The following is a 55815-nucleotide window of genomic DNA, read 5'->3' as shown; positions in this document are numbered from 1 at the left end:
CTTCACGGCGAAGCCGCGCGGGTCGCGCGCCGCCTCCGACGAATCGCGTCCGCCGATGACGGTCGAGAACCGGACGGCGAGGTCGGTGCGCTTGCCCGGCTCCTGGAAGAGCTTCGCGCGCGTGAACTGCGAGATGGGCTCGTCGCCCCACATCCCGGTCGCCTCGAAGTAGCCGAAAGCGACGAAGCCGCGCGCGTGCACGACCCGCTCGGGGATGCGCTCGCGGTCGAAGTGGCTGATCTTCTCGAGGAAGTGGTAGTTCTCGAGCGTCGCCGGCCCGCGAGCTCCGACCGTCCGCTGATTCTGGTTGTCGTAGACGGGGTGTCCCTGTCGGGTCGTCAGCTCGGGACGGTCGTCGCCCTCAGCCGGGCCCTGGTTCGATACATCGGTCATCGCGTCCTCCGTATGGTTCGCATCGTCGTGGGGATGCGGCCGACGCTACGGGGGAGCGGATGCGGTCGGAAGGGGGTTGCGGGGGTGCCCCGATCGTCGACTCGTCACGAATCGCGGATTCTGGGCCTGCAGGCATGCGCAGGTCCTGGCGAATCGACCGAGGGGACTCCTGATGCGCGGGCGCGCCGGCGTGCTCGGGATAGACCGTTTTAGTTGGGGTTCGGGCCGGTGTATTGCACCTTGACATGTCTCGGACCAAACCGGTTTACTAGAGGTGCAGCATCCGACGCCACAACGAACGCGGCCCGCACGCGTGAATCATGGCAGGACGCGACTTCGAACTCGTTCCGGCGAGCAGAAGTCGTCGCCGATGACCGCATCGGGAGCCGCATCACAGTGAAGTTCCGTCGCTGACGCGGGCAGCGCCATACGAAGGAGTTAGCGCGCAATGAAGCGTTCCGTTGTCTCGGCCGCCGCACTCGTCGCCGTCGCCCTGCCGCTCACCGCCTGCGCAGGTGGCGGAACCGGTCCCGGCTCAGGCTCTGAGCTGACCGAAGGCCCGATCAAGATCTGGTACTCGACCAACGAGCAGGAGATCGCGTGGGCTGAGGCCGTCGTCGACGCGTGGAACGCCGAGAACCCCGACGCGCAGGTGACCGCCGAGGCCATCCCCTCGGGCAAGTCTTCCGAAGACGCGATCGCGGCCGCCATCACCGCGGGTAACACGCCGTGCCTCGTCTACAACACGGCGCCTGCTGCGGTACCCGCGTTCCAGAAGCAGGGCGGTCTGGTCAACATCTCGAAGACGTTCGACGACGGTGAGTCATTCATCACCGAGCGTTCGGGCGATGCCGCAGACGGATTCCGTTCGCCCGACGGTGACCTGTACCAGGTGCCCTGGAAGGCGAATCCGTTCATGCTCTACTACAACAAGACGGCCTTCGCCCAGGCCGGATTGGACGCCGAGAACCCGAGCCTGTCGACGTACGACGACGTGCTGGCCGCCGCGGCGGCGATCAAGACCGCGGGTTCGGCGGACTTCGCGCTGTACCCGCCGGCATCCGGTGATTACACGAACGCCCTGTTCGACTTCTACCCCTTCTTCCTGGCCAACTCGGGCGGTGAGCAGCTCGTGGCTGACGGGGCCGCGACGTTCACGAGCCCGGAGGGACTCGAGACGCTCGAGTTCTGGAAAACGCTCTACGCCGAGGGCTACTCGTCGGCCGAGGCCTACTCCGGCGACGCCTGGGCCGGCCCGTTCGCCGACGGCGTCGCGGCGATGGGTATCGCGGGGCCCTGGGGCGCCGCGCAGTTCGAGGGCAAGGTCGAGTTCGGAGTGGTGCCGCTGCCCACGGCCGACGGCATTGCGCTCGCGGAGACGTACACATTCGGCGACTCGAAGAACGTGGGCATCTACTCCTCGTGCGAGAACAAGCAGACCGCGTGGGACTTCACCCAGTTCTCGATGAACGCAGACAACGACCTGGCGCTGCTCGAGACGACGGGGCAGTTCCCGATCCGCACCGACCTGACCGAGGTCGCCGCCGACTATCTCGCCGGTGACCCGCTGCTCGCCACCTTCGCCGAAGAGGTGCCGCTGACGGTCGACGTGCCGAACATCGCGAACGCGTCGGAGATCTGGCAGACCTTCCGCGATGCCTGGGGCGCAGCGGTGCAGACCGGCAGCGCCGATCTCGACGAGACCATGCAGAGCGCAGCCGACACGATCGACCAGCTCGCCTCGCAGGGCTGATTCCCAGGCCGGGCGGAGGGTGTCCTCCGTCCGGCCTTTCCGTTCCGTCGACGGTGTTCATGCCGTCCTGCATCATCCCCATCTCCGCAGTGCTGCGTACCGACGCTCCGCTGCGCCCGTCAGGCCGAAGGAGCCGTCTTGAGATCTCTTACCGCGCTCGCCGCGACCATCACCGCCCTGGTGCTCGGCGTCGGCGCCCTCATCGCTCCGCCGGCGGCTGCTGCCACCCCCGACGACGACGTCGACACGATCGTCAGCCGCCTGCAGGACTACTACCTGGGGCAGGGCGATGACATCATCATCGCCAACGGCATCTACCTCGCGCGCGCGTCGGAGGCCCAGGAGTACGCCGCCTCGCAGAACGAGGACGGCTCGTGGGCAGACGTGAACTACGCCGACCGCACGAGCTCCGCGAACGGCTCGACGTGGTCCGCCTACATCGCCCTGTACCGCATGCTCGCGATGGCGCAGGCCTACCGGTCGCCCGACGCCCCCGGGTTCGAGGACCCTGAACTGATAGCAGCTCTCGATCGCGCCCTCCTGCACTGGGATCGGGTCGACCCCGGCAACCAGAACTGGTGGGAGACCGAGATCGGCGAGTCGATGGTGATGGGCCGCATAGCAGTCTTCGTGGGCGATGAGCTGTCGGGCGAGGCGTTCGACGCGGCGCAGGAGCACAACACCGGCAAGCTCGACCCCGTCGGCGCTAACGGTGCGTGGCGCACGACCAACTACCTCTTCGAGGCGGTGTCGACCCGCAACTTCGAGGACATCACCGCCGGCTTCGCCACGATGGTCGAGACGGTCGAAGTCGACGAGTCCGGTGACGTCAACGAAGCGGCGCAGCCCGATGCGAGCTTCTGGGCCCACGAGGCCCAGCTGTACAGCGAGGGCTACGGCATGGCCCTCTTCACCAACGTCGCGATATGGGCGGATGCTGCACGCGGGACGAGCCTCGGCTTCACCCGGGAGCAGCTCGACACGATCGCGTTCTACATCATCAACGGCACTCGATGGATGATCCGCGGCGAGGTCGGGATGCTGTATCTCGGCTACCGTCCGCCCAAGACGGTCGACGGTGTCACCGGTTACGCTGCCGAGTTCCTCGAGCCGCTTGATCAGATGGTGCGCACCGACGCTCTGTACGCCACCGCGTACCGCGATCTCGCGGCCAACATCCGCGGGGAGGCGGCCGGGAACGGAGTAACCGGAAACAAGTATTTCTGGCGCTCGGAGTTCTCCTCGCACCTGCGCGATGACTACGGCATCTTCACCCGCCTGAACTCCAGCCGCACCGTCGGAGCCGAGTACCGGTCGACGTTCCGCCCCGCAGTCGGCAACGAGGTGTACTGGAACTCCGCCGGCGCGACCGCGATCCAGGTGTCCGGTCGCGAGTACCTCGAGCTCGGGCCCGCCTTCGACTGGTTCCATTACCCGGGAGTGACCGCTCCCTACGTCAAGGAACAGACGCGCGGCACGAACGGGCGCGTCGGCAACGGCGGCAGCTTCACCGGCGGTGTCTCCGACGGCACGTACGGTGCGAGCGTGTACACGCTCGATCGTTCGTCGTCGAAGGCGAGTAAGAGCTATTACTACTTCGACGACGAGATGGTTGCTCTCGGCACCGGCATCCGGTCGACGTCGGACGGCGCCGTGCACACGGTTGTGAACCAGGCGTCCGCGAAGCCGAACGCCTCGGTGGGTGGCGAGACGATCGAGGCCGGCACGGCGGACCAGCCGCTCGACGGCGCCCGCTGGGCCTACAACGACCAGGTCGGCTACGTCGTGCCGGACGACGGCTCGCTGCGTGTCTCGCGCCAGCTGCAGAGCGGCAGCTGGGTGGGTGAAGACGTCGTCGAGCGAGACGCATTCACGCTCTACTTCGATCACGGCGTACGGCCGACGGATGCGAGCTACGAGTACACGGTCCTGCCGGCGGCCGGCCCCGGCGAGGTCGCCGCGTATGCCGCCGCCCCCGCAGTCGAAACGCTGCGCAACGACAGGTCGGTGCAGGCGGTGCGCCACGCAGGGCTCGAGCGCACGATGGCCACGTTCTACGAAGCGGGTGACCTTGATCTCGGCGACGGGCGCGTGCTGCGCGTCGACCAGCCCGCGATCGTCATCCTCGACGAGTCGGGCGACTCTCCGGTCGTCAGCCTCGCAAACCCTGATAAGCCGGCGCTCCTGGTGCGGGTAGACCTCATCGGGGCGGAGAAGAGCCAGCGCGGCACGTTTGCGCTCGGTTCGGGCGCCTATCTGAGACAGACGGTGACCGCGCCGCTGACCGATTCCGAGGGCGGCGCTGCGTCGCCATTCTCCGCCAGCAGCACGGCGGCCGGGTCCGACGCCGCGTTCGCGGGCGATGGTGACGCCGGCACCGCGTGGCGATCGAGCGAGGCCGGTGTGCAGTGGCTCACCGCCGATGTCGGCGTCGGGTCGTTCGTCACAGGGGCCACGATCGAGTGGGAGGATGCCGCGGCCGAGCGCTACCTGCTGCAGACATCTCTCGACGGCCGCACCTGGGTCGATCAGCGGGTCGTGCAGGACGGCGACGGTGGTACGGATTCGGTCGAGTTCGCGCCGCAGGCGGCCACCTACGTGCGCCTGCTGATGCTCGAAAGCGTCGGCGACGGGTCGTACGGAGTCGCGGAGTTCGAGGTCAGCTCGACGCGCAACATCGCCCTCGGCCGGTCGGTGACCGCGTCGGGAGGCAGCGCGATCGGCAGCATCACCGACGGCAACATGGCCACCCGGTGGAGCTCGAACCTGTCGGACACCGCATGGACGCAGGTCGACCTGGGGTCGGTGCAGCCGATCGGAGCGGTGCGGCTCTGGTGGGAAGCGTCGTACGCGACCCGCTACCGCATCCAGGTCTCCGATGACGCCGCGTCGTGGCGTGATGTCTACACCACCCCGGAAGCCGGCAGCGACGGGGGCGTCGACGTGCTCGAGATCGACGCAGACGCCCGGTACGTCCGGATGCAGGCGTCGGCACGCAGTGCCTCGCAATACGGCGTTTCGCTGTGGGAGTTCGAGGTGTTCCCCGATGACCTGATCGTCTCGGCGAACGCAGCGCCCGCGGGGCGCGAGAATCTCGCCCTCGGCAAGGACACGACAGCCGACTCGCAGTTCAGCGATGCGCTCGCCGCTCAGTACGCGACCGACGGCAACACGACGACCCGGTGGGCGTCGCAGCGACAGAACGCGCCGTATACGACTCCGCGCTGGCTGCAGGTCGACCTGGGTGCTGAGCGCACGGTCAACCAGGCGGTCATCACGTGGGAGGCGGCGACGTCTAACGACTACCGTGTGCAGGGATCGATCGACGGCGCGACGTGGAGCGAGCTCGCGCGGGTGCAGAAGACTTCGGCCGAGCTGCGCAACGTCGTCGATTTCGCCGACACCGAAGTGCGCTACGTGCGCGTCGAGGGGCTGCCCGTCACTCGTTACGGCATGTCGATCTTCGAGCTCGAGCTGTACGGCGGGTACAACTTCGCGTCGCTGTCCGAGTCGGTGACCGCCGAGGCGGACAGCACCGCGGTGGTCGCGGCATCCATCACCCCGCTCGACGACGACGACACGTTCTCGGCGTACCCGCTCGACGCTGCGGTCGCGACCGTCGACGGCGACGCCCGCGTGACGGCCGACGGCCGGATCGAGTTCGACCTGGCAACGGGCCGGTCGGGGTCGACGCCGGTGCTGCTGCTGCACGCCAACGGCGACGAGCCGGTCTGGTCGAGCGTGAGCATCGCCATCTCGACCGCGGAGCTTCAGACGCTGGTCGAGCGGGCGAACGCGCTCGACAGCACGCAGTACACCGCCGAGAGCTGGCAATCGCTGCTTCCGGCCCTCGAGGCCGCGAAGGCGGTGCTGCGGGCGCCCGCGGGCATCTCGCAGCAGACGGCGGATGCTCGGGCCGCGGCGCTCCGTGCGGCGATCGATGGGCTGCTCGTCCATGAAGCACCCGCGACCCCGACGCTGTCGGTGTCGGGCGAGGTGGGGGCCGGGTCGCCGATCAGCGTCGTCGGCACCGGGTTCGAAGGCGGCGCCGAGTACATGGTGCAGCTACGTTCGACGCCTGTCGACCTGGGGGCAGTCATCGCGGATGCCGACGGGGCGTTCGAGCTGAGGGCGACGGTGCCTGCCGATGTCGCACCGGGGGAGCACACGCTCGTCGCGATGCAGGGCGAGACGGATGTCGCGTCGCTGGTGGTCACGGTCGCCGCTGCGCCCTCGGATGGCGGCACGGGCGGTGGCTCGGACGGCGGCGCAGGCGGCGGTTCGGGTGGCGACCCCGCCGGCCCGCCGTCCGCCGGGGACCCCGACCGCGACGGTGAGCTGTCGGCTACGGGCGGGCAGATCGCGGGCGTCATGTGGGCGATCGGCATCGCCGGGGCGCTGCTGGTAGCGGGAGCCGCCGCGGTGCGCGGCGCTCGTCGAAACCGCGCCTGAACCCGGAGCGACAGTGCGGCCGGAGCCCTGCGGGGTACCGGCCGCACTCGTCTGTGCGACCCGCAGGTGCCCGAGTGCGCACACGACGGAACCCCCTCCCGATGGAAGGGGGTTCCGTCGTGCGCGGCTCGGTTCGCGGTGCGGATCAGTCGGTCGTGCGCCGCAGCTCTGCGACGCCGATCGACGAGTCGGCCATGCCGTAGAACACGAAGTCGCGCCCGCCGATGGTCTCGATGGCCGTCGGGAAGACGACGTTGCCGAGCGTGCCCGACACCTCTTCTGCGACCTCGGGCGCGAGCAGCGGCTCGGACGAGCGCGCGATGATCCGGCGTGGGTCCGCCGCGTCGAGGATGATGGCGCCCGCGGCGTACTTCGAGCCGTGTGCGAGCTCGAACCCCTTCGGCTGCGCGCCCGAGACGCCGTGGTGCAGCAGCAGCCAGCCTTCGGGAACGCGGAGCGGGGAGGGGCCGGCGCCGATCTTCGCGCTCTCGTACCACGCCTTTGGCGCGACGATCATCTCGGACTTCTCGATGTGCGTGAGCGCCGACAGGTCGCGTGTCGCAGCCTCGAGGTCGATGTACCCGATCCAGATCGAGGGGCGGTCGTCGTCGATGCCCGCCGGAGGGCGCGCTCCTTCGCCGTCGCGCAACCAATCGAGGTCCCACATGGGGCGGTGCAGCACCGCGAGGCTCGGGCGGCCATCGGGGCCCGGAACGGCGTCCGGGAAGAACACGATGTCTTTATTGGGAAACAGGTTCAGGTCTGAGTCGAGTTCGGGCTGGTACGCGAATCGCACGGGTCCGAGTCGACGCCACGTGACGGTGTCGGTCGACACGGCCATGGCCGACTTCGGACCGAGCGGGCCGTAGGCGACGTAGGTCATCACGTGCAGACCGAGCGGCTCCACGAACGTGATGCGCGGGTCCTCGACGCCGGCGTTGCTCGCGCCGTACTCCCATCCCTCGTCGGGCGAGAGCACGACGCCGAGGCGCTCGACCGCGACCGGCTCGCCGTCGTCGACGACGACGCGGGCGCGCGCGATGCGCGACACGTTGCCCTCGGCGACGATGCGCGGGTAGAGGTACAGCTCTCCATCGGGGCCCCAGGCGGTGCCGGGGTTGAGCACGCCTTCGACTTCGAACGGATCGTTCACGTCGGAGGTCATGATCGTGCCGATCCGGCGCAGCGCGTACGGCACGTCGGTCATCGATTCCACGGGGGAATGAGTGGTCATCGTGTGTCTTTCATTCGGAGGGACGGGCTGCGTCAGCCCTTGACGGCGGACCCGAGGTTCGCCGAGGTGAAATGGCGCTGGAAGAGCAGGAACAGCACGACGACCGGCACGGCCAGTACGCAGGCTCCGGCGAGTACGGCACCCATCGGGTTGGCGAGGAAGGTGCCGTTGGACTGCGAGAAGTTGGCCAGGCTCACGGCGAGGGTCTGCAGGTCGGCGTTCTTGGTGACCAGGAAGGGCCACAGGAACTCGTTCCACGGCCCGATGAAGGTCACGAGCATGGCGGTCAGCACTGCGGGGCGCACGAGGGGCACCGCGATCGAGCGCAGGATGCGCATCTCGCTCGCCCCGTCGATGCGAGCGGCGTCGAAGATCTCTTTCGGGATCTGCAGGAAATACTGGCGGAAGATCAGAACCGCGACCGAGTTGATCGCGAACGGCAAGATCATGCCGATGTAGTTGTCGGCGAGGTTGAAGTAGCGCACGACCATGACGTAAAGCGGGATCATCAGCAGCTGGAAAGGGATCGCCTGCACCAGCAGCACGAGGGCGAACACGAGGCCTTGACCGCGGAACTGGAGGATCGACAGCGCATAGCCGACGAGCAGGCCGAACACGAGGGTGCAGCCGACGACACCGGCCGTCATGATCAGCGAGTTGCCGAGCGAGCGCAGCAGATTGATCGACTCGTTGACCTCGGTGAAGTTGTCGAGCGTCAGGTTGCCCGGAAGCGGGAGCAGGCCGAACAGGCTGGTGTCGCGTTCGCGCTGCAGCGCCCCGATGACCATGTAGTAGAAGGGGACGAGCGCGGCGAGGGCGCCGACGCCGAGCGCGCCGAAGCGGAGCGCGGCGAGGACACGCGTACCGCCGGGCTTTCCGGCGCGCGTCCTTCGTGCGTCTGTGGGAAGGGAAGCCTCGGTGGTCATCAGTTCTTCCTCTCCGTCAGGCGTCGCGACACGAGCGACACGAGCATCACGGCCACGACGAGGATCATGCCGATCGCGGCGGCGATGTCGGGCTGCCCCTGCTGGATGCCCTTCTGGTACATGAGCAGAGCCGGTGTCAGCGAGGCGCCGTTGGGCCCACCGCCGGTGAGCAGGTACGGCTCGGTGAAGATCTGGCCGGTCGTGATGATCGACAGCAGAATGACCAGTGACGTCACCGGAGCCACTCCCGGCAGGGTGACCGAGCGGAAGCGCTGCCAGCGGCCGGCACCGTCGAGCTGCGCGGCCTCGTACTGCTCTTCGGGCACGTTCTGCAGTGCGGCCAGATAGAGCAGGATGTAGAAGCCGAGGTTCTTCCACGTCACGTACACCGCGATCAGCGGCATGATGATCGTCGGATTCGCGAGCCATGTCGGGTCGGGAGAGAGGCTGCCGAGTAGCGCGTTCACGACGCCGTTGCCGTTGAACAAGAAGATCCACACCGCGATCGTCGCGACCGACGCGGTGACGTAGGGGATGTAGTAGGCGACGCGGAAGAAACCCTTCCAGTGCACGACGGCGTTGAGGCCGCTCGAGAGCAGCAGACCGAGCACGACCGTCAGCGGCACGTTGATGACGAGGAAGATCAGCAGGTTCAGGAACGCTTGCCGCACCTGGCTGTCGGCGAGCACCGTGGCGAAGTTGTCGAATCCGACGAACGGATGCGGGACCGCGACGCCGGGGGCGGTGAAGAAGAACTCGTGGAACGACATCCAGATGCCGAAACAGAACGGCACGAGGAAGACGACGACGACGAAGGCGACATAGGGGCTGCTCAACAGCAGGCCGATCGGATTCTCGCCGAGCCAGCGATGCACTCGTCGCTTCCGTCGCGGTGTTGCGGTCGTCCGGGGCGAGACGACGCCGGTCGGATCGGAGACCCTGTCTGCTACGCGCGTCATCGCGGCACTCCTCATTCTCGAGTCGCGTGCGCCGTCGGTATTGGGTGGACGGCAGGCATCCCGACGATGGTAGTAAACCGGTTTGTCTCCCGTAGGTCAACTCCCGGGCGCGAACGCGTCGCCGCCGCACCAGAACGCGGATCAACGCGGTCGATCCGTACTAAAAGAGCGCTAAAACGCGCGCTATGATGGAGCGATGACCACGCCCCCGCCAGGCCCGGCTGCTTCGCAGAGCCCCGAGGGTCGGCCCCGCCCCTCCCGCGGCGAGCATCGGGAGCGCAAGGTGACCATCGGCGACGTCGCCGCGCGCGCGGGCGTATCGAAGAGCGCCGTGTCGTTCGTCTTCAATGGACGCGGCGGTGTGGGCGACACCGCTCGTCAGCGCATCCTGCAGGCTGCGGCCGATCTCGACTGGCGCCCTGATTCGCGTGCGCGTGCCCTCTCGCGCAGCCGTGCGCAGGCTCTGGGCTACGTCGTGCGTCGCGAGCCCGAGCTGTTCAGCACCGACCCCTTCTTTCCGCAGTTCATCGCTGGCGTCGAGAGCGGCCTGTCGGGCATCGGCTATGCGCTCATGCTCCAGGTGGTCGAGAGCGAAGATGCCGAGCACGCGGCGTATGTCAGCTTCGCGCGCGAGTCGCGGGTGGATGGCGTCTTCCTCGGCGACCTGCGTATGGACGACACCCGTCCCGATGAGTTGACGCGCCTCGGCATGCCGTTCGTCATGGTCGGGCCAGCTGGTCCCGCGAGTGGCGACATAGCGCCCATCGGCTTGGACGACGCCGCTGGCGTGCGGCGCGCCGTGCGCCACCTGAGTGCCCTCGGGCACCGACGGATCGCGCATGTCGGCGGCCCGGACCGCTACATCCACTCCCACGTCCGCCGGCAGGCCTGGGAGCAGGAGATGGCGCACCTGGGGCTGCCCCCCGGGCCTGCTGTCAGCGCCGATTTCACCGGTGCGGCGGGGGCCTCGGCGACCCACGAGCTACTTGATCTGTCGGATCCTCCGACGGCGATCGTCTACGCCAACGACCTGATGGCCATCGCCGGGATGTCGGCCGCCATCGACCGCGGGCTGACCGTGCCTGGTGACTTGTCGATCGTCGGGTTCGACGACATCCCGCTCGCGCCGTACATCGTGCCGCCCCTGACAACGGTGCGTCAGGACGTGATCGCCTGGGGTAGAGCATGTGCGCATGCGCTTGTCGCTCTGGTTGAAGGCGAAGAACCTGAGGCCGTGCAGCTGCCGTCGGTGGAGTTCGTGGTCCGTGCAAGCACGGCCCGAGTGCAGCGCTGACCGCGTTCTTCGTGGCATTCCGTTCCCCAACGCCCCGGGTCGTCAGGCGATACGCGCGGGCACGCTCGAGGGTGTGACGGCAGCATGCTCGGGCCGCGCGGCCCTGTCGAGAAGGCTCGCGAGCGCTCGGAGCGCGGGAGTCGTGCGGTCGGAGCGCCACACGAGGGCGATCTGACTGGTCTCCTCGAGCCCGCGGACGGGGACGAAGCGGATGTCGCTGCGCTGGTGTTTCTCGACGAGCGGCCGACACACGAGCATGGCGTGCGGGCCGGACGCGACCAGGCTCATTCCTTGGCCGACGCTGGTGATCCCGGCCGACGACGAGATGGGTGTGCCGGCCGGGGTGGTCGCCGGTGTGCGTGCGGCTTTCCAGTAGTCCGGTGCATCGCCGAGGCGGTGCAGCAAGTTCACGCTGGCGAGATCCTCCAGATCGAGCGCCTGGCGTCCGGCGAGCGGGTGGTCGGCGTTGATCGCGACGAACTGGTCTTGCGGTGGGAAGGAGAATCCGATGGTGAGCTCGGGCTCGTGGACAGGGAGCTCGGCGATCACCGCGGGGCTGTTGTCCGCGGTCGCATCCCCGCTCGCTCCGCGGCTGTTGGGCGACCGTGATCGCCGAAAGGTCCTCGCGGCGGCGATGATCGTGCTGGCCCTCGGGAACGTCCTCACGGCCGTCGCGGACGGCTTTGCGATGCTGATGATCGCGCGTGTCGTCCTCGGCATCGGGATGGGCGTGGTGTGGGGCATGGCGTCGGCTATCGCTGCGCGCCTGGTGGCGCCGCGCAGTGTCGCCCTGGCGGTCTCCTTCGCACTCGGCGGCGTCGCGTCGGCGTCTGTGCTCGGCGTGCCGCTCGGTACCGTCGTGGGGAACGCCTTCGGCTGGCGGGTCGCGTTCGCAGTGCTCGCCGCATTGGCCGTCCTCGTCGCCGCCGGGCTCATCTTTCTGCTGCCGGTGCTGGGCCGACGGGGGGGACCGCGCCGGGGCCGCGCCGGTCGCTCGCGCGTCCGAGCGTCATCACCGGGCTCATCGTCGTCGGTCTGGTCGTGATGGCGCACTTCGCCGCGTACACCTACATCCGACCCGCCCTCGAGACGCTGTCCGGCCTCACGGCGACATCCATCGCAGGGCTGCTCTTGCTCTACGGCGTCTTCGGACTGATTGGAAACTTAACTGCCGGATTCGCGGCGGGCCGGCGCCCCGTCGTCACGGTGTTGCTTCTTTCGGGCGGCATCACGGTCGCTCTGGTGGTCTTCGCCTTCTTCGGCGGGAGCGGGGTCGTCGCCGGTATCGCGGTCGCACTGTGGGGAGCGGCCTACGGCGGCTTGTCCGTCAGTGGGCAGCTGTGGATGACGGCGGCAGAGCCTGATCGTAGCGAGCACGTCACCGGTGTGTATGTCGGCGTCTTCACCGCTGCGATCGCGCTTGGTGCCGCGGCGGGCGGATGGGTCATCAAGAGCGTCGGGGTGGTCGCCCTGCTGTTGTCGGCGAGTGCACTCGCGCTGGGCGCGGGCTTTGTCGGCATCGTCGGGCGCGGACCGACTCGCGGGAGCGGTGTCGTCCGCTGATGCGGGGGAGTTTACGGTGGGCCCCGTGGGGCTCGAACCCACGACCCGCGGATTAAAAGTCCGATGCTCTACCGACTGAGCTAGAGGCCCTGAGCTTCCCAGCTTAGTAGCCGCGGGGGAGGCTCCGAACCGACGACCCCGGCGCCCGCCGACATCCCGACCCGCCGACATCCGTCCGGGCACGACAAAGCCGCCGGTGTGCTCGCACCGGCGGCTTCGCCTCGGCCACGGAGATACCGAGGCCGTGCCGCGGGAACCCCTCACCGCGGCTGTTCGGGTCACATCGGGGGCATCAGCACCGTGTCGATGAGGTAGACCGTGGCGTTGGCCGTCGTGACGCCACCGCAGATGACCGCGGCGCTGTCGTTGACCATGATGTTGTCGCCCGAGCCGGTGACGGTCAGGTCGGCACCGTTGACGGTGGTGTGGGTGCCGTCGATCTCGTCGGGCGCGATCTGGCCGGGCACGACGTGGTAGGTGAGGATCGACGTGAGGGTCGCCGAGTCGGTCTTCAGCGACTCGATGGTGGCGGGGTCGATCTTCGCGAAAGCGTCGTCGACGGGAGCGAAGACGGTGAACTCGTCACCGTTCAGCGTGTCGACGAGGTCGACGTCAGGGTTGAGCTGTCCGCTGACGGCGGCGACGAGGGTGGTGAGCAGCGGGTTGTTCGAGGCTGCGGTGGCCACCGGGTCCTGAGCCATGCCGGCGACCGAGCCGGATCCGTCCGGAACGGCTGCGGCGTAGTCGGCACAGCCGGGGCCGACGAGGTTGGCGGCCGGGTCCATCGAAGCGTCGGGCGAAGCCGTCTCCATGGGAGCGGCGGACGACGAGGGGGCCTCGGTCTCCTCGGTCATGGTGTCACCCGATCCCGACGAGCAGGCCGACAGAGCGAGGGCTCCGGCGAAGCCGAGGGCCAGGGCAGCAGTGAACTTCTTCTTGGTGCTGAGCATGATTGCCTCCGTGTGTTCTCCGCCGTGGGTCCGTCCCCGGCGTCGAGGGTTCTTCGGAGGCCCCCACCGATCGGATCGGAAAAAGTTCAAGAAAGTTCGAAACCGAGTTTTCAGGCATCCGAAGCACCCCTCTCATACGAAGAAGGGCGACACGGATGCCGTGACGGCCGTGGCCGCGAAGTGCGGCAGGTAGAGAACCGATAACAGGTCGGCGCTGCATCCGGGAACAGGTCGGAGGATGCGGCATGCTGGTAGCGATGGTCATAGATGGAATGGACGTGCCCGACGACGGGCCGTCGACGGATCACGTCGCGGAGCTGATCCAGCGTTGCGCCGACGGTGACCACAGTGCTTTCGCCCGCCTGTACGACACCCTGTCGGGGCGGGTCTTCGGACTCATCCTGCGCGTGCTGGTCGACCGCGCGCAGAGCGAGGAAGTGCTCCAGGAGGTCTTCCTCGAGGTGTGGCAATCCGCTTCGACGTTCGCTCCGAAGAAGGGGCAAGGAAGATCGTGGGTTCTCACGATCGCCCACCGCCGAGCGGTAGACCGAGTCCGGTCGTCGCAGGCGAGCAGCGATCGCGATGTACGTGCGGGCTACCGAGAGATGGCGACACAGCCCGAAGGCGTCGCCGAACAGGTGGAGCTGCGCATCGAAGGACGGCGCGTCGCTCGGGCTCTCAGCTCTCTACCCGAGGCGCAACGAGAGGCCATCACCCTCGCCTACTACGGGGGTTACAGTCAAAGCGAGATCGCAGCGCTGGTGGGAGCGCCGCTCGGAACGATCAAGACACGGATGCGTGATGGATTGACCAAGCTCCGTAGTGCAATGGGGGTGACATCGTGAACGAACAGACATTCGCCGAGCTCTCGGCAGGGTACGCGCTCGGAGCGCTGTCGCCTGAGGACGAGCTCGCCTACCGCGAGGCCCTCGACGCGCACCCCGAGTGGATGCCCCTGGTCGAGGCGGATGCTGCAGCGGCGGCTCTGCTGTCGGAAGGTGTCGCCGATGTGACGCCCCCGCCGGGCCTGAAAGCGAGCCTGCTCGCGCAGATCGGTGCGCCCGAAGCCGTCGAGCCGCAGGCCGAGACCTCCGCACCCGTCGAAGCGCCGCGCCACGAAGACGACGTCGCCGACCCGGCGGATGAGCTCCAAGACGACGACCCGCGGGCCGCGGCATCCGGCTACTCCGTCGGCTCTCCCGTGACCGAGGAAGTGCAGCTGGTGCAGCGTCGCAACTGGACGCGCAGCCTGTTCGCCCTGACCGCCTCGATCGCGTTGCTCGTCGGCATCGGCTGGGGCGTCGGCACCCTGACGCAGGGCATGCGCGCGCCGTCCGCCGAGAGCGTGCTCGCACAGATCGAGCGCTCCGACGACGCCCAGTCGAGCACCGCACAACTCGTGGACGGCGGCGAAGCCACTGTTCACTGGTCGCCGAGCGTCGACGGCGTCGTGCTCGTCGCCGAAGGCCTGCCCGAGATCGCCGACGACCAGTCGTACGAGGCATGGTTCGTGCGCGGCAGCGCGCCGATCCCGGCGGGCGCGTTCGAATCGAGCGACGGTTCGGCCGCCATGCTTCTCGAGGGTGACATGCAGCCTGAGGACGTCATCGCCCTCACCATCGAGCAGAGCGGCGGGTCGCCGAGCGGCCTGCCCACCACCGACCCCATCGTCGCGATCCCGACGAGCGCCTGACTGCCCGACCCCGTTATCCGGCAGCGGAACGGCTGGCCCCGCGTGGGCCGGCCGTTTCGTCGTTTCCAGCTTGTGCCCGCGAGGGCCGGAGGGCTGCCGCTCTCGCTTAGCCTGGAATGATGACGGACGGATCCCGGGACTACCACAAGCCCGTTCGGCGACCCGCCGACGAGTTCGATCGGCACTTCGCGGGTGAAGATCCGGCGGAGGTGTCTCGCGTCGCCCACGCGACGGCGGGTGCCCTGTTGTCGCGGGTGCGCGAAGACCCGAGCGACGCCGTGGTCGACCGCCTCGTCGGATTCACCGCCGAGCACGGCATCGACACCGTCGCCGAGCTGTGGTCGCGATCGCCCGCGAAGTCGCTGCCGGGCGCGCTCTGGCGGCTGTACCTCCTGCAGCTGATGATCCACCGCGACCCGCGCACGGCCGCGCTGCTCTACGAACGCGGACGGATCGTGCTGCGTTCTGCCGACGAAGTGATCGCCGGGGCCCCCACACCGGCGGGGCCGGAAGAGCTCGTGGCCCTCATCGACGTGATCATGCGCGGCGTCTTCCGCGGCGACTTCGCCGTCGCGCTCGAACGGGCCGCGTCGTTCTGCCGGGTGCAATCCGCCGGAGCGACCTCGGTGGCCGACGACCACGACGTCAGCGAACCCGACCGTTCGTCGGCGCTGACCGCACGCGCCCTGCGCCTGAGCACGTACGCCGACGACCTGGGCTCGTGCGCGGGGCTGTGGCGCCGCGAGGCTCTCACCTGAGGTAGCGCCGGCGTCCGGAGAAAAGCCGGCAAAGACCCCGGAAAAGAGAAGTGCCGGGCCGCAGAACGCCTCTCGGCGCGTGGCCGCTCGCAGCGGCTGAAGATGGAGCCCGGGGTTACTGCGGCCCGGCACATACAGTCTAACGGAGCCTCGGACGTGGGCATTCCCGGGGTAGACAAAACCGGTGGTCGGCCGGTGCTGGAGGGGGCTCGCGGGCGGCGGCGGGCGGGCCGCGATGCAAGGGACCGCGGGCGACGCGCCGGGGAGCGGCATCCGTACCGGGGTGTCGCGCAGGATGTCGTGTATCCCGGCACCGGGCGCGTCGTAGGCTCGGCGCATGGCACTGCGTTTCGCGCTGATGATCGACCCGCTCGCGGCGGATGACACCCGGTCGGACTTCGCGTCGACCTTCACTGCGGTCGATCCCGCGGCCCCGGCGCTGACGGTGGGAGAGCTCAGCACCCAGCGCGGCGACGGCATCTTCGAGTCCATCGGCGTGGTCGACGGCCATCCCCAGGAGGTCGAGGCGCACCTCGAGCGCCTGGCGCACTCCGCCGAGCTCTGCGACCTGCCGGCGCCGAACATCGCCCAGTGGTGGGCGGCCGTGGCTGTCGCGGCATCCGAATGCGGTTCGGGAGAGGGAGTCGTGAAGCTGATCCTCAGCCGCGGCATCGAGCACGGACCGACCCCGACGGCCTGGGCGACGGCATCCGCCGCGGCGGACTTCACCCGGGCACGCACCCACGGCGTCCGCGTCGTGACGCTCGACCGCGGCTACTCCATCGATGCGCCGGCGCGGGCTCCGTGGCTGCTGCTGGGCGCGAAGACCCTGTCGTACGCCGTGAACATGGCCGCCCTGCGCGAGGCGCACCGGCGCGGCGCTGACGACGCGATCTTCCTCAGCTCCGACGGCTTCGTGCTGGAGGCGCCGACGGCATCCCTCGTTCTGCGGCGCGGCGACACGTTCGTCACGCCGGCGCCCAACGGCGGCATCCTGCACGGCACGACGCAGCTGAGCCTGTTCGACCATCTCGCCGAGCGCGGCTTCGAGACGGCATACGAGACGATCCCGGTCGACGAGCTGCGGCGTGCGGATGCCGCGTGGCTGGTGTCGAGCGTCCGGCTCGCGGCACCCATCATCGAGCTCGACGGCGCCGCTCTCGACAGTGACCCCGAGTTCACGGCATCCCTCAACGCCTACCTGCTCTCGCCGCGCGACTGACCCCCGGTCTCGGCGGTCGAGGCCGAAGGTGTGGAGTGGGCATCAGGCGGATGCCGCGAGCTGCAGGCTCGGGTGGGAGCGCAGGGCGCCGAGGACGGCGGACTCGACGAGCTCCCAGTCGTGGACGACGAGCGCGTAGTCGAAGCGCAGTGTCACGTAACCCCATGAGGCGGCGTTCGCGTCGCGAGTGAGGTCTTTGTGGCGCTTCGCCTCGCCGTGGTGATTGGCCATGCCGTCGAGCTCGACGATGAGCCGGTCGCCGATCAGCGCGTCGACGACGCCGACTCCGAAGACGGAGACCTGCGTCCTCACCCGGAGGCCGTGCTTCCGTAGACGCCACCGCAGGAGCGACTCGAGTCCGCTGTCAGCATCCGTTCGAGCGAGGCGCAGCGCCTCCCGGCCGCGGGCATGGGTGTGCCGGCGGAGCCACCGCAGATCGTCCCTCGTGAGGCGGCGCTGTCGCAGCGCGGATTCGAGCGTGACGAAGAAGCGCTCAGGGCCGCGGCATCCGAGGATCTGGCGCAACACCTGCCGGAGGGGAAGAGGACCGGATGCCGCGTCACGTGCATCTCGGTCCCAGTGCTCGATGCACCCGCACGACCCGTGGTGGTGGGCTCGCTGGCCGGTCTTCAGCCATACGTGCGGTTCGTCGTCGTCATCGAGGGTCCAGAGGCCGTGATGCCTCGCGGCCGTCACGCATGCCATCGAGCCGCCGTGCGCTGCAATGGTTCGGGCCGAGGCGCGCGCGCCGGGGGAAGCGTACATGCCGATCCGGATGCGGCTGAGCCGGCCGGAATCGACCGCCGCGGTTCGCCCCGACACCCCGCCCGAACGGCATCCTCACCGGGGTGTCGGCACGGATCCCTTGCATCCGGGCACGACGGCCGCCCGAACGCCCGACGCGGCCCGCCGCACCGGGATGCAAGGCGGAAACGGCGACGCGCCGGGCGAGGAGTCCTCGCACCGGCGCGTCGCGCACGATCCCTTGCATCCCGGCCCTTGCCGGACCCGGCCCACGACGAGCCGGGGGCTCGACTCACCCGAAGCGGCCGGAGACGTAGTCCTCGGTAGCCTGCACGGACGGGGTGGTGAAGATCGACGTCGTGTCGTCGTACTCGATGAGCTTGCCGGGCTTGCCGGTTCCGGCGATGTTGAAGAACGCGGTCTTGTCGCTGACGCGCGACGCCTGCTGCATGTTGTGCGTGACGATGACGACGGTGTAGTCGCTCTTGAGCTCCTGGATGAGCTCCTCGATCGCGAACGTCGAGATCGGGTCGAGGGCCGAGCAGGGCTCGTCCATCAGCAGCACGTCGGGCGAGACCGCGATCGCGCGAGCGATGCACAGACGCTGCTGCTGTCCGCCCGAGAGGCCTGAGCCGGGCTTGTCGAGGCGGTCCTTGACCTCGTTCCAGAGGTTCGCGCCGCGCAGCGACTTCTCGACGAGGGCGTCGGCGTCCGACTTCGAGATGCGACGGTTGTTGAGCTTGACGCCGGCCAGCACGTTCTCGCGGATCGACATGGTCGGGAACGGGTTCGGCCGCTGGAACACCATGCCGACCTGACGGCGCACGAGCACCGGGTCGACCCCGGGGCCATACAGGTTGTCGCCATCGAGCAGAACGCTGCCCTCGACGCGAGCGCCGGGGATGACCTCGTGCATGCGGTTCAGGGTGCGCAGGAAGGTCGACTTGCCGCAGCCCGACGGGCCGATGAAGGCGGTGACGCTGCGGGGTTCGATGTCGAGGGAGACACCCTCGACGGCGAGGAAGTCGCCGTAGTAGACGTTGAGGTCGTTGACTTCGATGCTCTTGGACACGGAGGTTTCTTCTTTCGGGTCAGCGGCCGGTCTTGGGTGCGAAGAACTTGGCGATCAGGCGCGCCACGAGGTTCAACAGCATCACGATGACGATGAGGGTCAGAGCCGAAGCCCAGGCGCGGCCGACGAAGGCCTCGGCGGGGATGCCCTGGTTCATGTACTGGGTGTAGGTGAAGACCGGCAGGGTCTGCATACGACCGTTGAAGAGGTCGTAGTTCATGGATGCCGTGAAGCCGGCGGTGATCAGCAGCGGGGCGGTCTCGCCGATGACGCGCGAGATCGAGAGCATCACACCGGTGGTGATACCGGCGATGGCGGTGGGGAGCACGACCTTGGCGATCGTGAGCCACTTGGGCACACCGAGCGCGTACGACGCCTCGCGCAGCTCGTTGGGGACGAGGCGCAGCATCTCCTCGGTCGAGCGGACGACGACCGGGATCATCAGCACCGCGAGTGCGACCGACCCCATGATGCCCAGGCGGATGCCGGGGCCGAGGAAGAGCGCGAACAGGGCGTAGGCGAACAGGCCCGCGACGATCGACGGGATGCCCGTCATGACGTCGACGAGGAACGTGATGCCCTGAGCCAGACGCTTCCCCTGGCCGTACTCGATGAGGTAGATCGCGGTGAAGATGCCGATCGGGATCGAGATCACGGCTGCGGCGAGAGTGATCAGGACCGTGCCCATGATGGCGTGCAGCGCGCCGCCGCCTTCACCGACGACGTTGCGCATCGACGAGCTGAAGAACTCGCCGCTCCAGCTGGGAGCGCCGAGCGTGATGACGGTGAAGGCCACCGAGACGAGCGGCACCATCGCGATGAGGAACGCGACGGTGACGACCCCGGTCACCAGGCGGTCGACCGACTTGCGGCGGCCCTCCACGGCGGCCGAGACCGCCGTGATGAGCACGAGGTATGCCACGGCCGACAGGATCAGCCATCCGGGGACGTTGAGCGCATCGCCGGATGCCGCGGCGATGACGCCGAAGAAGATGCCGACGACCACGAGCGAGGCGCCGAGGATCGCCCAAGGCCCCCACTTGGGCAGGTGCCCCGTGGTGAGGCTCGTCGAAGCGCTGCGCGCCGACGTGCTCGGGGGAGTGAGAGTCGCGGTCATGTCAGTTGGCCCCCGAGAATTCCTTGCGGCGGCTCACGATGTAGCGCGCGACCGCGTTCACCGCGAAGGTGACGACGAAGAGGATGAGGCCCGTGGCGATGAGGACGTTGACGTTCGTCCCGTAGGCCTCGGGGAAGGTGAGAGCGATGTTCGCCGCGATCGTCGAGGGGTTGCCCGACGTGAAGAGCGCGAACGTGACCCCGCCGGACACGGACAGGACCATGGCGACGGCCATGGTCTCGCCGAGTGCTCGCCCGAGGCCGAGCATGGCGGCCGAGACGATGCCGCTGCGGGCGAAGGGGAAGACGGCCATCCGGATCATCTCCCAGCGCGTCGACCCGAGGGCCAGCGCGGCCTCTTCGTGCAGGGTCGGGGTCTGGAGGAAGATCTCGCGGCAGATCGCGGTGATGATCGGGGTGACCATGACCGCGAGGACGACGGATGCCGTGAAGATCGTGCGGCCCGTGCTCGAGACCGGACCGTTGAAGAGCGGGAACCACCCGACGTTGTCGACGAACCAGCTGTAGATCGGCTGCACGGCCGGTGCCAGTACGCCGATGCCCCACAGACCGAAGACCACGGAGGGAACGGCCGCGAGCAGATCGACGACGTACCCGAGTGCCTGAGCCAGCCGGCGCGGGGCGTAGTGCGAGATGAAGAGGGCGACGCCGAGCGACAGCGGCACGGCCATGAGCAGCGCCAGCGCGGCTGCCCAGACGGTGCCGAAGACGAGCGGCCCGACGTACGACCAGAAGTTGTCGGGCAGGATCGAGGCGTCTTCGTTGGTGGCGACGAAGGCGGGGAGCGACTGGATGACCAGGAAGATCGCGACCGCGGCGAGGGTCACGAGGATCATCGAGCCGGCGAAGAGCGCCGTGCCGGAAAACCAGCGGTCGCCCGCTCGGGTCTTGGCCTTCGGGGCTCCGGTGCGGGTGACCTCGGGTGTGGTGGTCATGGCTTCGATTCTGTGCGACGGACGGGAACCGCGCGAGGTGCCCGGTCCGGCGCGAACCGGACCGGGCACCCGGAGCGTATTACTTGATGGCCTCGATGGCCTCGGTCACCTGCGTGCGCAGGGTCTCCGAGATCGGAGCGGAGCCGGCAGCGGATGCCGCGGCATCCTGGCCCTCGGCGCTCGCGGCGTAGCTGAAGAAGCCCTTGACCATCTCAGCGGTCGCGGCGTCCTTGTACTCGGCGCAGCCGATGAGGTAGCTCACGAGCACGATCGGGTAGACGCCGGCCTCGGTGCTGGTGCGGTCGAGCTTGATCGCGATGTCGGTGGCGGCGCGACCCTCCTCCTCGGGCGAGGCGTCGACGATCGCGGCAGCAGCCTCGGGGGAGTACTCGACGAATTCCTCGCCGACCTTGATCGCGACGGTGCCGAGGTCGCCGGCGCGCGAGGCGTCGGCGTAGCCGATGGTGCCCTGGCCGCCCTCGACGGCCGAGATGACACCCGACGTACCCTGAGCGGCTTCGCCGCCGAGGGCCGGCCACTCCTCGACCGAACCGGCGGTCCAGACGTCGGGAGCGGTCTTGCCGAGGTAGTCGGTGAAGTTGCCGGTGGTGCCCGACTTGTCGGAGCGGTGAACCGGGGTGATCGCGGTCGCGGGCAGCTCGACACCCTCGTTGAGGGCCGTGATGGCCGGGTCGTTCCACGTCGTGATCTGGCCCGCGAAGATCTTCGCCAGCGTCATGGCGTCGAGGTTGAGCGAGTCGACACCGTCGATGTTGAAGACGACGGCGATCGGCGAGATGTAGGTCGGGAGCTCGACGAGGTCGGAGCCCTCGGCGCACGCCTCGAACGGGCCGGCGGTGATCTCGTCGGTCTTGAACGCGCGGTCCGAGCCGGCGAACTGAACGGCGCCGGCCTGGAACGACTCGCGTCCTGTGCCCGAGCCGGAGGGGTCGTAGTCGATCGTGAGACCGGGGTTGGCGGTCTGCAGGCCCTGGGTCCAGGCCTGGACGGCGACCTCCTGCGACGAGGCGCCGCCTCCGACGAGGTTGCCCTCGAGGGAGGGGGCCGAGGAGCCGCTCGAGCCGGCGCCGGCGTCGGGAGCGCCGCCTTCGTTCGCAGCGCAGCCCGCGAGGGCAAGAGAGGCCACGGCGGCCACGGCGCCCAGCTGGGCGAGTCGGGAGAGCTTCACTGTGTGAATCCTTCGCATGTTGATGACGAGAACCCGGTGCAGGTTCGTCCCGAACGGTAGACACCGTCCCTTACGAGAGTGCGCTGTGGGGGTGAACAGAAGGTGAACGGCGCTCCCCAGCCCCGGAAAGACGCGGCTATCGGGGGATCATCGCGTGCGAGATCACACCTTCGGCATGTGGGTTTCGATTGCGACGATCCCGGCCCCGGGGTTCTCCCGCGGCAGGTGCACGACCGAGAATGCGCCCGTCTCGAGCGACGAGGCGCTGCCGAGATACGACCCGCGCAGGGTGCCGGTGGCCAGCGCCATCTCGCTGAGGAGGTCGGGCAGCACCGGGCCGTGGGTGCAGAGCACGACCGGCTTGCGGGCGCGCACGCGATCACCGACGACCGACCGGACATCGGCCTGACCGTTCTCCCAGGCGTCCTGCGAAAGGTGCGGAGACTTGTCGATCCGCTTGCTGATCGCGGCCGCCAGGGGCGTCACGGTGCGCACGCATCGCCGCGCGTCGGACGAGATGATGCGGCGGACGCCGAACGCGACGAGCGGGCCGACGATCGCGTGCGCCTGCTTCTTGCCTCGGGACGAGAGCGGCCGCGCGGCATCCTCGCCGTCCCAGTCCTCGCGAGCTACGGCTTTCGCGTGCCGCAGCGCGATGAGGGGGAATGTGTCGATGGCGCGCTCGTCGACGAGCCGCACGAACTCGTCGAGGATCTCGACGTCGACGGGGTAGCTGAGCGCTTTGCGAGCCTTTTTCAGACTCATCCACTCGAGCGCGGCGATCTCCTTGTTCGGTACGAACGTCGACATCCTGATCGCCAGGTCGGTCGCCTCCGCCGCCCAGTAGTGGACGATCTTCTGCTTCTTGCTCGGCAGGTGGTACCTCGAGACACCGACGGGCGGACCGAGCCGGACCGAGATGCCGGTCTCCTCCCGGATCTCGCGCACGGCCGTCTCGGCGAGCATCTCACCGGGATCGACCTTGCCCTTGGGCAGGGTGAGGTCGCGGTACTTGGTGCGATGGATGATCAGCACCCTGACCTTGTCGTCGACCCACCGCCAGACGACTCCGCCTGCCGCGTACACCGCGGTGTCGGTCATCGCACCGCCCGCGCCCGGCGGCGCCGCTGCACCTGAGCCATGGTGCGGTCCTGCAGATCGACCAGCGGCTTGCCATCGTCGTCGAACGCGTGGCGCGTCCACACCCCGCCGTCACCGAGGTGCCACGAGCTGGTCGAGTCGCTCATCGCCAGGTCGAACAGCGTCGTCAGCTCCTTCACGTGGGCAGGCGCCACGACGCGCACCAGGGCCTCGACGCGGCGGTCGAGGTTGCGGTGCATCATGTCGGCGCTGCCGATGTACGCGATCGTGTCGCCGTCGTTGTGGAACGTGAAGATGCGCGAGTGCTCGAGATAGCGCCCGAGGATCGACCGGACGGTGATGTTGTCGGTGACGCCGGGAAGGTCGGTGCGCAACGAACAGATGCCGCGCACCCACACGTCGACACGCACCCCCGCCTGGCTCGCCCGGTACAGGGCGTCGATGATCTGCTCATCGACCATCGAGTTGACCTTGATGCGGATGTGGGCGGGCTTGCCGTCGAGCGCGTTGCGGCGCTCGGCGTCGATGTGCCGAAGCAGCCCCTTCCGCAGGTGGAGGGGTGCGACCAGCAGCCGCTTGAACTTCTTCTCAATCGCGTAGCCGCTGAGCTCGTTGAACAGACGCGTCAGGTCGCGGCCGACCTGCTCGTCGCTCGTGAACAGGCCGAAGTCCTCGTAGAGCCGGCTGGTCTTGGGGTTGTAATTGCCGGTGCCGATGTGGCTGTAGCTGCGGAGCGTGCCGTCCTCTTCGCGGATGACGTGCAGCAGCTTGCAGTGGGTCTTCAGCCCCACGAGGCCGTAGACGACGTGCACACCGGCCTTCTCGAGCTTGCGAGCCCACACGATGTTGGCGGCCTCGTCGAAGCGGGCCTTCACCTCGACGAGCGCCAGCACCTGCTTGCCGCGCTCGGCGGCGTCGATCAGCGCCTGCACGATGGGGCTGTCGCCCGAGGTGCGGTAGAGCGTCTGCTTGATGGCGAGCACGTGGGGATCGCGAGCCGCCTGCTCGAGGAACGCGACGACACTCGTGGTGAACGACTCGTACGGGTGGTGGACGAGGACGTCGCCGGCGCGGATGGCGCCGAAGAAGTCGGTGCGCCCGTTCTGCTCGGCAGGCTGGAAGGCGGTCGCCGTCGTGGGGACGTGGGGCTTGTACCGCAGCTCGGGGCGGTCGATGCGCGCGAGGTCGAAGAGTCCGCGCAGATCGAGCAGTCCCGGCAGCCGGTAGACCTCTTGGTCGGTGATGTCGAGCTCGCCGAGGAGCAGGTCGAGCGTGACGTCGTCCATGTCCTCGGTCACCTCGAGCCGGATCGGCGGCCCGAAGCGACGCCGGAGCAGCTCGGCCTCGAGGGCCTGGATCAGGTTCTCGGTCTCGTCCTCCTCGATCACGACATCCTCGTTGCGCGTGAGCCGGAAGGTGTGGTGCTCGAGGATCTCCATGCCGGGGAAGAGGTCTTCGAGGTTGTTCGCGATCAGGTCCTCGAGCGGCAGGTAGCGCTTGACCGACGTGCCGGTGTTCAGCTCGACGAACCGGGGGAGCATCGGCGGCACCTTCAGGCGCGCGAACTCCTGCCGGCCGGTCTTGGCGTTGCGGATGCGGATCGCGAGGTTCAGCGACAGCCCCGAGATATAGGGGAAGGGGTGTGCCGGGTCGACGGCCAGCGGCATCAGAACGGGGAAGACCTGCGCCTGGAAGTAGTCGTACAGTCGGCCGCGCTCGGAATCGTCGAGGTCGTCCCATCCGACGATCTCGATGCCCGCCTCCGCCAGGGCGGGCTGCACCATGTCGCCCCATGCGCCGGCGTGGCGCAGCTGCAGCGCGTGCGCCTCGGCGGAGATGTCGGAGAGCACCTCCTGCGGAGCTCGGCCGACGTTGGTGGGTACCGCGAGGCCGGTGACGATTCGCCGCTTGAGGCCCGCGACGCGCACCATGAAGAACTCGTCGAGGTTGCTCGCGAAGATCGCCAGGAAGTTGGCCCGCTCGAGCACCGGCAGCGTCGGGTCTTCGGCGAGCTCGAGCACGCGCTGGTTGAAGGCGAGCCAGCTGATCTCACGGTCGGTGTAGCGGTGGTCGGGCAGCTGTGCGTCGACGTCTTCGACGGCCGGGTCGAAGTCGTCGTCGTCGGCGTCGCCCAGACCGGAGTCCAGAGCCTCGGTGTCGATCATCCCCTCATCATGGCAGTCCTGCGTGTCCTGCCGGTGAACGAGGCGGAGAGTCAGCTCTGCGCGGATGCGCCGCCGGCGGGAACCGGCTCGTCTTCGTACACGTTGAAGCGGTAGCCGACGTTGCGGACGGTGCCGATCAGCTGCTCGAGGTCGCCGAGCTTCGCGCGCAGTCGCCGGACGTGAACGTCGACCGTGCGCGTGCCGCCGAAGTAGTCGTATCCCCAGACCTCGCTCAGCAGCTGCTCGCGGGTGAACACCCGCGAGGGGTGGGTCGCGAAGAAGTGCAGCAGCTGGAACTCCTTGTACGTGAGATCGAGCGGCCGTCCGTGCACCTTCGCTGAGTACGACGACTCGTCGATCGTGATGCCGGAGGTCTGGATGCGGCTCGAGACCGCCTCCTTGCTGACACGTCCGATCGCCAGACGGATGCGCGCGTCGATCTCGGCGGGGCCGGCGGTCGCGAGGATGACGTCATCGATGCCCCAGTCGGTGGAGACGGCGGTGAGACCGCCCTCGGTGACGATGAGCACGAGCGGTGCGTCGATGCCGGTGCTGCCGAGGATCTTGCACAGCGACTTCGCCCCCACGAGGTCATGACGTGCGTCGACGAAGACGACCTCGGCGCTGGGGGCGTTGACCAGCTGTGCGGGTTCGGCGGGGATCTGCCGCACACGGTGGCTGAGCAGCTCGAGCGCCGGGAGCGCGAGACCACCGCCGTGCGTGGAACTCAGAACGAGAAGCTGTGCCAACGGGGATTCCTCCGGGAGCGGCCGGGACGTGACCTCATCTTAGGCGTTCGCTGGGTGCGGCCTGTGCGCACCGTCGCACCGCGCGACATGGTGGGCCACAATGGGACGGTGACCACGCCCGATCTCGCACCTCCGCGCACCGTCGTCGGAGTCGTCGCCGTCTGGATCGCCGCGGCCGTCGCCGCAGTCCTCGTGGGAATCCTCGCCCCCGCCGAAGACCGGGCGATGTGGATGCCGGTGGCCCTCGGTGGCTGCCTGATCCTCGCCTTCGCGGTCCAGCTGGCGCTGGGACGGGTGCGCGGCTTCATCGAGCGCGTGGCCGTGAGCGTGCTCGGCGCGCTGTTCGTCATGGGCTTCATCGGCATCGGGTTCGGGCTCGCGTCGCTCGTCGGAGCCTGACCGCAACCGCTTGCCACAGGCGTGAACGGTCCGCGCGGGCATAGAGTAGAGACATGGATCTCCTCGCGCTCGAAATCTTCTACGTGGGCCTGCTCGGACTGGCGTCGCTCGCCATCGTCTTCGTGTCGGGTGTCGTCGTGAAGAACCTCTACCGCGGCCAGCGCTGACATCGTGCTCGAGCTGCCCACCGACCTGCCGGCGGACCTCGTCCCGCTGTCGTGGCTGCTCGGAGTCTGGGAGGGCTCGGGCGTCATCGACTACGAGACTGCCGACGGTCATCTGACCGGCGAGTTCGCGCACCAGGTGAGCTTCAGCCACGACGGTGGCGACTATCTGAACTACTCCGCCAGCGCCTGGCTCCTCGACGACAACGGTGCACGCGACCGCCCGCTGGTCGCCGAGACCGGCTATTGGAGGGTCGCGCGTCCGGCAGGAGCCGAGGATGCGGGACCGGGACTGCTTCCGGCATCCGCACCCGGGCGCGAGCGCACCGTCGACGACGTCGAGGCGCTCCGCAACGCTGAAGGCGGCTTCGACCTGGAGGTCGCCGTCGTGCACTCCGACGGCGTGAGCGAGCTCTACCTCGGGCAGGTCCGCGGGCCGCGCATCGACCTCGCGACGGACGCCGTCGTCCGCACGGCGGGGGCGAAGGAGTACACCGCGGCGACTCGCATGTACGGGCTGGTCGACGGCCACCTCCTCTGGGCGTGGGACATCGCGGCGCTCGGCGGCGAGCTCGCCTCGCACGCGTCCGCCCGTCTGGCCAAGGCCGAGTGATGCCGGGCGACGGCGCGACCTTCGCCGGCGTCGACGGAGCGGTGTGCGACGACCTGGGGCTCACGCACATCGGCAATCCGATGCGCGAGCAGCAGCTCCTCGACAGTGGCGGTGCGGTCGCACCCCTGGGCGACCGTGCAGTGGTCACGGTCGCGGGCCCCGACCGGCTCAGTTGGCTCGACTCGCTCACGTCGCAGGCGCTGACGCAGCTGCTCCCGGGGGAGAGCACCGAACTGCTCGTGCTCGACCCGCATGGTCACGTAGAGCACGCGGCATCCGTCGTCGACGATGGCGAGATGACCTGGCTCATCACCGACGTCGAGCGTCTCGAGGCGCTGGTCACCTGGCTCACGCGCATGCGGTTCCGGCTGCGGGTCGAGGTCGTCGATCGTTCCGGCGACACGGCGGTCGTCGGCGGAACGGCATCCGCAGTGGCCGACCTCGCATCGTCCGCCGTGTGGCGCGACCCGTGGCCCGAGGTCTCGATCGGAGGGTGGGGGTACGCGGCCGGTGAGGGGCATCCCGGCGCCGGACGCGACTGGGCCGAGGCGATCGTCGACCGCGAGGACCTCCGCCGGCTCGCCGACGATGCCGCCGCGGGCCGTCGCCGTGTCGCCGGGCGATGGGCTGCGGACGCCCTGCGCGTCGCCGCGTGGCGGCCGCGCGCGGCCACCGAGGCCGACGGCATGACGCTTCCCCACGAGGTCGACTGGCTCCGCACCGCCGTCCACCTGTCGAAGGGCTGCTACCGCGGCCAGGAGACGGTGGCGAAGGTGCACAACCTCGGCCATCCACCCCGACGGCTCGTGGCCCTGCAGCTCGACGGCAGCGACGCGGTGCTTCCTGAACGCGGCGCGGTCGTGCGCCGCGACGGCGACGAGGTCGGTCGCATCACCTCGGTCGCCCGGCACTTCGAGCAGGGCCCGATCGCCCTCGCCATCGTCAAGCGGTCGGTGCCCGTCGACGCCGAGCTCGTGGTGGACGCGGACGGCGAGAGCGTGGCCGCTGTGCAGGAGGTCGTCGTGCCGCCCGACGCCGGGCGCACCGCTGCGCCGCCGAGGCTGCCGCGCCTGAGCCGCCGCACCTGACGTGTCGCCCGAGCGCTCCGACGAGCCGCCCGCCGTCACCGCACCCATCGCGACCGGCTGGCGGGCGCGCGTGCGCCCGCGTCGGGGTTTCGAGCGCGCGCGCGACTCCGCTCCGGCGATCGTGCAGATCGTCGTCGCGGCATCCGCGGCCTACGCCTTCGCGCACCTCGTGCTGGGGCATCCGTCGCCCCTGCTCGCGGCGACCGTGACCATCTCGAGCCTGGGTCTGGTGCGCGACGCGCGGCCTCGTCGGGTTCTCGAGACGGTGATCGGGATGCTGGTGGGCGTGCTCGTCTCGGAACTCATCGTGGTCGTCGTCGGATCGGGAACCTGGCAGCTCGCCCTGGCTCTCGCCGCGACGCTGCTCACCGCACGGGCGCTCTCGGCGCAGCCGAGCTTCGCGATCTCGGCAGCGATCCAGTCGGTGATCGTGATCGCGATTCCCGGAAGCATGCCGTTCCTGCGCCTCGTCGACGGATCGGTGGGAGCGGTGGCCGCGCTGCTGGCGACGGCCCTGCTGCCGCGCCGGCCGCTGCGCGAAGTCTCGCGCGCGGGCCGCGCCCTGTCCGCGAACTTCGACGGCGCGGCGGCGACCGTCATCCAGGCGTTGCGCCGCGGCGACCGCGTGCGTGCTGACCGCGGACTCGAGAAGGCGCGAGCGCTGCAGCCGCTCGTCGACGACTGGGCGACCTCGCTGGACTCCGGGCTCGCCGTAGCGCGCATCTCGCCGTTCCTCCGGCGCCAGCGTGAGGAGCTGCAACGTCAGGACCGGATGCGCGCATCCCTCGACCTCGCGACACGCAACCTCCGGGTCATCGCGCGCCGCGTGGTGTACGCCCTCGAAGACCGCCAGCCGCGCCCGATCGCGGCGGACTTGCTCGCCCAGATCGCGCGCGCCGCCGACCTGCTGGGTCAGTCGATCGACGACATCGCGCTGGAACCGGCCGCCCGAGAGTCGCTGCTCGCGGTCGCCACCCGGCTCGATCCGACCAGTCTGGCGCCCGGTTCCTCACTCGGCGACCAGAACGTCATCACGGCGCTGCGTCCACTGGTCGTCGATCTGCTCACGGCGGCGGGGATGCCGCAGGCCGAGGCCCGCGCGGCGATGCCGCGGATCTGAGCGCCCGCCGACGGTACGGCAGGCAGCAGGGGTTCGCAACCGCCTCGCGCGGCATCCCGGCGCCTCCCTGGCGTGGTCGTCTTCCCCTGGAGTGAGGAGCGATCATGAAGGCAGTGGTCTGGCACGGCATCGGCGACATCCGGCTCGACGAGGTCGACGAACCGCGCATCGAAGACGGGCATGACGCCATCGTCCGCATCACCCGCAGCGCGATCTGCGGCACCGATCTTCATTTCATCCGCGGCACCATGTCGGGGATGAAGGAGGGCACCATCCTCGGACACGAAGCGGTCGGCGTCGTGACCGATGTCGGCGGACATGTTCGCGGCTTCCAACCCGGTGACCGTGTCGTGATTAACTCGACGATGTCGTGCGGCGCGTGCCGCTACTGCCGCGATGGGCACACCGCGCAGTGCGACGTGGCGAACCCGAACGGGCCGCACGCCGGCACATCCTTCTTCGGCGGGCCCGAGGCGACGGGGCCGATCAACGGTCTGCAGGCCGAGTATGCGCGCATCCCGTGGGCGCAGAACACGATGACGAAGCTGCCCGACTCCGTCACGGACGATCAGGCGATCCTGCTCTCGGACATCTTCCCGACGGCATGGTTCGGCGCGCAGCTGGCGGGGGTCTCCCGGGGTGACATCGTCGTCGTGCTCGGAGCGGGGATCGTCGGGCAGTTCTCCGTCGTCTCGGCGTTCAAGCAGGGGGCGGGACGCGTGATCGTCGTCGACGGCGTCGCGGATCGCCTTGCACAGGCCCGGACCCTCGGGGCAGAGATCATCGACTTCAACGACGTCGACCCCGTGTCGGCCGTCATGGAACTGACGAACGACATCGGGGCCGACTGCGTCATCGACGCCGTGGGTGTGGACGCCGAACGTCCGGCTCGTGGGCCGGCCGCTCCGGATGACGACGCCGCGGCGGAATTCGACGAAGAGGTCGCGCAGGTCGCGCCCGACATCGCGCCCCAGGGCGATCTCTGGCGACCCGGCGACGCTCCGTCGCAGGCATCGCGCTGGGTGGTCGAGATGGTCGCCAAGTACGGCCGCATCGGGATCATCGGGGTCTACTCGCCGCTGGCCGAGGTCTATCCGATCGGGCAGGCCATGAACAAGAACCTGACCGTGCGGATGGGCAACTGTGATCACCACAGCGTCACGCCTCCGCTGATCGACATGGTCGCCGCCGGTGTCTTCGATCCCACCGCCCTCATCACGGCGCACGAGTCGCTGGCGGGCGTCATCGATGCGTACGAGGCCTTCGACCGCCGCGAGCCCGGCTGGATCAAGGTCGCCCTCGACATCGGCGGCTGATCCTCGACCCTGCCCTCGGACGTGCTGAGCCGATGCGGCGGCCGCCGATCCTGCCCTGCCGGCGCGCTCGGCCTGTCGACGGAACAAGCGAGCCGGCGAGGGTGTTCGATGGAGGGGAGGGAAGCCACATGACCAGCGAGAACGCCCCCACGGCCGCGGATCTGCTGCGCCGCGCACTGGCCTCACCCGACGGGTCGGAGCGGGTTCGCAGCGCGATGGCGGCGGGAACCTACCCGCGTCCCGAGTACGTTCCGGTGCTCGTCGAGCAGTGCGCGCACGAGCCCGACCTCACCGTTCGCGAGACCCTGACCTGGGCCCTCACCCGGCAGGACCGCGACACGACTCTCGATCGGGTGCTTCCCGAGCTCGGATCGCCGTTCCCGAGGGCACGGGCTCAGGCGCTCCACACGCTCTCGAAGATCCGCGACCCCCGGGCCTGGCCCGCGATCACATCGGAGCTCCTGCACGACGAGAACGCCGAGGTCGCGCGGACCGCGTGGCGTACGGCAGCCGGACTCGCACCCGAGGCCGAGCGCGCCGCGCTCGCATCGGAACTGGCGGCGCACTTCGGCCTCGGGCCGGACGATCTGCAGCAGAGTCTGAGCCGGGCGTTCGTGATGCTCGGCGAATCGGGCCGCGACGCGATCGACCGGGCTGCGGCAGCGGGGGAGTGGAACGTCCGCGTGCACGCCCTCGCGACGGAGCACCTCGTCTCGTACCCCGAGGAGGGCTACGAAGCCGCTGTCGCCGTCGCTCGCCGTGCTGCGGCGCGACGGGACGCCGCTGACTGGAACGAGGGCTGACCTCGCGCGATGACGGACGCGGCGGGCGTCAGTGCGGCGCGACTGCGCTCCACGGAACGGTGAACTCGCCCAGGCGCCACCGTGAACGGTCGCCGAGGTCGATTCCGCGGTCAGCCATCGCCCCCAGGGCCGTCCGCCACCGTTGCACCGGGCCGAAAGCGGATGCCGGCGCGGCCCGCCGCCACTCGTCGTCGAGCGACGACAGCAGCTCGTGCACCCGCTCACCGGCGACGTTCCGGTGGATGAGGGCCTTCGGCAGACGTTCGGCCGCGATCGCGGGGGAGTCGAGCCCCGCGAGACGGAGCGAGATCGTGAGGCTGCGGGGTGCGGCACCCGGGCCCACCTCGATCCAGGTGCTCACCCGGCCGATCTCGTCGCACGTGCCCTCGACGAGCATGCCGTCGGGTGCGAGGCGCGACGTCATCCGGGACCACGCGTCGGCGACATCCGCTTCGTCGTACTGGCGCAATACGTTGAAGGCACGGATGATCGCCGGCCGGCGGCTACCCGGCACGGGCACCTCGAACCCGCCTCGCGCGAATCCGACGCGGGCGTCCGGGGCGAAGGGCGTCCGTCCGACCCGCACCTCCTCGAGTTGCGTGCGCGCGCGAGCGACGCGCTCGGGATCGATCTCGAGCCCGAGCACCTCGACGTCGGGTCGCGCGGGGCGCAGGCGTGCCTCCAGCTCGAACGCCGTGACGCCGCTCGCGCCGTAGCCGAGGTCGATCACCAGGGGGTCGGCGCACCGGCGCAGCACGGGATGCCGCGCGATCCAGCGATCGACGCGACGCAGGCGGTTCGTGTTCGTGGTTCCACGGGTGGCCTGCCCGATATGTCCCGGGGCCATGACCCCATGATCGCAGGCCCCGGCTCGATAGACTCGGAGCATGAGTGCGCCCTACACGCTGATCCTCCTCCGCCACGGGCAGAGCGAGTGGAACAAGTCCAACCAGTTCACCGGCTGGGTCGACGTCCGACTCACCGACCAGGGCAAGGCCGAGGCCCAGCGCGGCGGTGAGCTGCTCGCCGAGGCGGGCCTGCTTCCCGACGTCCTGTACACATCGGTCCTCAGCCGCGCCATCCAGACCGCTCAGATCGCGCTCGATGCGGCCGACCGCCTCTGGATCCCGGTCAAGCGTTCGTGGCGTCTGAATGAGCGCCACTACGGCGCCCTGCAGGGCAAGGACAAGGCGCAGACCCTCGCGGAGTTCGGCAACGAGCAGTTCATGCTGTGGCGTCGTTCGTTCGACGTGCCGCCGCCGCCCCTCGCCGACGACGACCAGTACAGCCAGGTGAACGACCCGCGCTATGCCGACATCGACGGCGAGGTGCCCCGCACCGAGTCGCTGAAGCTCGTCATCGACCGTCTGCTGCCCTACTGGGAGTCCGACATCGCCACGGACCTGCGTGCCGGCAAGACCGTGCTCGTCACCGCTCACGGCAACTCGCTCCGCGCGCTCGTCAAGCAGCTCGAGGGCATCAGCGACGACGACATCGCCGAGCTGAACATCCCCACCGGCATCCCGCTGGTCTACAAGCTCGACGAGGACCTGAAGCCGCTCGGTCCGGGCGAGTACCTCGATCCCGAGGCGGCCGCAGCGGGAGCTGCTGCCGTGGCCAACCAGGGCAAGGCCTGAGTACGACACGTACGAAGGGGCGGCGCCGATCGGCACCGCCCCTTCGTCGTCGAGACCGGATGCCGGTCAGAGACCGCTCTCGCTCACGATGACGTTGATCGTCTCGGTGTCGGGGCGCCATTCACCCGTCGCGAGGTAGGCCACGCGCTTGCCGACCGTCACCGCGTGATCGGCGAAGCGCTCGTGGTACCGGCTGGCGAGGGTCGCGTCGACCGTGGCCGCGGCCTCGCCCTGCCAGTTCTCGCTGAGCACCTTCTCGAAGACGCTGAGGTGGAGGTCGTCGAGCCGGTCGTCGAGAGCACGCAGCGTCTCGACGAGCGCGAGGTCTTCCGAGCGCAGCAGCTCGGTCAGCGTGCGCGCGACCTCGACGTCGATCTCGCCCATCTTGGTGAAGGTGCCCTTGAGGCCCTTCGGGATCGCTCGCTCGGGGAAGCGCATGCGGGTGAGCTGCGCGATGTGCTCGGCGATGTCGCCCATGCGCTCGAGCGACGCACTCGTGCGCAGCGCTGAGACGACGATGCGCAGGTCACGGGCGACCGGCTGCTGGCGGGCGAGGATCTCGATCGCCAGCTCGTCGATCGCGATGGCCTTCTCATCGATCACGGCATCCGCGTCGATGACCTCTTCGGCGAGGGTGATGTCGCTCGTGCCGAATGCACGCGTGGCCTTCTCGATCGCGACGGTCACCAGCTCGGAGATCTCGACCAGGCGGGTCTGGACGTCCTCGAGGGACTGGTGGAACACTTCGCGCATCGGAGCACCTTTCCTTCTTGCGGAGACAGCACGACGCCGTACTCACGGCGACGCGATTGTCGCTCGACAAGGTTAACGAACGGTGCCGAGCCGATGAACATCCGCGCGAGTCGGGGTAGGAACGGCCGAGACGCGATGGGCGGACCCTGCGCCGCGTTCTAATCTGGAGGAATGAATCCGACGCAGCTCGCGCTGCTCGCCCTTCTCGCGGGCGTGTTCGTCGGCCTTCTCATCAGCGCCGTGGCCTTCCTCGCCTGGCGTGCTCGCGCTCAGGCGCAGGAACAGGCCGACGGCGAACTGCCTGCGGGCGCGCGTGAGGTTCTGGGCGCCCTCGACGAGGCTGCGCTCATCGTCGATGCGTCGTTCACGATTGTCGCGACGTCGCCCTCCGCCGAGTTGTTCGGTCTCTTCGAGGGCGAGTCGATCCCCGGCGATGAGCTGCGCGAGCTGCTGCGGTCCTCCCGCGGCGTGCCGCATTCCGAGACGGGAACGCTGAAGCTCCGACGCGGCGTCGCGCCGGCGGAACCGCGCCTCATCGTCGCGCGCGCCAGCAGCATCACGCCGCGTTTCACGCTCGTGCTGGTCCGCGACATCACCGAGCGCGAGCGGCTCGCTGAGATGCGCCGCGACTTCGTGGCCAACACGAGCCACGAGCTGAAGACACCGGTCGGAGCCGTCACTCTGCTCGCCGAGGCGATCGAGTCGGCCGCCGACGACCCGGAACAGGTGCGCTCGTTCGCCAGCAGGCTGAGCGCCGAGGCGATGCGGCTCGGCAACCTGACCTCGCGCATCATGAGCCTGTCTCGCCTGCAGTCCTCCGACGAGCTGACCGAGCTGCGCGACGTCGCGATCGACGAGGTCGTCACGTCGGCGATCGAGACGCACGCGATCGCTGCCGAGTCGGCGGGCGTCGCCCTCGTGCGCGGTGGCGACCGCGGGCTCTACGTCCGCGGGGACGTGCAGGTGCTGAGCGAAGCGGTGGGCAATCTCATCGCCAACGCCATCGTCTATTCGCCGCCGGCGAGCCAAGTGGGCGTGGGCATCCGTGGCAACGGCGACACGGTGGAGATCGCCGTCACCGACCGGGGTATCGGGATCCCCGAGAGCGAGCAGCAGCGCGTCTTCGAGCGCTTCTACCGGGCCGACTACGCCCGTTCCCGACGCACCGGGGGCACCGGGCTCGGGCTGTCGATCGTCAAGCACGCCGTCCAGCGCCACGGGGGCGAGGTCCAGCTGTGGTCGCGGCCGGGCCGCGGCTCCACGTTCACCATCCGCCTTCCCGCGATCGCCGCGCCCGACGGCGCGGCGCCGACGCCCCGGAAGACCAGAAAGAAGATCGCCCGGGCCCTTCCCGCCCGGACGAAGGGAGACCCATCATGACCCGTGTCCTGCTCGTGGAGGATGAGCCCGACCTCGCCGACCCGCTGGCCTACCTGCTGCGACGGGAGGGCTTCGAGGTCGAGATCGCCGAGGACGGACCCGCTGCGCTCGAGGCTTTCGAGTCGCGTGGTGCCGACATCGTGCTGCTCGACCTCATGCTGCCCGGGATGCCGGGAACCGAGGTGTGCCGCATCATCCGGACGACGTCGAAGATCCCGATCATCATGCTCACGGCCAAGGACTCCGAGGTCGACATCGTCGTCGGGCTGGAATTGGGCGCCGACGATTACGTGACGAAGCCGTACTCGTCGCGCGAGCTGCTGGCGCGGATGCGGGCTGTGCTGCGCCGTGCGGCGACCGCAGAGGTCGATGTCGACGAACGCGTGCTCGTCGGCGGTCGGGTCACGATCGACCTCGACCGTCACACGGTCGCCGTGGACGGCAGCGTGATCAACATGCCGCTCAAGGAGTTCGAGCTGCTCGAAGTGCTCATGCGCAACGCCGGACGCGTGATGACCCGCGGGCAGCTGATCGACCGCGTGTGGGGCAGCGACTACTTCGGTGACACGAAGACCTTGGACGTGCACATCAAGCGCATCCGCTCGCGTATCGAGAGCGACCCGGGGCAGCCGTCGATGCTGCTCACCGTTCGAGGCCTCGGCTATCGATTCGAAGGCTGACGCTCGCGAGCGCGATGAAGAGAGGGCCCGGCGATGAACGCCGGGCCCTCTCTTCGCGTCAGATGCGCCGAGTCGTCACGGTGTCGGGGTGGCCGACGGGGTGGGGGTCACCGACGGGGTCGGCGTCTCGAGCGGGACGTACTCGGTGTAGTAGGGAAGCTTGCCGTCGAGGACGGGCACGTCGATGCGCACGCCCTCGGCGTCGCCCGACTGGAACGACATCGGAAGGGTCGCGCCGGGCTTGGTGTCGATGCCGTCGAGCAGGATCGGCTCGTTGCCGTCGACGCCCAGGCTGATGCTGTCGCGGGCCGGAACCTCGATCTCGGTGGTGACGCCGTCGAACCCGAAGATGAGCGTGTGGTCCTCGTCGGTGGGGTTGACGATGGCGGCGAGGAAGTTGCCGGCCGTGCCGGACTCGTCGGCGATGACCATCGCGTTGCGGACGTCGAGCGGGCCGGACGGCGGGATGTTCACGCCGTCCGAAGCGGAGAAGTCGATCGTGGTCGCCTGCGGCGCGATCATGCTGCAGCCGGCGGCTCCCAGGGTCAGGGCGGCGCCCACGGCAATCGAAGCGACGATTCGCAGTTTCACGGATCCTCCAGGCAGGCAGACGGCGTCCTCAGCAGTCTAGAGGGTGACGAGGCTGGTCCGCCGACATCGGCTGGATGCTGCGGGGCATAAGCGGCGGCAAACCTTACTGTATGCCCCCTGTGTTATCCTGGATGTTGCCGAAGGGATATAACTCCATGCTTTTTGAGGTTGGCGAAACCGTCGTCTACCCCCACCACGGGGCAGCCACGATCATCGAGGTCAAGGACCGGATCATCAAGGGCGAGACGAAGAAATACCTGAAGCTCAACGTCACCCAGGGAGACCTCATCATCGAGGTCCCGGCTGACAACGTCGACCTGGTCGGCGTTCGCGACGTCATCGGCAAGGACGGTCTCGAGCGCGTGTTCGACGTCCTGCGCGCTCCCTTCACCGAAGAGCCGACCAACTGGTCGCGTCGGTACAAGGCCAACCTCGAGAAGCTCGCCTCGGGCGATGTCATCAAGGTGAGCGAAGTCGTTCGCGACCTGTGGCGTCGCGATCAGGACCGTGGCCTGTCCGCGGGTGAGAAGCGCATGCTCGCCAAGGCGCGTCAGATCCTCGTCTCCGAGATCGCGCTCGCGCTGAAGGCCGATGAGGACCACGCTTCGGGCGTCCTCGACGAGGTCCTCGCCTCCTGAGGCCGATCCGGCATCCGCTGCCGTGGGCATCATCCCCGTTCCGCGCGTCGCTATCGTCGTCGTCGCGGCCGGTTCCGGAACACGATTGTCGGCCGGGGCGCCGAAGGCTTTCGTCGGTATCGACGAGCATTCGATCCTGAGGCACGCCCTCGACGGCATTGCCCCGGCGCCGGCGGCGCAGGTCGTGATCGTCGTTCCCCGCGGACGTCAGGGCGACGCGCAGACCGAGGCCGAAGCGGCGTTCGGCGGGCGGTCCGATCTCGTGTCGGTCGTCGTCGGTGGCCAGACGCGGCAGCAGTCGGTCGCCGCGGGGCTCGCAGCGCTGTGGGCCGACGTCGAGACCGTCCTCGTCCATGACGCCGCTCGCGCCCTCACCCCGCCGGATGTCTTCGAACGGGTGATCGCCGAGGTCGAACGCACCGGCGCCGGGGTCGTCCCCGCCCGGCCGGTCGTCGATACGCTCAAACGCGTGACCGGCGCCGTGGTCGACGAAGCCGTCGATCGCGCTCCGCTCGTAGCGGCGCAGACTCCCCAGGGTTTCCCCCGCGCGCTCCTCGAGGCGGCGTACGCCGCGGCGACGGAGGAGTACACCGACGACGCCGCCCTGTTCGCGGCCGTCGGTCACCCCGTCCACACGGTGATGGGCGACGATCTGTCGTTCAAGATCACCACGCCCGCCGACCTCGATCGAGCGCGTCACCTGTTGCGGCCGGCGACTCCTGCGGCATCCGTGATCCCGCTCGTCGGTATCGGTACCGACGTCCACGCCTTCGGGGGGGACGGGGAATTGCGGCTGGCTGGGCTCGATTGGCCCGGCGAGGCCGGACTGCGCGGTCACTCCGACGGTGACGCCGTCGCCCACGCGATCGTCGACGCGGTGCTCGCGGCCGCGGGCCTCGGCGATATCGGCACCCACTTCGGCGTCGACCGTCCCGAGTACGCGGGTGCCTCGGGCGTCGTCTTCCTGCGGCGGGTGCGCGAGCTCGTGTCTGAGGCCGGGTTCGCGATCGGCAACGTCTCGGTTCAGGTGCAGGCCAACCGCCCGCGATTCGCGCCGCGCCGTGCCGAGGCCGAGGCGGTCTTGACAGATGCCCTCGGGGCGCCGGTTTCCGTCGCCGCGACGACGACCGACGGGCTCGGGTTCACCGGCACCGGCGAAGGCGTCTCAGCGACCGCCGTCGCCCTCGTTCACCGCATCCGCTGACGGGTCAGCCGACATCCGGCACGGGTCGGGCGCAGTTGCGCGGATGAAGCGCGGTTCGAGCTGCGCCTGATGCATCGAAGTGCGCCCGACGTCGACCGTGCTGCGGCTCAGCGAGCAGCGGACTCGGTCGCGGGATCGAGGTCGCGCGTCATGAACACCGACAGCGGATCGGGGGAGTAGTCGCCGAAGGGCGGGCAGTACGAGAACCCGGCGCTCTCGTAGAGTCCGCGTGCCGGGACGAAATCCGCGCCGGAGCCGGTCTCGAGCCAGAGCGAGCGGATGCCGACGTCCCGGGCTTCCCGCTCGAGGTGCTGCAGCATCGCGCGTCCGAGCCCGCGCCCGATGAAGGCCTCGGAGACGCGCATGGACTTGATCTCGGCGCAGTCGCTGCCGAAGACCTTGAGCGCTCCGACGGCGGCGATCTCGTCGCCCAGCCAAGCCGAGTACACCCGCACGGAGGGATGCTGCAGCGCCGTCAGGTCGAGTGCGTGCACGCTCTCGACGGGCGTGTTCGCGAGCATGCCGGCCAGATGTGCGGCCAGCAGCCCGCGCGTCGCGACGCCGGAGAGATCATCTCGGACGATGGTGAGCGATTCCGTCATGTCAGGCCTCCAGGGGTGTCGGGGCAGGGTTGCTACGAGAGCGCGAGGTCGCGGCGAGCAGCACCAGGCCCGCGGCGAGCACCGCCAGCCCAACGAGCGCGAGCGGAGCGAGACGTTCACCGAGCAGGATGACGCCGAGCAGACTTGCCGTCAGCGGTTCGGCGAGGGTGAGAGTCGCCGCGGTCGCGGCGCTCAGACCGCCGAGCCCCCAGGTGAACAGGGCGTAGGCGAGCGCGACGGTCGCGAGCCCGAGCCAGAGAGCCATCGTCCAGCCGCGGGCGTCGGTGAGCCAGCCCATGTCGGTGAAAGGGAGCATCGCGACGCCGCACGCCGCAGCTCCGGCTCCCATCGCGCCCGAGACGGTGAAGGCGTCCCAGCCGCCGGAGATCAGCCGCCGCTGCGCGTTGGCGATCACCGCGAACGAGGCGCCCGCCCCGAGTGACCCCAGCACGCCAAGACCGTCCGCCCCCGCCGAGCCGCCTCCCGCGACGGCGAGCAGGGCGACTCCGGCCGTGGCCAGGGCGGTCGCTGTCATCCACGACGTCGTCGGCCGCCGCCGCGTGAGGGCCCACTCGAGCAGTCCGGCCAGCACCGGCGCGGATCCGAGTGCGATGACCGTCCCTACGGCGACACCGTTGCGCGCCGTGCCGAGGAAGAACAACGGCTGGTAGAGGGCGAGGCAGAGCCCGGTCAGTGCCATGAGGGCGACGGCGCGCGAACTTGCGACCGGGCGGATGCCGTCGCGTGCGAAGCGTGCGCGCTGTCTTCGGGCCCCGACCGAAAGGCCGACGGCAGCGAGCGCCGTGCCGCCGACGATGAGCCGGGCGGCGCCGACCCCCAGCGGTGTGGTGCTCTCGGGGCCGAGAGCCTGTGCGGTGCCGGTCGTGCCGAACAGCACTGCCGCGGCGAGGACGGCGATCACGGGCAGCACCCTCCAGTTCTACCGCGTCTCGGAGCGCGCTCATGCCACGGCGGCGTGGCAGCCCGCCGGTAGGCTGGTGCAGTGACCGTTCGCCTCTACGACACCCGCGCGCAGGCGCTGCGCGATTTCGCGCCGCGCGACCCGTCGAACGTCACGGTCTACGTCTGCGGTCCGACGGTCCAGTCGGGGCCCCACATCGGCCATGTCCGGGCCGCTGTCGGGTTCGACATCCTGCGTCGCTGGCTCGAGTACCGTCACGGGCGGGTGACTTTCGTCCGCAACGTCACCGACATCGACGACAAGATCCTCGCCAATGCGACGGATGCCGAGCCCTGGTGGGCGCTCGCCTACCGGATCGAGCTCGAGTTCACTCGCGCTTATGCGGCGGTCGGCGTGCTCGCGCCGACGTACGAGCCGCGCGCCACGGCATCCGTTCCGCAGATGATCGAGCTCATCGAGACCCTCATCGAGCGCGGCCACGCCTACGCGGCGCCGGACGGATCGGGAGACGTGTACTTCGATGTGCGGTCGTGGCCCGATTACGGTTCGTTGACGCGCCAGTCGCTTGACGCGATGGAGGCCGCGGCGGACGCCGACCCCCGAGGCAAGCGCGATCCGCGCGACTTCGCCCTGTGGAAGGGCGCCAAGCCCGAAGAGCCGTCGGACGCCGCCTGGAGCTCCCCCTGGGGACTCGGCCGTCCCGGCTGGCACATCGAGTGCTCGGCGATGAGCCGGCGCTACCTCGGCGGCGAGTTCGACATCCACGGCGGCGGGCTCGACCTGCGCTTCCCGCACCACGAGAACGAGCTCGCGCAGTCCACCGCCGCGGGTGACGCCTTCGCGCGCTACTGGGTTCACAACGGCCTCGTCACGGTCGGCGATCAGAAGATGTCGAAGTCGCTCGGCAACTTCCTGCTCGCCGACGATGTGCTGCGTGAGCGCGACCCCCGCGTCGTGCGATACGCGCTCGGAGCCGCCCACTACCGCTCGAGCCTCGACCTGACCTCACAGAGTTTCGATGAGGCGGAGGCGGCGCTTGCCCGCATCCAGGCGTTCCTGCAGCGCGCCGCACGCCTGCTTCCCGACGCATCAGCGTCTCGCGACGTCGAACTTCCCGCCGCCTTCGCCTCGGCGATGGACGACGATCTCGCCGTCCCGCAGGCGCTCGCCGTTCTGCATGAGACGGTCCGGGCGGGCAACACCGCTCTCGACGCGGGCGATCGAGACGCAGTGGCGCATGCCGTCGCAGCCGTCTCGGGAATGCTCGCTGTGCTCGGACTCGACGCCGCCGGCGAGGCGCGCGGCGACGACGCCGAGACCATCGCTCTCGATGCGCTCGTGCGCACCATGATCGACCAGCGCGCCGAGGCGCGCGCCACCAAGGACTGGGCGACGGCCGACCGCATCCGCGACGCGATCGCGGCGGCCGGCATCGTCCTCGAAGACGGTCCCGAGGGGACCCATTGGAGTGTGAACCGTGGCTAAGCCAGGAAACCCGTCCGCCGGACGCGGCAAGAAGAAGGGCCCCACCAAGGGCACCGGCGGCAAGAACCGTCGCTCGCTCGAGGGGCGCGGCCCGACCCCCAAGGCCGAAGACCGCGCCTGGCACCCCGCCGGTAAGCGCAAGGCCGCCCAGGAGCGCTACGTCGCTGCCGGCGGCAAGCCGCAGCAGCGCCAAGGCAGCTCGAACCGCGCGCCCAAGTCGAAGTCGGGTGACGACACCGAGACGGTCACCGGCCGCAACAGCGTCCTCGAGGCGCTGCGCGCCAAGATCCCCGCCACCGCCTTCTACATCGCGCAGCGCGTCGAGATGGACGACCGCGTCAAGGAGATGCTGTCGATCGCCACGAACCGCGGCATCCCCGTGCTCGAGGTCACGCGGCAGGAACTCGACCGCATGGCCGGGTTCGACGGCGTGCACCAGGGCGTCGCGATCAAGGTGCCTCCGTACGAGTACGGCCACCCGCAGGATCTTCTCGAGCAGGTCATCGACTCGGGCGAGACACCGCTGCTCGTCGCGCTCGACGGCGTCACCGACCCCCGCAACCTCGGAGCGATCATGCGTTCGGCGGCCGCCTTCGGCAGCCAGGGCGTCATCGTGCCGCAGCGCCGCTCGGCGGGCGTCAACTCGGCCGCCTGGAAGACCAGCGCCGGCGCGGCCGCGCGCATCCCGGTCGTGATCGCACCGAACCTGACGACGACGCTCAAGGAGTTCAAGAAGCAGGGCGTCTTCGTACTCGGTCTCGATGGCGGGGGAGACGTCGCGCTGCCAGCGCTGCAGCTGGCCGACCGCCCGGTCGTCATCGTCGTGGGCTCGGAGGGCAAGGGGCTCTCGCGTCTCGTGACGGAGACGTGCGACCAGGTCGTCTCGATCCCCATCTCGTCGGCGACCGAGTCGCTCAACGCCGGTATCGCGGCGTCCGTCGCGCTCTACCAGGTCGCCACGATCCGCGCCGCCCAGGAGTGATCGCGGTGACGCCGGCTGTGACCGAGCGATGACCTTCCTGTAAATTCCGGGCGGTCCATCAGAGACGACCCCGCGGGATGACGATCCAGCGGGTAGTTTCGAACCGTGAGCGAGAACGACAACACCTCCGGCTCCCGCACGATCGTCGCGACCCACCCGCTGGCGCTCGCGCCGGTGAGCTCGCCTCCGGCCACGGTCGACGGTTTCGTGCGTGAGTTTTTGCTGAACCTCAACATGGAGCGCGGCGTCGCCCTGTCGGCGGCCACCGAGACCGACAAGTACATGGCGCTCGCGGCGACCGTCCGCGATTACCTCGTCGCGCGGTGGCTCGAAGATCAGCGACGTCAGCGCGAGGACCAGCGGAAGGCCGTCTGCTACCTGTCGGCGGAGTACCTGCTCGGGCGCCAGCTCGACAACAATCTGCTCGCGTCGGGGCTCACCGACATCGCCACCGAAGCACTGGCCGCGTGCGGCATCGACATCGACACGATGCGTGCCCACGAGGTCGAGCCGGGCCTCGGCAACGGCGGTCTCGGGCGGCTGGCCGCGTGCTTCGTCGACTCGCTGGCCACCCTCAGCGTGCCGAGTATCGGCTACGGCATCCGCTACGAATACGGCATCTTCCGGCAGGTGTTCCGGGGCGGCGAGCAGATCGAGAAGCCGGATGCCTGGCTCGCACTCGGCTCGCCGTGGGAGTTCCGTCACCCCGAAGCGGCGCAGACCGTGTCGTTCGCGGGTCACACCGAGACCTACGACGATGACGGCGTCATCCGCAGCCGATGGGTGCCGGCCTGGAGCGTCCGTGCCGTGCCCTACAACTACATGGTCCCCGGCTACCAGAACGGTCGTGTGAACACCCTCCGCCTCTGGAGCGCCGAGGCGACGAAGGCCTTCGACCTGCGCACCTTCAACAGCGGCGACTACGTCGAGGCGGTGCGCGCGCAGACCTTCGCCGAGAACATCTCGAAGGTCCTCTACCCCGAGGACTCCACTCCGCAGGGCAAGGAGCTGCGCCTGCAGCAGCAGTACTTCTTCGTCGCGGCATCCATCGCCGACTACATGATGAAGGTGCTGCCGGAGGACTTCGATCTCGAGGATCTGCCCGACCGCGTCATCTTCCAGCTCAACGACACCCACCCCGTCATCGCCGTCCCCGAGATGATGCGCGTGCTGGTCGACGAGCGGAAGCTCGACTGGGATGCCGCGTGGGCGATCACCCAGAAGTGCTTCGCCTACACCTGCCACACCCTGCTGCCCGAGGCGCTCGAGGTCTGGTCGGTCGATCTGCTCGGACGCCTGCTGCCGCGGCATCTCGAGATCATCTACCGCATCAACGACGAGTTCCTGCTGCGTGTGCGCGAGCGGTTCGGCGACGACGAGCAGCGTCTGCGCGACATGTCGATCGTCTCCGAGCACCGGGCCGTGCGCATGGCCTACCTCGCGACGGTCGCCGGGGCGAAGGTGAACGGCGTCGCCGAGCTGCACTCGCAGCTGCTGCGCGAGAAGGTGCTGCATCAGTTCGACGAGATGATGCCCGAGAAGTTCACGAACGTCACGAACGGCGTCACGCCGCGCCGATTCATGCGGCTGGCGAACCCGAAGCTCTCCGAGCTCATCACGGCCGCGCTCGGCACGGGCTGGCTCACCGACCTCGAGCGGTTGCGTGAACTCGAGTCGTACGCGGAGGACCCGGACTTCCGCGCTGCCTTCGCCGACGTGAAGGCCGCGAACAAGCGGCGCCTCAACGACGTTCTGATGAAGCGCGACGGCTTCGAGATCGCCGACGACCATCTGCTGGACGTCATGGTCAAGCGGCTGCACGAGTACAAGCGTCAGACGCTGAAGCTGCTGCACATCGTCACCCTCTACGAGCGTGTCGTGTCGGGCCGAGTGGCGGTATCCGACCTGCAGCCGCGCACCTTCATCTTCGGCGCGAAGGCGGCTCCCGGCTACGCGATGGCCAAGCGTGTGATCCATCTCATCAACGCGGTTGGCGCAGTCGTCAACAACGACCCGCGCCTCGAGGGGCGCCTCAAGGTCGTCTTCCCGCCGAACTACAACGTCACCCTTGCCGAGCGGGTCATCCCCGCCGCCGACCTGTCGGAGCAGATCTCGCTGGCCGGCAAGGAGGCTTCGGGCACGGGCAACATGAAGTTCGCCCTGAACGGCGCGCTCACCATCGGCACCGATGACGGCGCGAACGTGGAGATCCGTGAGCTCGTCGGTGACGACAACTTCTTCCTGTTCGGCATGAGCGAGCCCGAGGTCGAGGAACTCTGGGCCGCCGGCTACCGGCCGGGAGAGTTCGCCCAGGCTGACGACGAGCTGCGCCGTGCCCTGGACCTGATCGGGTCGGGCGCGTTCTCGGAGGGCGACCGCTCGACCTTCGAGCCCGTCGTGTCGAACCTGCTCTACGACGACCGGTTCATGGTGCTGGCCGACTACACGTCGTACATCGCGGCGCAGGAGCGGGTGGATGCCGCCTACGCCGACCGCGATGCCTGGACCCGTTCGGCCATCCTGAACGTCGCCCGCACGGGTTTCTTCTCGTCGGACCGCTCCATCCGCGACTACATCGACCGTATCTGGCACACCCAGCCCGCTCGCTGACTCGCCACACGCGCGGACCGCGGTCTGCGCTCGACACCCAACGGAGGTAACAGTCATGGCACGCATCGCTGTCATCGGAGGCACCGGCTACGCCGGCAGCCACATCGTCGAGGAAGCCGTGTCGCGCGGCCACACCGTGGTCTCGGTCGCCCGCAAGGTTCCCGCTGAGCGCGTCGAGGGTGCGACCTACCTCGAAGGCACCCTGCTCGACGTGCCGGCGCTCGTCGGTCAGCTCGAGGGCGTCGATGTCGTGGTCTCCGCCGTCGCGCCGCGCGGCGACATGCAGGGCCAGGTGCGCCCGAACACGGCGCTGCTGGTCGAGAGTCTTCCCAAGAACGTGCGCGTCGGCGTGGTCGGCGGCGCGGGTGGCAGCCTCGTCGCGCCGGGCGGTCCGCGCCTGATCGACAGCGGCTTCCCCGAGGAGTTCAAGGACGAGGCGCTCGAGGCGATCGGCATCCTCGAAGACCTGCAGGCCGACGAGAGCGGTCGCGACTGGTTCTTCATCCACCCTGCGGGCGGCTTCGGCTCATTCAACCCGGGCGAGCGCACCGGACACTATCGCGACGGTGGAGACGTGCTCGTGACCGACGAGAACGGCGACTCGTTCATCTCGGGCGCCGACTTCGCCATCGCGGTCGTCGACGAGATCGAGAACCCGAAGCACGTCCGCGAGCGCTTCACTGTCGGCTACTGACCGGCCGCACCCCCTCGGAGCGCGGGCGACCTGGCGCTCAGACCAGGTCGCGCCAGTCGACCTCCGCCTCGTCGTCGTCGACCGGGACGGAGTCGGTGACGATCGGCACCGACATCGTCTCGGTCGGCGGCCCCATGACGGTCGCCTCGTCGCGCCGGTGACGGAGCACGTTCTCGACGTACGACGACAGCACCTCCGCGAGGGGAACGGACCGCCCCTCGGTCTGCGAGAGGTACCAGCGGTGCTCGAGCACCTGATGGAAGAGCTCCGCCGGTTCGAGCTTGGCGCGCAGGTCCCACGGCACCGAGAGGACGACGGGCTCGAACACGCGGGTGAGCCACTCGTGCGCGACCATCTCCTCGTTCGACCCGAGGCGTGACACACGCGCGCTGAACTCATCGAGGTCGTTGAGCAGACGGCGGGCCTGGTTCTCCTCGACATCCAGTCCCGTCAGGCGGAGCAGGCGACGCTGGTGGTGGCCGGCGTCGACGACCTTCGGTTGGATCGATACGCGTGTGCCGTCGGCGGCCGCGTCGATCGACATCTCGCCGATGTCGAACCCGAGCGAGTTGAGCTTCTGGACGCGCTCGGTGATGCGCCACGACTCGTTCGCCGAGAACGTCTCCTGGTCGGTGAGGGCCGCCCACAGCGAGTGGTACGACGACATGATGCCGTCGGCGATCGCGATGGCGTCCACACCGCCTTCGAGGCGGCCACCGGCTTCGAGGTCCATGATCTCGCCGGCGATGTTCGTGCGTGCGATGTCGAGGTCGTGCATCCGCTGACCGCGCGTGAGGCCCCGCTCATGCAGCTCGCCGGTCTCGGCGTCGACCAGGTACGCGGCGAACGCGCCGGCGTCGCGGCGGAAGAGCGTGTTCGACAGGGAGACGTCGCCCCAGAAGAAGCCGACGTTGTGCAGGCGCACGAGGAGCACGGCGAGGGCGTCGACGAGACGGGTCGCCGTGTCGGGACGCAGCACCTGGGTGAAGAGGGCGCGGTAGGGGAGGGAGAACTTCAGGTGGGCCGTGACGAGGGCAGCGGGCAGTTCCTCGCCGTTCTCGTCGCGACGTCCGTCGATGACTGCGACGCGCTCGACGCAGGGCACGTCGAGGCGCTGCAGCGAGCCGAGCATCTCGTACTCGCGCCGAGCCATCGTCGCCGTCGTCTCCTTGATCGCCACGACGCGTCCGGACAGGTTCGCGAAGCGCACGAGGTGACGCGAGATGCCCTTGGGAAGGTAGACGATGTCGGGCGTCGACCAATCGGCGAGGGTCGTCGACCAGGGGAGGGCGAGCAGACCCGGGTCGACGCTGCTGGCGGTGATCGAGAGCGAGGCGGTCACGGATTCTCCGATCGGATGTGAGGCGCAAAGACTGCGGCGCGGGCGACCAGAGGCCACCCGCGCCGCAGCGTACGAAGATACCGGATCAGGCCGAAGCGATGGCCTTGTCGGTGAGGCGCTCGCCGGTCTCGCCGTCGAACACGTGGACGTGTCCGGTGACGGGGGCGAGGACGACCCGGTCGCCCGCGTTCGGGTGACGGCGGCCGTCGACGCGCGCGACGATGTCGGTGCGCTTGCCGTTGATGTCGGTGTGGCCGTAGAGGTAGCCGTCAGCACCGAGCTCCTCGACCAGGTCGACGTCGACGGTCAGGCCCTGGCCGTCCTCGGGGTTGACGATGATGTCCTCGGGGCGGATGCCGATCGTGACCGTCGAGCCGTGCGCCTTGCCGAGCGTGTCGGCCTCGACCGCGGCGACCTTGGTGCCGAACTGCACGCCGCCCTCGGCGAGCGACGCCGTGAACAGGTTCATGGCGGGCGAGCCGATGAAGCCGGCGACGAAGACGTTGTTCGGCTTCTCGTACAGGTCGCGCGGCGTGCCGACCTGCTGCAGGATGCCGTCCTTGAGGACCGCGATGCGGTCACCCATGGTGAGGGCCTCGGTCTGGTCGTGCGTGACGTAGACCGTGGTGACGCCGAGGCTGCGCTGCAGCGAAGCGATCTGGGTGCGCGTCTGGACGCGGAGCTTGGCGTCGAGGTTCGACAGCGGCTCGTCCATGAGGAACACCTGGGGCTTGCGGACGATGGCGCGGCCCATCGCGACACGCTGACGCTGACCACCCGAGAGGGCCTTCGGCTTGCGGGTCAGGTACTCCTCGAGGTCGAGGAGCTTGGCGGCCTCGAGCACGCGCTGCGCGCGCTCTTCCTTGCCGACGCCGGCGATCTTGAGCGCGAAGCCCATGTTCTCGGCGACCGTCATGTGCGGGTAGAGCGCGTAGTTCTGGAAGACCATCGCGATGTCGCGGTCCTTCGGGGGAACGTCGGTGACGTCGCGCTCACCGATGCGGATGCTGCCCGAGTTGACCTCTTCGAGGCCGGCGAGCATGCGCAGCGAGGTGGACTTTCCGCAACCGGAGGGGCCGACCAGAACGAGGAACTCGCCGTCGCCCACTTCGAGGTTGAGCTTGTCGACCGCGGGGCGCGTGCCACCGGGGTACAGACGGGTTGCGTTGTCGAAAGTGACAGTCGCCATCGTTTCTTCTCCTTCACCGGCAGGTACGTGCCGGACGATCCGTTGTGAATGGAACGGGGTCGCCCCCGTACGCCCCTCATCGGGCGCGCTCTCAGTATGGCACGGGCGCGGGCGTGCGGGAGACAACGCATTCCGGGTGGTGCTCTGGGCTTTCCCAGGCTGGCTGATTACCATCGAGTGACCCGTGAGGCCCGCCGCGAGTCGCCCCGCGCGGCCTCATCCTTACTTCTGTTCCCCGAGGTTCCATGTCTTCTGACGACACTCCTGACGCTCCCGAATCGCCGGCAGTCATCGACCGTCGCGAGGCGGTGCGCGAGAAGGCGCTGCAGGTTCACACCCGGCAGTCGCGTGCGCGCATCGCGCGTCGCTCGGGTCTCGGGGTGCTCGCTGTCGGAGTCGTGGCAGCCGCAGCGGTGGCCGTCACCATGACCGTCTCGAGCGCCGGCAGCAAGCCGCAGCTCGAGCCCGCCACCGCGTCGGGCGACGGTTTCGTCGTCGCCGACGTCGTCAACACCTCGGTCTCCACCGACATCGCCGCCGAGACCGACGCGTCCGCGCCTGCCGAGCCCGCCCCGGATGCCGCGGCCGCGACTCCCGCCGAGGGCCTTCCTACTCCGACCTCCACGACGGCACCGCCCGTCGAGATCCGGGTCTACGTCGACTATCTCTCCGCCGGCGCGCGCGAGTGGCAGGTCGCCAATGCGCAGCAGCTGACCTCGTGGGTCGACGACGGTGCGGTCACGCTCAGCTACTACCCGGTCGCGATGCTGACGGCGAAGTCGAACGGGACGAAGTACTCGCTCCGTGCGGCCAGCGCTGCAGCGTGCGTTGCGACGAACGCGCCCGACGCCTTCTTCGCGTTCAACAACGAACTGCTGACGCGTCAGCCCGAGGTCGACTCCGACGGCTACTCCGACAGCGAGCTCGCCAACATGGCGCAGGCTTCCGGCGTCGACTCGACCCGCGTCGTCCGCGACTGCATCGAGTCGGGCTCGTACGCCGCATGGGCGAAGTCGGCGACCGAGCGCGCCGTCGCCGGCATCCCCGACACGAATGGGCTGGCGCTGACCGGAACACCGATGGTGCTCGTCAACGGCAAGCAGTACATCGGCGACCTGAGCGACCCGGCCGAGTTCTCGCAGTTCGTGCTGACGACCGCGAGCGACGCGTACTACAAGTCCGCGCCCACCCCGACTCCGACGCCGACCGAGGCGCCCGCGTCCTGACGGGCCGCCTGCGAGGCTCGCGGGAGTTTCGGCGCCGCTCGCGTCCGTCGCTAGACTGGACGCCTTGCCGACTTGGCGCAATTGGTAGCGCACCGTACTTGTAATACGGGGGTTACGGGTTCAAGTCCCGTAGTCGGCTCCGAAAAGGCCAGGTCAGGCCACTAAATCGCCCCGATCCGCACAACGCGAATCGGGGCGATCCATTGTTTACCCATGGTTTTCAGGTGAACAGCTTCGACAGAACAAGTGCGCTCGCCGGGCCGCGATGGACCTCGTCGGCGTAGTGCGCCTCCGTCGTCTTCTTGTCCTCGTGGCCGAGCTGGTCCTTCGCCGCCTCGATGCCGAGCTCGTCGCGGATGACGGTCGCCACGGTCTTGCGGAAGCTCTTCGGGGTGATGCCGGCGTACGGCGTCCCCGCGAGCGCGGCGCGCCAGGTCGTGCGGTAGTTGTTCGGGTGCCGGAAGGTCCCGACCGCCGATGGGAAGACGAACTCGGTGTAGGACGCGACCCGGCGGCGCATGAGCATCTCGACGACCTCGGTCGGCAGCTCGAGCTCGCGGTAGCCGGCATCGGTCTTCGTGAAGTCCTGGACGAAGAATCGCTCGTCACGGTCCTGCGCAATCGTGCGCCGCACGACGACGCGGTGCGTCGCGAGGTCGACCGCATCCCACTGCAGTGCGAGCAGCTCGCCCGTGCGCATCCCGGTGCCGATGATCATGTCGGTCGTGTCGAGCAGCGTGCTCGCGCGCGCGAGCCGGCGGCGCCGGTCGTTCTCGGGGCGTGGCTCGGTTCCGGCGTCCCACTGCTCGAAGCGGGTCCGGATGCCGCGAACGACCTCGAGGTCAGGCGCAGCTGCGCGTCGGGTGCGCTTCGGCCGCTCGGGCTTCGGTACGTCGGCCATGGGGTTCGGGCGGACGGCGCCGTGCCGCGCTGCGAGCGTGAACATCCCGCGCAGGACCACGTGCACGGTCGCGGCGGTCCCGTGTCCCGACGAAGTGGCGACGGCCATGACGAAGCGGTCGAGCTTCGGCACGGTCGCCTCCTGCAGTCGCACCGATCCGAGGCCGCGGTCGATGTGCTTGATCGCGTTCCGGTAGGTGCGGATCGATCCCTCCGCGAGGCGCGCGCGGGAGTCGATCCACTTCTGCGCAAGCTCTGAGACTGTCGAGGCCCCGGTGATCTCATCGCTCGCTCGTGCGAGTCGCGCTTTCAGGGCGCGCACGAGGTTGCGCTCTGATTCTGCGGCTGTCTTGCCCTGGCGCTGCATCAGCCGCGTGACGCCGTCGGCGTCGCGGTAGTAAGCGAACGCGGTCGGCTTGCCGTCGATCGTCGTGCGTCGGACGCGGCCCCACGTCTCAAGCTCGAGAGGTGGGCGGGCCATCAGTGCACCGTCTCGCGGTGGTGCCACATGCCGGCGCCCATGCGCGCCTGCACGTAGACGGTGTCGCCGAAGCGAGACAGGATGCGCTGGAAGGCTTCGACGATGTCGGCCGTGACGTCGAGCTCGAGCGCGATCGCGTCGGGGTGGCCGGCGTGAAGCGATTCGGCGAGCTTGTAGGCGTCGATATCGATCAGCCGCAGTGCTGCCCACTCATCCGCGCGGCGCTCCATCTTCGCGTTCGCCGGGCCGAACATGCTGGGCTCGTCGCCGAAGACGGCATGCGCGCATTCGTGCGCGAGCACGGAGCGGTGCAGTCGCCGAGGCATCCCGGGCTGCATCCGGATCAGGCGGCGGTGGTGAAGGTACTCACCGTCGCGGTCTTCGTCGAGCGTTACGTAGCGGACGCGCACGCCGAGGTCGCGCAGTGTCTCGCGTATGTGCTCGTCGGTCACGTGTCGGCGTCCTCTCCGCGGTCGCGGCCCTTCTTCTTGGCGATGGCTCGATCATCTTGCGCGGAACCTCGGACACCGAAGCGCCCGACGGTGACGTTGCTCGGCGCTCGGCGTTCGACGCGATCGAGGAGCTCGCGTGCCAGCTCGACCTCCGAGAGATCCTCGGCGCCGATCTTCACCTCGCGGATGTTCGCCTCGTCGTCGGTGATGTACTCCGACTCGGCCAGCGCCTCGATCACAGAACGGCCGTAGGCGCGAGCGAACTTCAGGACGAACTCGACGGCGGGCCGGCTGCCCTGCTTCCAACGCGTCACGTTCGACTTGTCGATGCCGACGACGTCGGCGATCTCCTTCGCCTGCACGTCGCCAGCGACGACCTGTACGTACTTCCACCAGCGGGTCTCGTTCACGGTCCTCACTGTAGTTGCGTACGCGCAACAGCGCAAGCGAGTGCAGCAACCCAATTTGTGGTTGCACAAGCGCACCGCATCGCTTACGCTCAGTTGCACACCAGCAACCCGAAGTTGCAGCACACCTATCCGAAGGGGGAGAGATGGCCACGCTGATCATCGACTCCGAGCGATTCAAGCAGCTGCGAGCCGAGCAGGGACTCGACACCGTTCAGAGTCTCGCGGCCGCACTCGGCGTCGACAAGGGAACCGCCTCCCGCGTTTTGAATGGCAAGGCGGCGCCCGGGCCTCACTTCATCTCGTCCGTGCTTCTGACGTTCCCCGTGAAGTTCGAGGACGTCTTCACGATCGTCAGCGGCGACGATCACGCCAGCGAAGCAGTCGCCCCGCTCGAGCTGGCGGCCGCATCATGAGCACCGCACCGGAGCGCTCGGGGCGTGTGCTCAACACCCGCTCGGCCGCGGAATTCTGCGGCATGGCCTACCAGACCTTCCGCAACCTCCTCGCTGCAGGCGAAGGGCCGAAGGTCTTCAAGCAGGGCCGTCTCAACGCGTTCTACGAGGTGGACCTCGACGCCTGGCTGCGCAGTCGCGTCGTCGACCCTGCCGCCGAGACGACGGCGGCAGCGGCATGACCGCACGCGTGCTGCTCCTCTGCGGCCTCATCCTGCTCGCCTTCGACGTCGCCCGGCCGAACATCACCGGGGTCGCGCTTCTCGGGATCGTGCTCATGACGATCTCGGCTTTCCTGTCCGGCGTCTTCACTCGCGACTTCTGGGTCGCCGACGACGAGATGTCCGCCCGGCTCAGCGCCATCGACCAGGAGATCGGTCGATGAGCGTGCCCGCTTCCGCGTAGCCCCGCGAGCCACCACACATCCGAGTCGCAGCGATCGCTGCGGACCCGTATTCGTCGCGCCTCGGCGCACTCCCGAAGGGATCAGCATGACCACCGATCTGACCGAAGCCATCGAGCTTCCGGCGCCCGTTCCGGCTCACGCGGGACAAGGTGTCGAGCTTCGCATGAGCCACGAGCGCGACCTGCTCGCACGCGCGGTCCTCCTCGCGACGGGCGGCTTCGCTGTGGCCGTCGCCCTGCTCCTGATCCTCGGAGCGGCGGTGATCGCGTGACCCTCGCCGACGCCGCGCCGGTGACCATCCCGACGCGTTCCAAGGTCGACGACCCGCTGCAGGTCGGCGACATCGTCACCGTCGACGACGTGCGCTGGAAGATCCGCGCGATGAGCCGCTCGGGCACCGTCCGCCTGCAGTCCATGAACACCAGCAACGTCGACATCTGGTGGACGACCACCGTCGACACCCTCCCGAAGCGAGAGAACCGATGAAGCAGACCACCGCCCGAATCGTCGTCCCCGCAGGCGCTGACCGCGAGCTCTGGCTCGCCGAGCGCGGCGAGGGCGTCACCGCGTCCAACGCGTGGCGCATCGCCCGCGCCGGCCTGAAGGCCCGCCGCACGATCGCCGAAGAGAAGATGAACGGCGCCCGCTTCCGCGGCAACGCCGCAACCCGCGCCGGGTCCGCCCGCGAAGCGGCCCTGCTCGACGAGGCAGCCGAGCGCCTGCAGAGCGTCGTCGCGAACGACGCTCTCTGGGCGGCCGCCGACAACGACCTGCACCGCGCGACCCCCGACGGCTTTGGCTGGGACGGCGACGGCCGCCTCGCCGTCATCGAGGTGAAGTCGCACGAGCACGGCTGGGAGCACGACGGCATCCCGATCGAGCACTACGCGCAGCTGCAGTTTCAGATCCGCGTGATGGGCGCCGACTTCGGCCTCTACGGCTTTGAGGTCCGCGACGAGGACGACCAGCCGCCCATCAACGGCGCGACCTGGATCGTCGTCGCCCGTGACGAAGAGATGATCGCCTGGCTCACCGAGCGCGCCGACGACTTCATCGCCTGGCGTGACGCCGGATGCCCCGACGTCGACGACCTCCCCGACGACGTCGCCGCCGCCCTCGAGGCGTGGGCACCGCTCAAGCTCGCGCTGACCGCCGCAGTCGAGGCGGAGAAAGCCGCGAACGCCGCTCTCAAGAAAGCGATCGCCAAGCTCCCGCACGCCGCCCGGTTCGGCGCCGTCGGCATGGGCAAGAGCGGCGGCTTCCAGCTCTCCGTCAGCGAGACCGTCGCGATCGACGAGACCGCATGGGCGGCCGCCGACCCCGACGCGCACGAGCGCGCCAAGCGCATCCGCGTCGAGCTGGCCTACGCCGAGGCCGACGCCAAGCGCCGATACCCGAAGACCTCGCGTCGCACGACGCTCAACTTCCAGGAGGCGTGAGCCATGCCAGAACCCCGCACCATCCCCGTCGAAGCCGCCCGCGCCGCCGTGCTCGCCTCCGGCCAGCTCGCCGCGATCGACGGTCCGCACTTCCTCGCCGACCCGGAGGCCGAGTGGCTCCGGTATCACGTCAAGCCCGAGCCGCCCCTGCTCGCCCGCGTCATCATCACCCGCACCGGCCAGCAGCCCCGCGAGATCGTCGTCAGCTGGGCCGAGTACGAGAAGCAGGAGCAGAACACCCCCGACTGGAACGCGACCCGCGCCGAGAAGCCAATGACGATCTTCGGCTCCGAGGTCGAGCGCCACGCGTACCGCGTCGTCTTCGCCGACATCCTCGCTCCGCTGCTCGAGGCAGGCACCGACCGGATCGACACGAGCACATACTCCGATGACCCCGGCGCGCCCAGCGAACCGACCGGCCGCGACTGGGCCGCCGAAATCGAGGCCGCGCAGACGATCCTCGAGATCGACACCATCGACCGCGAGGCGCGCGCCGTCCGCGCGTTCCGCGCCGACGCTGAGGGCACCGCGCTGCACCGTCAGCTCAAGGCCAAGCGCAAGGCGCTCGCCGAGGCCCCGGCCGCCGACGACTGGGCACCCGTGCCGGGGCCGAGCGCCGACGCGCAGGGACCGGCCGCGCCCGAGCGCGCGGCCACGGTGCAGGCCGGCATCCGGCGCCCGCAGGATCACCTGCCCGGCAACCGCGCGACCCGCCGCGCCTCGAAGCGGAAGGGCGGGCGGCGATGAGCGACGAACCGAACCACGTCGACCCCGCCTCGGGGGTGCTCGTCACCATCCCGGCCGGGTTCGACATCGTCCCCCTGAACGTCGCGATGCTCGACGAGGATCTCCTCGCGCAGTGGTCGCCGACTCCCGCGCAGGTCGTCGGCGCGCTGTCCATCGCTCGGGCGAAGAACATCGCCGCGCCCGGCGCGCTCGCCGACTACCGGGAGAAGCTGAAGGCCGCCGAGCGGGAGCGGAAGATCGCCCTCGGCCTGGCCGTCAAGAAGCTGCGCGACGAGTACGGCCGCGGCGCCACGATGACCGAGCTCCGCGAGCTGGCATATGGCGTCGACGAGCGCCTCATGCGCGCGGTCGACGCGTACGACGACGCGTGGCTGCTGTTCGAATATGCGAAGGACTTCGCCGACGCTGTCGAGCGCGACGTGACTCTGCTGCAGTCGATCGCGAAGTCGATGCGGGGCGAGAAGTGACCCGCGCCACCGTCGACCCGATGGCCGACTCCCGCCCCATCGTGAAGGGCCGGTCGGGCGGCATGTGCGAGCGCTGCGGCCGCGAGCGCGCGATCGACATGCATCACCGGCAGCTGCGCCGCCACGGCGACCACCTGCCCGCGAACCTCGTGCACCTGTGCCGCACCTGCCACAACGCCGTGCACGCCGACCCTGCGGCAGCCGAGCTCGCCGGGTTCATCGTCCCCTCGTGGGCGAACCCGCGCCAGTGCCCGATCAAGCACTCCGTCTGGGGCCGCGTGCGCCTCGACGACGACGGCGGATGGAGCGCCGCGGCATGAGCATCATTGGGTCG

59 protein-coding genes and 2 tRNA genes (2 of these 61 cut by a window edge) are annotated in these 55815 nt (G+C 69.1%); 36 read left to right on the top strand and 25 right to left on the bottom strand.

The features are described 5' to 3' along the window. Positions 1–393: the 5' end (the start) of a catalase gene (locus P6897_RS11045; RefSeq protein WP_282501237.1), read on the bottom strand. The gene continues 1263 nt to the left of window position 1, outside the view; only the first 393 of its 1656 coding nucleotides appear in the window; it begins with the start codon at positions 391–393; its stop codon lies off the left edge, out of view. 448 nt (positions 394–841) lie between these two features. On the opposite strand from P6897_RS11045, the gene P6897_RS11040 reads away from it, so the two are divergent. Both P6897_RS11040 and P6897_RS11035 read left to right on the top strand, forming a co-directional pair. Continuing rightward, on the top strand, positions 842–2146 hold the full coding sequence (locus tag P6897_RS11040; RefSeq protein ID WP_282501236.1) for a sugar ABC transporter substrate-binding protein: 1305 nt from the start codon (positions 842–844) through the stop codon (positions 2144–2146). Positions 2147–2284: 138 nt separating this feature from the next. Continuing rightward, positions 2285–6598 carry a discoidin domain-containing protein gene (locus P6897_RS11035; RefSeq protein ID WP_282501235.1) on the top strand — a complete coding sequence of 1438 codons (4314 nt, stop codon included), beginning with the start codon at positions 2285–2287 and terminating at the stop codon, positions 6596–6598. A 145-nt stretch (positions 6599–6743) separates the two neighbouring features. On the opposite strand, the gene P6897_RS11030 is transcribed toward P6897_RS11035, so the two are convergent. Genes P6897_RS11030 through P6897_RS11020 form a run of 3 tightly spaced genes read right to left on the bottom strand, consistent with a single transcriptional unit; the run spans position 6744 to position 9717 of the window. After that, entirely contained in the window at positions 6744–7832 is a 1089-nt protein-coding gene (locus tag P6897_RS11030; protein ID WP_274178689.1) for a glycosidase, read from the bottom strand. Positions 7833–7864: 32 nt separating this feature from the next. Next, positions 7865–8758: a carbohydrate ABC transporter permease gene (locus tag P6897_RS11025; RefSeq protein WP_274178688.1), complete on the bottom strand. Its 894-nt coding sequence runs from the start codon at positions 8756–8758 to the stop codon at positions 7865–7867. Continuing rightward, positions 8758–9717, bottom strand: a complete 960-nt coding sequence (locus P6897_RS11020) for a sugar ABC transporter permease (protein WP_274178687.1) — start codon at positions 9715–9717, stop codon at positions 8758–8760. The genes P6897_RS11025 and P6897_RS11020 overlap by 1 nt, the downstream gene beginning before the upstream one ends. Positions 9718–9913: 196 nt before the next feature. Here P6897_RS11020 and P6897_RS11015 point away from each other — a divergent pair, with 196 nt between their 5' ends. Further along, positions 9914–11011, top strand: coding sequence for a LacI family DNA-binding transcriptional regulator (locus P6897_RS11015; RefSeq protein ID WP_274178686.1), 1098 nt, complete (start codon positions 9914–9916; stop codon positions 11009–11011). A gap of 42 nt (positions 11012–11053) precedes the next feature. On the opposite strand, the gene P6897_RS11010 is transcribed toward P6897_RS11015, so the two are convergent. After that, positions 11054–11560, bottom strand: a complete 507-nt coding sequence (locus P6897_RS11010) for a LysR substrate-binding domain-containing protein (RefSeq protein ID WP_282501234.1) — start codon at positions 11558–11560, stop codon at positions 11054–11056. On the opposite strand from P6897_RS11010, the gene P6897_RS11005 reads away from it, so the two are divergent. Then, positions 11520–12056 carry an MFS transporter gene (locus P6897_RS11005; protein WP_282501233.1) on the top strand — a complete coding sequence of 179 codons (537 nt, stop codon included), beginning with the start codon at positions 11520–11522 and terminating at the stop codon, positions 12054–12056. The genes P6897_RS11010 and P6897_RS11005 overlap by 41 nt on opposite strands. Then, positions 12053–12574, top strand: a complete 522-nt coding sequence (locus P6897_RS11000) for a hypothetical protein (protein WP_282501232.1) — start codon at positions 12053–12055, stop codon at positions 12572–12574. The genes P6897_RS11005 and P6897_RS11000 overlap by 4 nt, the downstream gene beginning before the upstream one ends. Before the next feature lie 17 nt (positions 12575–12591). Here P6897_RS11000 and P6897_RS10995 read toward each other — a convergent pair. Further along, positions 12592–12664 (bottom strand) — tRNA-Lys (locus P6897_RS10995). A 188-nt stretch (positions 12665–12852) separates the two neighbouring features. Further along, positions 12853–13524 carry a fasciclin domain-containing protein gene (locus P6897_RS10990; RefSeq protein ID WP_274178683.1) on the bottom strand — a complete coding sequence of 224 codons (672 nt, stop codon included), beginning with the start codon at positions 13522–13524 and terminating at the stop codon, positions 12853–12855. Positions 13525–13769: 245 nt separating this feature from the next. Here P6897_RS10990 and sigK point away from each other — a divergent pair, with 245 nt between their 5' ends. The 4 genes from sigK to P6897_RS10970 all read left to right on the top strand — a co-directional run bounded on the left by sigK (position 13770) and on the right by P6897_RS10970 (position 17197). Continuing rightward, positions 13770–14369, top strand: a complete 600-nt coding sequence (gene sigK / locus P6897_RS10985) for an ECF RNA polymerase sigma factor SigK (RefSeq protein WP_274178682.1) — start codon at positions 13770–13772, stop codon at positions 14367–14369. Continuing rightward, positions 14366–15217 carry an anti-sigma factor gene (locus P6897_RS10980; protein WP_282501231.1) on the top strand — a complete coding sequence of 284 codons (852 nt, stop codon included), beginning with the start codon at positions 14366–14368 and terminating at the stop codon, positions 15215–15217. The genes sigK and P6897_RS10980 overlap by 4 nt, the downstream gene beginning before the upstream one ends. A 119-nt stretch (positions 15218–15336) precedes the next feature. Then, the gene (locus P6897_RS10975; protein ID WP_274178680.1) at positions 15337–15975 is read left to right on the top strand and encodes a DNA-directed RNA polymerase subunit beta; all 639 of its coding nucleotides are present in this window, start codon (positions 15337–15339) and stop codon (positions 15973–15975) included. A gap of 337 nt (positions 15976–16312) precedes the next feature. Next, on the top strand, positions 16313–17197 hold the full coding sequence (locus P6897_RS10970; protein WP_282501230.1) for an aminodeoxychorismate lyase: 885 nt from the start codon (positions 16313–16315) through the stop codon (positions 17195–17197). Positions 17198–17239: 42 nt separating this feature from the next. On the opposite strand, the gene P6897_RS10965 is transcribed toward P6897_RS10970, so the two are convergent. From P6897_RS10965 to P6897_RS10930, 8 genes are all read right to left on the bottom strand, one after another. Next, entirely contained in the window at positions 17240–18019 is a 780-nt protein-coding gene (locus P6897_RS10965; protein WP_282501229.1) for a DUF559 domain-containing protein, read from the bottom strand. Positions 18020–18233: 214 nt separating this feature from the next. After that, on the bottom strand, positions 18234–19013 hold the full coding sequence (gene pstB / locus P6897_RS10960; RefSeq protein ID WP_112617144.1) for a phosphate ABC transporter ATP-binding protein PstB: 780 nt from the start codon (positions 19011–19013) through the stop codon (positions 18234–18236). Positions 19014–19032: 19 nt separating this feature from the next. Next, a complete protein-coding gene (gene pstA, locus P6897_RS10955; protein WP_112617143.1) occupies positions 19033–20130 on the bottom strand; it encodes a phosphate ABC transporter permease PstA in 1098 nt (365 codons plus the stop codon). 1 nt (position 20131) lies between these two features. Further along, a complete protein-coding gene (pstC, locus tag P6897_RS10950; RefSeq protein ID WP_112617142.1) occupies positions 20132–21085 on the bottom strand; it encodes a phosphate ABC transporter permease subunit PstC in 954 nt (317 codons plus the stop codon). Between the two features lie 79 nt (positions 21086–21164). Further along, positions 21165–22274: a phosphate ABC transporter substrate-binding protein PstS gene (gene pstS / locus P6897_RS10945; protein ID WP_274178677.1), complete on the bottom strand. Its 1110-nt coding sequence runs from the start codon at positions 22272–22274 to the stop codon at positions 21165–21167. 162 nt (positions 22275–22436) lie between these two features. After that, positions 22437–23375, bottom strand: a complete 939-nt coding sequence (locus P6897_RS10940) for an NUDIX domain-containing protein (RefSeq protein ID WP_274178676.1) — start codon at positions 23373–23375, stop codon at positions 22437–22439. Then, the gene (locus P6897_RS10935) at positions 23372–25540 is read right to left on the bottom strand and encodes an RNA degradosome polyphosphate kinase (protein ID WP_112617139.1); all 2169 of its coding nucleotides are present in this window, start codon (positions 25538–25540) and stop codon (positions 23372–23374) included. The genes P6897_RS10940 and P6897_RS10935 overlap by 4 nt, the downstream gene beginning before the upstream one ends. A 50-nt stretch (positions 25541–25590) precedes the next feature. Beyond that, the gene (locus P6897_RS10930; RefSeq protein WP_112617138.1) at positions 25591–26289 is read right to left on the bottom strand and encodes a response regulator transcription factor; all 699 of its coding nucleotides are present in this window, start codon (positions 26287–26289) and stop codon (positions 25591–25593) included. Positions 26290–26397: 108 nt separating this feature from the next. Between P6897_RS10930 and P6897_RS10925 the strand changes: the two genes are divergently transcribed. The 6 genes from P6897_RS10925 (at position 26398) to P6897_RS10900 (ending at position 31792) form a co-directional block, all read left to right on the top strand. Beyond that, on the top strand, positions 26398–26688 hold the full coding sequence (locus P6897_RS10925; RefSeq protein ID WP_274178675.1) for a hypothetical protein: 291 nt from the start codon (positions 26398–26400) through the stop codon (positions 26686–26688). A 171-nt stretch (positions 26689–26859) separates the two neighbouring features. After that, on the top strand, positions 26860–27465 hold the full coding sequence (locus P6897_RS10920; RefSeq protein ID WP_282501227.1) for an FABP family protein: 606 nt from the start codon (positions 26860–26862) through the stop codon (positions 27463–27465). Further along, positions 27465–28553 (top strand): glycine cleavage T C-terminal barrel domain-containing protein, encoded by a 1089-nt coding sequence (locus tag P6897_RS10915; RefSeq protein WP_269267606.1) that lies wholly within the window; start codon positions 27465–27467, stop codon positions 28551–28553. The genes P6897_RS10920 and P6897_RS10915 overlap by 1 nt, the downstream gene beginning before the upstream one ends. A gap of 1 nt (position 28554) precedes the next feature. Continuing rightward, complete coding sequence (locus tag P6897_RS10910) at positions 28555–29673, top strand: FUSC family protein (protein ID WP_274178673.1); 1119 nt, start codon at positions 28555–28557, stop codon at positions 29671–29673. Positions 29674–29777: 104 nt separating this feature from the next. After that, entirely contained in the window at positions 29778–30989 is a 1212-nt protein-coding gene (locus tag P6897_RS10905; protein ID WP_282501226.1) for an alcohol dehydrogenase catalytic domain-containing protein, read from the top strand. Between the two features lie 128 nt (positions 30990–31117). Next, on the top strand, positions 31118–31792 hold the full coding sequence (locus P6897_RS10900; protein ID WP_274178671.1) for a HEAT repeat domain-containing protein: 675 nt from the start codon (positions 31118–31120) through the stop codon (positions 31790–31792). A 28-nt stretch (positions 31793–31820) separates the two neighbouring features. Here P6897_RS10900 and P6897_RS10895 read toward each other — a convergent pair whose 3' ends face one another. Further along, positions 31821–32639: a class I SAM-dependent methyltransferase gene (locus P6897_RS10895; RefSeq protein WP_274178670.1), complete on the bottom strand. Its 819-nt coding sequence runs from the start codon at positions 32637–32639 to the stop codon at positions 31821–31823. Between the two features lie 40 nt (positions 32640–32679). On the opposite strand from P6897_RS10895, the gene P6897_RS10890 reads away from it, so the two are divergent. Next, on the top strand, positions 32680–33429 hold the full coding sequence (locus P6897_RS10890) for a phosphoglyceromutase (RefSeq protein WP_112617128.1): 750 nt from the start codon (positions 32680–32682) through the stop codon (positions 33427–33429). 66 nt (positions 33430–33495) lie between these two features. On the opposite strand, the gene phoU is transcribed toward P6897_RS10890, so the two are convergent. Further along, positions 33496–34182, bottom strand: a complete 687-nt coding sequence (phoU, locus tag P6897_RS10885; protein WP_274178669.1) for a phosphate signaling complex protein PhoU — start codon at positions 34180–34182, stop codon at positions 33496–33498. Between the two features lie 171 nt (positions 34183–34353). Here phoU and P6897_RS10880 point away from each other — a divergent pair, with 171 nt between their 5' ends. After that, positions 34354–35562, top strand: coding sequence for an ATP-binding protein (locus P6897_RS10880; protein ID WP_112617126.1), 1209 nt, complete (start codon positions 34354–34356; stop codon positions 35560–35562). Then, positions 35559–36242 carry a response regulator transcription factor gene (locus P6897_RS10875; RefSeq protein WP_112617125.1) on the top strand — a complete coding sequence of 228 codons (684 nt, stop codon included), beginning with the start codon at positions 35559–35561 and terminating at the stop codon, positions 36240–36242. The genes P6897_RS10880 and P6897_RS10875 overlap by 4 nt, the downstream gene beginning before the upstream one ends. Positions 36243–36317: 75 nt before the next feature. Here the strand turns inward: P6897_RS10875 and P6897_RS10870 are convergent, their stop codons facing one another. Further along, complete coding sequence (locus P6897_RS10870) at positions 36318–36833, bottom strand: DNA modification methylase (RefSeq protein WP_114588359.1); 516 nt, start codon at positions 36831–36833, stop codon at positions 36318–36320. A gap of 155 nt (positions 36834–36988) precedes the next feature. On the opposite strand from P6897_RS10870, the gene P6897_RS10865 reads away from it, so the two are divergent. Continuing rightward, positions 36989–37471 carry a CarD family transcriptional regulator gene (locus P6897_RS10865; RefSeq protein ID WP_023954865.1) on the top strand — a complete coding sequence of 161 codons (483 nt, stop codon included), beginning with the start codon at positions 36989–36991 and terminating at the stop codon, positions 37469–37471. 22 nt (positions 37472–37493) lie between these two features. Then, positions 37494–38675, top strand: coding sequence for a 2-C-methyl-D-erythritol 4-phosphate cytidylyltransferase (gene ispD / locus P6897_RS10860; protein ID WP_282501225.1), 1182 nt, complete (start codon positions 37494–37496; stop codon positions 38673–38675). Positions 38676–38782: 107 nt separating this feature from the next. On the opposite strand, the gene P6897_RS10855 is transcribed toward ispD, so the two are convergent. Continuing rightward, entirely contained in the window at positions 38783–39277 is a 495-nt protein-coding gene (locus P6897_RS10855) for a GNAT family N-acetyltransferase (protein WP_282501224.1), read from the bottom strand. 1 nt (position 39278) lies between these two features. Further along, positions 39279–40208, bottom strand: coding sequence for an EamA family transporter (locus tag P6897_RS10850; RefSeq protein WP_282501223.1), 930 nt, complete (start codon positions 40206–40208; stop codon positions 39279–39281). A 72-nt stretch (positions 40209–40280) separates the two neighbouring features. Between P6897_RS10850 and cysS the strand changes: the two genes are divergently transcribed. From cysS to P6897_RS10830, 4 genes are all read left to right on the top strand, one after another. Then, entirely contained in the window at positions 40281–41684 is a 1404-nt protein-coding gene (gene cysS, locus P6897_RS10845) for a cysteine--tRNA ligase (protein ID WP_282501221.1), read from the top strand. Continuing rightward, positions 41677–42666, top strand: coding sequence for a 23S rRNA (guanosine(2251)-2'-O)-methyltransferase RlmB (rlmB, locus tag P6897_RS10840; RefSeq protein WP_274178664.1), 990 nt, complete (start codon positions 41677–41679; stop codon positions 42664–42666). The genes cysS and rlmB overlap by 8 nt, the downstream gene beginning before the upstream one ends. Positions 42667–42900: 234 nt before the next feature. After that, a complete protein-coding gene (locus P6897_RS10835) occupies positions 42901–45276 on the top strand; it encodes a glycogen/starch/alpha-glucan phosphorylase (RefSeq protein ID WP_282502589.1) in 2376 nt (791 codons plus the stop codon). Positions 45277–45331: 55 nt separating this feature from the next. Next, positions 45332–45970 carry an NAD(P)H-binding protein gene (locus tag P6897_RS10830; RefSeq protein ID WP_282501220.1) on the top strand — a complete coding sequence of 213 codons (639 nt, stop codon included), beginning with the start codon at positions 45332–45334 and terminating at the stop codon, positions 45968–45970. Positions 45971–46007: 37 nt separating this feature from the next. Here the strand turns inward: P6897_RS10830 and P6897_RS10825 are convergent, their stop codons facing one another. Both P6897_RS10825 and ugpC read right to left on the bottom strand, forming a co-directional pair. Beyond that, positions 46008–47312: a DUF4032 domain-containing protein gene (locus tag P6897_RS10825; protein WP_112617117.1), complete on the bottom strand. Its 1305-nt coding sequence runs from the start codon at positions 47310–47312 to the stop codon at positions 46008–46010. A gap of 85 nt (positions 47313–47397) precedes the next feature. Beyond that, entirely contained in the window at positions 47398–48501 is a 1104-nt protein-coding gene (gene ugpC / locus P6897_RS10820; RefSeq protein WP_274178662.1) for a sn-glycerol-3-phosphate ABC transporter ATP-binding protein UgpC, read from the bottom strand. A 245-nt stretch (positions 48502–48746) separates the two neighbouring features. On the opposite strand from ugpC, the gene P6897_RS10815 reads away from it, so the two are divergent. Further along, the gene (locus tag P6897_RS10815) at positions 48747–49727 is read left to right on the top strand and encodes a thioredoxin domain-containing protein (RefSeq protein WP_274178661.1); all 981 of its coding nucleotides are present in this window, start codon (positions 48747–48749) and stop codon (positions 49725–49727) included. Positions 49728–49793: 66 nt separating this feature from the next. Next, positions 49794–49866 (top strand) — tRNA-Thr (locus P6897_RS10810). A gap of 81 nt (positions 49867–49947) precedes the next feature. Here P6897_RS10810 and P6897_RS10805 read toward each other — a convergent pair. The 3 genes from P6897_RS10805 to P6897_RS10795 are packed head-to-tail and all read right to left on the bottom strand — an operon-like array spanning position 49948 to position 51970. After that, a complete protein-coding gene (locus tag P6897_RS10805) occupies positions 49948–51108 on the bottom strand; it encodes a site-specific integrase (RefSeq protein ID WP_282501219.1) in 1161 nt (386 codons plus the stop codon). Next, on the bottom strand, positions 51108–51560 hold the full coding sequence (locus P6897_RS10800; RefSeq protein ID WP_282501218.1) for an ImmA/IrrE family metallo-endopeptidase: 453 nt from the start codon (positions 51558–51560) through the stop codon (positions 51108–51110). Before P6897_RS10800 ends, P6897_RS10805 begins: the two co-directional genes overlap by 1 nt. Beyond that, positions 51557–51970: a helix-turn-helix transcriptional regulator gene (locus tag P6897_RS10795; RefSeq protein ID WP_282501217.1), complete on the bottom strand. Its 414-nt coding sequence runs from the start codon at positions 51968–51970 to the stop codon at positions 51557–51559. Before P6897_RS10795 ends, P6897_RS10800 begins: the two co-directional genes overlap by 4 nt. A 143-nt stretch (positions 51971–52113) precedes the next feature. On the opposite strand from P6897_RS10795, the gene P6897_RS10790 reads away from it, so the two are divergent. The 10 genes from P6897_RS10790 to P6897_RS10745 all read left to right on the top strand — a co-directional run. Beyond that, complete coding sequence (locus P6897_RS10790; RefSeq protein ID WP_282501216.1) at positions 52114–52383, top strand: helix-turn-helix transcriptional regulator; 270 nt, start codon at positions 52114–52116, stop codon at positions 52381–52383. Beyond that, on the top strand, positions 52380–52604 hold the full coding sequence (locus P6897_RS10785; protein WP_282501215.1) for a helix-turn-helix domain-containing protein: 225 nt from the start codon (positions 52380–52382) through the stop codon (positions 52602–52604). Before P6897_RS10790 ends, P6897_RS10785 begins: the two co-directional genes overlap by 4 nt. Beyond that, positions 52601–52807, top strand: coding sequence for a hypothetical protein (locus P6897_RS10780; RefSeq protein ID WP_282501214.1), 207 nt, complete (start codon positions 52601–52603; stop codon positions 52805–52807). The genes P6897_RS10785 and P6897_RS10780 overlap by 4 nt, the downstream gene beginning before the upstream one ends. A 106-nt stretch (positions 52808–52913) precedes the next feature. Next, a complete protein-coding gene (locus tag P6897_RS10775) occupies positions 52914–53099 on the top strand; it encodes a hypothetical protein (RefSeq protein ID WP_282501213.1) in 186 nt (61 codons plus the stop codon). Further along, complete coding sequence (locus tag P6897_RS10770; protein WP_282501212.1) at positions 53096–53314, top strand: hypothetical protein; 219 nt, start codon at positions 53096–53098, stop codon at positions 53312–53314. The genes P6897_RS10775 and P6897_RS10770 overlap by 4 nt, the downstream gene beginning before the upstream one ends. Then, the gene (locus P6897_RS10765) at positions 53311–54267 is read left to right on the top strand and encodes a hypothetical protein (protein ID WP_282501211.1); all 957 of its coding nucleotides are present in this window, start codon (positions 53311–53313) and stop codon (positions 54265–54267) included. Before P6897_RS10770 ends, P6897_RS10765 begins: the two co-directional genes overlap by 4 nt. A 3-nt stretch (positions 54268–54270) precedes the next feature. Next, positions 54271–55014 (top strand): hypothetical protein, encoded by a 744-nt coding sequence (locus P6897_RS10760; protein WP_282501210.1) that lies wholly within the window; start codon positions 54271–54273, stop codon positions 55012–55014. Next, positions 55011–55481: a hypothetical protein gene (locus P6897_RS10755; RefSeq protein ID WP_282501209.1), complete on the top strand. Its 471-nt coding sequence runs from the start codon at positions 55011–55013 to the stop codon at positions 55479–55481. Before P6897_RS10760 ends, P6897_RS10755 begins: the two co-directional genes overlap by 4 nt. Then, the gene (locus P6897_RS10750; RefSeq protein WP_282501208.1) at positions 55478–55801 is read left to right on the top strand and encodes an HNH endonuclease; all 324 of its coding nucleotides are present in this window, start codon (positions 55478–55480) and stop codon (positions 55799–55801) included. The genes P6897_RS10755 and P6897_RS10750 overlap by 4 nt, the downstream gene beginning before the upstream one ends. Further along, a protein-coding gene (locus tag P6897_RS10745; RefSeq protein WP_282501207.1) for a hypothetical protein crosses the window boundary here: on the top strand, positions 55798–55815 show its beginning. It continues 282 nt past the right edge of the window; the window shows 18 of its 300 coding nt (coding positions 1–18); its start codon is at positions 55798–55800; its stop codon lies beyond the right edge, outside the window. Before P6897_RS10750 ends, P6897_RS10745 begins: the two co-directional genes overlap by 4 nt.

It is taken from the genome of Microbacterium sp. BDGP8 (assembly GCF_029991045.1).
Classification (GTDB): Bacteria; Actinomycetota; Actinomycetes; order Actinomycetales; family Microbacteriaceae; genus Microbacterium; species Microbacterium plantarum.
Note: the sequence above shows the minus strand (reverse complement) of the source record. Positions and strands in the feature narration are given on the sequence as shown.

Excerpts from the sequence above, each read along its gene's own strand:
- P6897_RS10915 (WP_269267606.1), top strand. The coding sequence starts at position 27,465 with ATGCCGGGCGACGGCGCGACCTTCGCCGGCGTCGACGGAGCGGTGTGC.
- P6897_RS10975 (WP_274178680.1), top strand. The coding sequence starts at position 15,337 with ATGACGGACGGATCCCGGGACTACCACAAGCCCGTTCGGCGACCCGCC.
- P6897_RS10890 (WP_112617128.1), top strand. The coding sequence starts at position 32,680 with ATGAGTGCGCCCTACACGCTGATCCTCCTCCGCCACGGGCAGAGCGAG.
- P6897_RS10895 (WP_274178670.1), bottom strand. The coding sequence starts at position 32,639 with ATGGCCCCGGGACATATCGGGCAGGCCACCCGTGGAACCACGAACACG.
- ugpC (WP_274178662.1), bottom strand. The coding sequence starts at position 48,501 with ATGGCGACTGTCACTTTCGACAACGCAACCCGTCTGTACCCCGGTGGC.
- P6897_RS10760 (WP_282501210.1), top strand. The coding sequence starts at position 54,271 with ATGCCAGAACCCCGCACCATCCCCGTCGAAGCCGCCCGCGCCGCCGTG.
- P6897_RS10755 (WP_282501209.1), top strand. The coding sequence starts at position 55,011 with ATGAGCGACGAACCGAACCACGTCGACCCCGCCTCGGGGGTGCTCGTC.
- P6897_RS11030 (WP_274178689.1), bottom strand. The coding sequence starts at position 7,832 with ATGACCACTCATTCCCCCGTGGAATCGATGACCGACGTGCCGTACGCG.
- sigK (WP_274178682.1), top strand. The coding sequence starts at position 13,770 with ATGCTGGTAGCGATGGTCATAGATGGAATGGACGTGCCCGACGACGGG.
- P6897_RS10785 (WP_282501215.1), top strand. The coding sequence starts at position 52,380 with ATGAGCACCGCACCGGAGCGCTCGGGGCGTGTGCTCAACACCCGCTCG.
- phoU (WP_274178669.1), bottom strand. The coding sequence starts at position 34,182 with ATGCGCGAAGTGTTCCACCAGTCCCTCGAGGACGTCCAGACCCGCCTG.
- P6897_RS11015 (WP_274178686.1), top strand. The coding sequence starts at position 9,914 with ATGACCACGCCCCCGCCAGGCCCGGCTGCTTCGCAGAGCCCCGAGGGT.
- P6897_RS10900 (WP_274178671.1), top strand. The coding sequence starts at position 31,118 with ATGACCAGCGAGAACGCCCCCACGGCCGCGGATCTGCTGCGCCGCGCA.
- P6897_RS10970 (WP_282501230.1), top strand. The coding sequence starts at position 16,313 with ATGGCACTGCGTTTCGCGCTGATGATCGACCCGCTCGCGGCGGATGAC.
- P6897_RS10935 (WP_112617139.1), bottom strand. The coding sequence starts at position 25,540 with ATGATCGACACCGAGGCTCTGGACTCCGGTCTGGGCGACGCCGACGAC.
- P6897_RS10905 (WP_282501226.1), top strand. The coding sequence starts at position 29,778 with ATGAAGGCAGTGGTCTGGCACGGCATCGGCGACATCCGGCTCGACGAG.
- P6897_RS10990 (WP_274178683.1), bottom strand. The coding sequence starts at position 13,524 with ATGCTCAGCACCAAGAAGAAGTTCACTGCTGCCCTGGCCCTCGGCTTC.
- P6897_RS10765 (WP_282501211.1), top strand. The coding sequence starts at position 53,311 with ATGAAGCAGACCACCGCCCGAATCGTCGTCCCCGCAGGCGCTGACCGC.
- P6897_RS10855 (WP_282501224.1), bottom strand. The coding sequence starts at position 39,277 with ATGACGGAATCGCTCACCATCGTCCGAGATGATCTCTCCGGCGTCGCG.
- P6897_RS10805 (WP_282501219.1), bottom strand. The coding sequence starts at position 51,108 with ATGGCCCGCCCACCTCTCGAGCTTGAGACGTGGGGCCGCGTCCGACGC.
- P6897_RS11020 (WP_274178687.1), bottom strand. The coding sequence starts at position 9,717 with ATGACGCGCGTAGCAGACAGGGTCTCCGATCCGACCGGCGTCGTCTCG.
- P6897_RS10830 (WP_282501220.1), top strand. The coding sequence starts at position 45,332 with ATGGCACGCATCGCTGTCATCGGAGGCACCGGCTACGCCGGCAGCCAC.
- P6897_RS11005 (WP_282501233.1), top strand. The coding sequence starts at position 11,520 with ATGGTGAGCTCGGGCTCGTGGACAGGGAGCTCGGCGATCACCGCGGGG.
- pstA (WP_112617143.1), bottom strand. The coding sequence starts at position 20,130 with ATGACCGCGACTCTCACTCCCCCGAGCACGTCGGCGCGCAGCGCTTCG.
- pstC (WP_112617142.1), bottom strand. The coding sequence starts at position 21,085 with ATGACCACCACACCCGAGGTCACCCGCACCGGAGCCCCGAAGGCCAAG.
- P6897_RS10780 (WP_282501214.1), top strand. The coding sequence starts at position 52,601 with ATGACCGCACGCGTGCTGCTCCTCTGCGGCCTCATCCTGCTCGCCTTC.
- P6897_RS11025 (WP_274178688.1), bottom strand. The coding sequence starts at position 8,758 with ATGACCACCGAGGCTTCCCTTCCCACAGACGCACGAAGGACGCGCGCC.
- P6897_RS10835 (WP_282502589.1), top strand. The coding sequence starts at position 42,901 with ATGGAGCGCGGCGTCGCCCTGTCGGCGGCCACCGAGACCGACAAGTAC.
- P6897_RS10875 (WP_112617125.1), top strand. The coding sequence starts at position 35,559 with ATGACCCGTGTCCTGCTCGTGGAGGATGAGCCCGACCTCGCCGACCCG.
- P6897_RS10940 (WP_274178676.1), bottom strand. The coding sequence starts at position 23,375 with ATGACCGACACCGCGGTGTACGCGGCAGGCGGAGTCGTCTGGCGGTGG.
- P6897_RS10880 (WP_112617126.1), top strand. The coding sequence starts at position 34,354 with ATGAATCCGACGCAGCTCGCGCTGCTCGCCCTTCTCGCGGGCGTGTTC.
- P6897_RS10790 (WP_282501216.1), top strand. The coding sequence starts at position 52,114 with ATGGCCACGCTGATCATCGACTCCGAGCGATTCAAGCAGCTGCGAGCC.
- P6897_RS10865 (WP_023954865.1), top strand. The coding sequence starts at position 36,989 with ATGCTTTTTGAGGTTGGCGAAACCGTCGTCTACCCCCACCACGGGGCA.
- P6897_RS10775 (WP_282501213.1), top strand. The coding sequence starts at position 52,914 with ATGACCACCGATCTGACCGAAGCCATCGAGCTTCCGGCGCCCGTTCCG.
- P6897_RS10815 (WP_274178661.1), top strand. The coding sequence starts at position 48,747 with ATGTCTTCTGACGACACTCCTGACGCTCCCGAATCGCCGGCAGTCATC.
- P6897_RS11040 (WP_282501236.1), top strand. The coding sequence starts at position 842 with ATGAAGCGTTCCGTTGTCTCGGCCGCCGCACTCGTCGCCGTCGCCCTG.